The organism is Pseudomonas sp. MF7453 (genome assembly GCF_016405455.1).
In the GTDB taxonomy this organism is placed as follows: domain Bacteria; phylum Pseudomonadota; class Gammaproteobacteria; order Pseudomonadales; family Pseudomonadaceae; genus Aquipseudomonas; species Aquipseudomonas paralactis.
Genome location: NZ_JAEKCN010000023.1, coordinates 1 through 57,671 on the forward strand (window position 1 = coordinate 1; position 57,671 = coordinate 57,671).

The window sequence follows — 57,671 nt, forward strand, 5'->3', positions numbered from 1 at the left end:
AACGATGCATCGCCGATGGTAGTGTGGGGTTTCCCCATGTGAGAGTAGGTCATCGTCAAGATTAAATTCCGAAACCCCTGTTTGCTAACGCAAACAGGGGTTTTGTTTTGGGCGGTCGAAAAGCGTCCACCTTGTCCCCGCACGCCTGTCAGGCTGTGCCCGCCCCGTGCGCCACAGTGCTAAAGTCCACCCCTCGATTTTGCTTTTCCCAAGGAAGCCGTTATGCCGGACGCGACGTCCCTCAGCCCTGGATTCATGGTGGTTCACGGCAACCGCCTGGACGAACTGCGCAGCCTGGTGGTCAGCTGGATGCGCCGTTATCCACTGGCGCCTTTGGAAAATGAGATCGCCCTGGTACAGAGCAACGGCATCGCCCAATGGCTCAAGCTGGCCTTGGCTGAAGATCCGCAAGAAGATGATATGGGCGGCTGTGGCATTGCCGCAGCCATCGACGTACAACTGCCTGGCAGCTTTATGTGGCAGCTCTACCGCATGGTCCTGGGCCGCGAGGAAATTCCACCCAAGTCCCTGCTCGATAAAGCCCCGCTGACCTGGCGCCTTATGCGTTTGTTGCCCGAGCTCATCGACCAGCCGCATTTCGAGCCCCTACAGCGCTTCCTGACTCAAGACACCGACCTGCGCAAACGCTACCAACTTGCCGAGCGCCTGGCTGACTTGTTCGACCAGTACCAGGTCTACCGAGCCGATTGGCTGGAAGACTGGGCCGCAGGCCGGCATCAACTGCGCAATGGTCGAAGCGAATCCAAGCCCCTCAATCCCGCCAACTGCTGGCAAGCTGAGCTATGGCGTGCGCTGCTGCTGGATGTCGGAGAGGAGGGCATGGCTGAAAGCCGCGCCGGCGTTCACCAGCGCTTCATCGAACGCATCAACACCCTTGAGCAAGCGCCTCCCGGCTTGCCTTCGCGAGTGATTGTCTTCGGCATTTCATCGCTGCCGGCCCAAGCACTGGAAGCCCTGGCGGGCCTGGCCCGTTTCAGCCAGGTCCTGCTCTGTGTACATAACCCTTGCCGCCATCATTGGTCCGACATCGTCGCCGACAAGGATTTACTGCGTAACGAATATAAGCGCCAGGCGCGCAAAGCTGGTATGCCGGTCACTATCGACCCCCAGACGTTGCACCAGCACGCCCACCCGCTGCTCGCAGCCTGGGGCAAGCAGGGCCGTGATTACATCAGTCTGTTGGACAGCTACGATGATCCCAACAGCTACCGCGCCGCATTTCGTGATGGGCGCATCGACCTGTTCAGCGACAGCGAACCCACCACCCTGCTCAATCAACTCCAGGACGATATCCTCGAACTGCGCCCGCTGAATGAAACCCGTGAATTCTGGCCCGCAGTCGACCTGGAGCACGATACGTCCATCCGTTTCCACATTGCCCACAGCGCCCAGCGCGAAGTGGAAATCCTCCATGACCAATTGCTCCAACGCTTCAGCGCCGATCCAGCGTTGCGCCCTCGGGACATCATCGTCATGGTCCCCGATGTCGACAGCTACGCACCGCACATCCGTGCGGTCTTCGGTCAGCTTGAGCGAAATGACCCACGCTTCATTCCATTTACTCTGACAGACCAAGGCCAACGCGGCCGCGATCCCCTACTGATCGCCGTCGAACATCTGCTTAAGCTTCCCGACAGTCGTTTCCCCGTCAGTGAGATCCTCGACCTGCTTGACGTTCCCGCTTTGCGCGAGCGTTTTGCCATCAAAGAGCGCGACCTGCCCACCCTACATCGCTGGATCGAAGGCGCCGGTATCCGCTGGGGGCTGAACGCCGAGCAACGCGCCGGCTTGGGCTTACCCGAAGAGCTGGAACAAAACAGCTGGCGATTCGGTCTGCGCCGCATGTTGTTGGGCTATGCCGTGGGCACGGGGACGGCCTGTGAAGGTATCGAGCCCTACGACGAAATCGGCGGCCTCGATGCGGCGTTGATCGGCCCGCTGGTCGCCCTGCTCGACGCCTTAAGTGATGCCCATCAAGCGTTATCACAGTCTGCCTCACCCCAGGTGTGGGGCGAGCGACTGCAGCGCTTGATGCAGCTGTTCTTCCTGCCCAGCAGCGAACACGACGACTACCTCTTGGGCCAGCTTGAGCACCTGAGAGAGACCTGGCTGGAAACCTGCGAGTCTGTCGGCTTGCAGGACGAGTTACCCCTTACCGTCGTCCGTGAGGCATGGCTGGCCGGATTGGATCAAGGGCGTCTATCCCAACGCTTCCTCGCCGGAGCTGTCAATTTTTGTACCCTGATGCCCATGCGCGCGATCCCGTTCAAGCTGGTTTGCCTGCTCGGCATGAACGACGGTGACTACCCACGCGCACAGCCACCGCTGGACTTCGACCTGATGGGCAGCGACTACCGCCCCGGTGACCGTTCGCGCCGTGAAGACGACCGTTACTTACTACTCGAAGCGCTGCTCTCGGCACGCGACCAGCTCTATATCAGCTGGGTAGGCCGCAGCATCCGCGACAACAGCGATCGTCCGGCCTCGGTACTGATCGGCCAATTGCGCGACCACCTCGCCAGCGGCTGGCAGCACGCCAGCAGCGATAAGCCGCTGATTGACGCAATGACCCAGGAACACCCGCTCCAACCGTTCAGTGCGCGCTACTTTCACGAGGGCGATCCGCTGTTCAGCTACGCCCGCGAATGGCAATTGCTGCATGAAGCCCAGGAGGCCATACCCCCAGCGACTCTACTGGTGCCACACCAACAGGAAGAGCCCCTGAGTCTCGGCCAGTTGCAGGACTTCCTGCGTAACCCGGTCAAACATTTCTTCAGCCAGCGTCTGAAAGTATTCTTCGAAGCCGCAGAGGTGCCGCTGGCGGATGAAGAACCCTTCGTCCTCGACGCGCTGCAACGCTATAGCCTCAGCGACAGCCTGCTAACTGCTGCACTGACCCACCCCGATCACCTCGATCAGGCCCTCAATGCCCAAGCCCAGCGTTTGCAAGGCAGCGGGCTCTTGCCGATGGTCGGTTTCGGTGAGTGCCTGCGTAACGAGTTGATCGAGCCGTTGCCAGATCTGGTGCAGCGCTATCAACAGCTCCTGGCGCTGTGGCCGACCCCACATATCGGCGCTGAACCGGTCAGTTTTGAGTATCAGGGCATTCAGTTGGAAGGCTGGATCAGCGGCTTGCACCGACGCAGCGACGGCGGCTTGTTAAGCGTTACCACCATCCCCAACAGCATTGGCTCGATCAAAACACGCAAGTGGCATCGCCTGATTCGTCCGTGGGTCAACCATGTGGTGGCCTGCGCCTGCGGCCTGCCCTTGAGTACCGGCCTGGTAGCAAGTGACGACACCTTACTGCTCGCGCCGCTGGATAAACCTGTTGCCCAGGAAACCCTCGGTAACCTGCTGCTGGCCTGGCATACCGGCATGAGCGCTCCGTTACCCGTGGCAGTAAAAACCGCTTTCGCCTGGCTCGGCCAAACCGATCCTGCCAAGGCCCAGGCTGCAGCGAGCAAAGCCTATGAAGGCGACGGTATAACCACCGACGGCGAACGCCGCGAATCCCCCGCACTGACACGGCAATTCCCGGACTACGCCGCCTTGGTCGCCAGTGAAGAGTTCGAAGGCTGGTGCGAAACCCTGTATCGCCCGCTCATCAACGCACCCTGGCGATCACTTTCCAGCACGGAGGCCAGCGCATGATCGGCAAACCCCTGGCCCTGGCGTTCCCGCTTAAAGGCAGTCAGTTGATTGAAGCCAGTGCCGGCACTGGCAAGACCTTCACCATCTCCGCGTTATACCTGCGCCTGGTGCTCGGCCATGGCGGTGATGAATCCGGCTTCGGCCGTGAACTGCTGCCGCCACAGATTCTCGTCGTCACCTTCACCGACGCGGCCACCAAGGAACTGCGTGAGCGCATCCGCATCCGCCTGGCCGAAGCCGCACGCTTCTTTCGCGACGAAATCGAGCAGCCCGATGGGTTGATCGCCGATCTGCGTGCTCAGTACGCACCGCAGCAATGGCCCGCCTGCGCCAACCGCCTGGACATCGCCGCCCAATGGATGGATGAAGCCGCCGTCTCGACGATCCACAGTTGGTGCCAGCGTATGCTGCGCGAACATGCCTTCGACAGCGGCAGCCTCTTCACCCAGACCCTGGAAACTGACCATAGCGACCTCTTGGGCGAAGTGTTGCGCGACTACTGGCGATTGTTCTGCTACCCCATGCACGACGATGCGCTCACCTGGGTGCGCAACAACTGGGGCGGCCCCGCGGCGCTGATGCCACGGGTGCGTGCGCTGTTTGGCAGCGAGCGGCCCACCGATGAAAGCCGAGAACCGGCCGAACTGATCAACGCTTGCCTGCAAGAGCGTCGCGCCGCGCTGACGACCCTCAAGGCACCGTGGCAACAATGGGCCGCCGAGCTGCGGGATATCTGCCTGCAAGCCGTCGCCGCCAAAGCCGTCGATGGGCGCAAGATGCAAGCGCGCTACTTCGAACCCTGGTTCGAAAAAATCAGCGCCTGGGCCGCCGACGACACGTTGGAACAATTGGATATCGGCACCGGCTTTACCCGCCTCACGCCCGACGGCATGGCCGAAGCCTGGAAAGTCGAGCCGCCGCAGCACCCCGGTATCGAGGCCATGGCCGGTCTCAAAGCCAGCCTCGATGCCTTGCCAACGCCCGACGCGGCGGTGCTGCAACACGCTGCCGGTTGGGTCGGCAAACGCTTCGAAGAAGAGAAGCGCCGCCGCGCCGAAATGGGCTTCGACGACATGCTGATCCGCCTCAACGCCGCCCTTCAGGCCGACGGTGGCGAGCGTCTGGCCAGTGTGATCCGTGAGCAGTTCCCGGTGGCGCTGATTGATGAGTTTCAAGACACCGACCCGGTGCAATACAGCATCTTCGACAGCATCTACCGCATCGATGAAAACCACGTGGATAGTGGCCTGTTCCTGATCGGCGATCCCAAACAAGCGATCTACGCCTTTCGCGGCGCCGATATCTATACCTACTTGCGCGCTCGGCAGTCCACCACCGGCCGTCATCACACCCTGGGCACCAACTTCCGCTCCAGCCATGCGATGGTCGAGGTGGTGAACCACGTGTTCCAGCGTGCGGAAACCGGTCGTGGTGCGTTCCTGTTCCGTGAGCCCAATGGGGATAACCCGGTGCCGTTTCACCCGGTGCTGTCCCAGGGCCGCAGCGAACACCTGCACGTCGACGGCCAACCAATGCCGGCCATGAACCTGTGGCACCTGCCGACCGACCAGCCGATTTCCACTGCGGTTTACCGTCAGCACCTTGCCGCAGCCTGCGCCACGCAGATCGTTGCGTTACTCAATGGTGGGCAACAAGGCACAGCCGGTTTTGTAAAAGAGGGCAACCTCAAGGGTGTATTGCCGTCAGACATCGCCATCCTAGTGCGCGACGGCAAGGAAGCCCAGGCCGTGCGCGCCGAGTTGGCCAACCGTGGCGTGCGCAGTGTGTACCTGTCGGATAAAGACTCGGTGTTCGCCGCCCAGGAAGCTCACGACCTGCTGGCCTGGCTCAAGGCCTGCGCCGAGCCGGATGTCGAACGCCCGCTGCGCGCCGCGCTGGCCTGCGTCACCCTGAACCTGTCCCTGACGGAACTGGAGCGTCTGAACCAGGACGAATTGGCGTGGGAATCGCGCGTGATGCAGTTCCGTGGCTACCGCGCAATCTGGCGCACCCAGGGCGTGTTGCCGATGCTGCGTCGCCTGCTCCACGACTTCAAGCTGCCGCAAACCCTTATCGCCCGCAGTGACGGTGAGCGGGTGCTGACCAACCTGTTGCACCTTAGTGAGTTGCTGCAACAAGCCGCGTCGGAACTCGATGGTGAACAGGCATTGATCCGCCACCTGGCCGAACACTTGGCGCTGTCGGGCCAGGCCGGTGAAGAACAGATCCTGCGTCTGGAAAGCGATGAGCAATTGGTCAAGGTGGTGACCATTCACAAATCCAAGGGCCTGGAATACGACCTGGTGTTCCTGCCCTTCATCTGTTCGGCCAAACCGGTGGATGGCAGTCGCTTGCCGCTGCATTACCACGATGAACACGGCAAGTCCCAAGTGAGCCTGCGGCCGACGGCCGAACTGATTGCCCTGGCCGATGACGAGCGCCTGGCCGAAGACCTGCGTTTGTTCTACGTGGCCTTGACCCGCGCCAAACACGCCTGCTGGCTGGGCATTGCCGACCTAAAGCGCGGCAATAACAGCAGCTCGGTCTTGCATCTGTCGGCATTCGGCTATTTGCTGGGAGGCGGCACGTCGTTGGGCGAGTCCACCGGGCTGGCGCGCTGGTTGTTGGATTTACAGGAAGGCTGCCCGGCTATCCGTTATGGCCTTGTGCCGGATATCCAGGACATCCTGTTCCACCCACCGCGCAATGAAGCGACGTTGCTGGCGCCGCTGCTGCCCAAACGCAAGGCTGCGGAAAACTGGTGGATTGCCTCCTACAGCGCCTTGCGCATTGGCGACAGCATGAGCGCCGCCAGCCTCGAAGCACCGGAAAGCCCCCAGGCCCAGAAACTGTTCGATGACGAACGCCTCGACCCCGATGCGCCACGGGAAGTGGTAGCGTCCGGCGGCGATATTCATCGTTTCCCACGCGGCCCTAATCCGGGCACCTTCCTCCACGGCTTGCTGGAGTGGGCCGGTGAAGAGGGGTTCAACGTGACACCCGAGGCCATCGAAAAAGCCGTGGGCGCACGCTGTAACCGCCGCAACTGGGAAGGCTGGATCGTCACCCTCAGCGGTTGGTTGGGTCATCTGTTGCAAACGCCGTTGCCGCTGTACAACGACCACGTGACCTTAAGCGGCCTTCAGCAGTACCAGATCGAAATGGAGTTCTGGTTCGCCAGTCACAAAGTCGATGTGCTGGCCCTCGACAAACTGGTGTGCCAGCACACCCACGGCGGTGTTTCCCGTGTGGCCGCTGAGCCGGTGCTGCTCAACGGCATGTTCAAGGGTTTTATCGACCTGACGTTCGAACACGATGGCCGCTACTACGTGGCGGACTACAAATCCAACTGGCTCGGCCCCGACGATTCGGCCTACACCCAGCAAGCCATGGAGCACTCGATTCTTGAGCATCGGTACGACCTGCAATACGTACTCTACCTGCTGGCCCTGCACCGCCAGCTCAAGGCGCGCCTGCCGGATTATGACTACGACCAGCACGTCGGCGGCGCTCTGTACCTGTTTCTGCGTGGCACCCAGTCGGTGAGCCAGGGGGCGTATTTTACCCGGCCGCCCCGCGAACTGATCGAAAGTCTGGATCTGCTGTTCCAGGGCAAGCCTATCCCGCCCAAGGTCGAGCCCGTCTGGGAACAAGGAGTGTTGCTATGAGCCTGTCGCCGTTACCGCTGGAGGAGCTGGCACCGCTGAGTCGCGCCATCGACCTGGTGCAGTTGCTTGAGCGTTGGGTCGAGCGTGGCTGGTTGCGGGCCTTGGACAAAGCCTTCGTCGGCTTCCTGCATGAGCTTGACGCCCAGGCCGATCCCTTGGTTTTGTTGGCGGCCGCCTTGACCAGCCATCAACTGGGCCATGGTCACGTCTGCCTTGACCTGTTCGAAACCCTCAAGGCGCCTGACTTCGCCCTGTCATTGCCGCCCGAAGGCGACCTGCACACGGGCGCCATGCTGCTGCCGTCGCAATTGCTGCACGGCCTGGACGGTGCCCATTGGTGCCATGCCCTGGCGAGCAGCCCATTGGTAGCGCTGGCGGTCGATGGCAGCGACGCGGCCCAGAGTCGTCCGTTGGTGTTGTCTGGCAAGCGCCTGTACCTGCGCCGCTACTGGACCTACGAGCGCCGTATCGACCGCGCCCTGCGCCTGCGCCTTGCGAACGTGGAGCCCGCAGCTGCCGATTTGCCACAACGCCTCAACCGCCTGTTCGACCAACCGGCGCCCGACGGTGTAATTGACTGGCAAAAACTTGCCTGTGCCCTGGCAACCCGCGGCGCCTTCAGTATCGTCACCGGCGGCCCCGGCACCGGCAAGACCACCACCGTGGTGCGCCTGCTCGCGCTGCTGCAGGCACCCGCTGTGGAGTCCGGCAGCCCGCTGCGCATTCGCCTGGCTGCGCCGACCGGTAAAGCGGCTGCGCGCCTGACCGAATCCATCAGCCAGCAAGTGCTGTCGCTGACCGTGCCCGACAGCGTGCGGGAAAAAATCCCGACCCAGGTCACCACGGTTCACCGCCTGTTGGGCAGCCGTCCGGGCACCCGCCACTTCCGGCATCACCTGGGTAATCCATTGCCGCTGGACGTGCTGGTCGTGGATGAAGCCTCGATGATTGACCTGGAAATGATGGCCAACCTGCTCGATGCCTTGCCGCCCCATGCGCGTCTGGTATTGCTGGGCGACAAGGACCAGTTGGCGTCGGTGGAGGCCGGTGCGGTGCTCGGCGATTTGTGCCGTGACGCTGAAGCTGGCTGGTACAACCCGCAGACTCGGCAATGGCTGCAAGCGGTCAGCGGCGAAGACCTCAGTGCCAGCGGCCTGCACGAAGACCTCGACGCCAGTCATCCCCTGGCCCAGCAGGTGGTGATGCTGCGCTATTCGCGTCGTTTCGGCGAAGGCAGCGGCATCGGCCAGTTAGCGCGCTGGGTCAACCAGCAAAATGCCGAAGAGGCACGTCAACTGCTGGCCGCGCGCCGTCATGACGATCTGTTTTGCCTAAGCCTCAAGGGCGAGCATGACCACGCCCTTGAGCGCTTGGTGCTGGACGGGCAGGGCGACGGCGCCCAGGGTTATCGCTACTACCTGAACCTGCTGCAATCGGCACGCCCACCTCTGGATACGCCGCGCGATGACCCGGCCTGGACCCATTGGGCGCAACAGTTGTTGCAAGCTTTTGATGCGTTCCAATTGCTCTGTGCCGTGCGCAAAGGGCCCTGGGGGGTTGAAGGGCTGAACCAGCGCATCACCGCGGCCCTGCGCAAAGTCCGCCTGATCGAAGGCGACGAGCAGTGGTACGAGGGCCGTCCGGTCTTGATGACCCGTAACGACTATGGCTTGGGCCTGATGAACGGGGACATCGGCATCGCGCTGAAACTGCCCGAAAGCGATGGCGGCCCCCACGTGCTGCGCGTGGCCTTCCCACGTAACGATGGCCAGGGGGGCGTACGTTTCGTGCTGCCCAGCCGCTTGAATGATGTAGAAACCGTGTATGCGATGACCGTGCACAAATCCCAGGGCTCGGAGTTCACCCATACGGCGCTGATCCTGCCGGATGCTTTGAACCCGGTGCTGACCAAAGAATTGATCTATACCGGTATTACCCGCGCCAAGCGCTGGTTCAGCTTGATCGAGCCCCGGGGTGGTGTGTTTGAAGAGGCGGTACGGCGCAAGGTCAAGCGTTTGAGCGGGTTGATGCTGGAGTTGGACGCCGCACCGGAAAAAACTGACTGATAGGTCATGAAATATTTCTGATTCAGATGTCTGATTTTTCTGAAAAAATAGTAGGCCCCGTGCCAGCCGTGCTGCGCGGGGGTTCCCGCCGCTGTGCTATCGTTGCGGCATCACCCTGGAAAATACCTGAGAGAAGTGCTGCATGAACGTGGCTGTCTCGCCCACAGAGCGCAGTTTGAGCTGGAGACGCATGTTGCGGGTGGCGGTTCTGTGCCTGCTCGCGCCGCAGGTATGGGCGCAGACGCCCAGCCTCGCCGAGCAGCGAGCCCAGGCGGTCACCCAGGTCGTGCTGGGTATTCTCAGCTACGCGCGGTGGCCGGTGGAGCCTGCGCAATTGCGGCTGTGCATTGTCGGGCCGACTCAGTACACCGATGACCTGGTCAAAGGCACTACCCAGGCCACCGGTCGTCCGGTGCGGGTGCGGCGCCTGCTGGTCGATCATCCGGATATCGTCAATGCCTGCGACGCCATCTACATCGGCAAAATCACGCCTGAGGAACGCAGCCGCCTGTTTACTTCATTGATTGGCCACCCTGTGCTCAGCATCAGCGAAGGGGGCGACCAATGCACGGTGGGCAGCCTGTTCTGCCTGCGTGTCAGCGATGAGCAGGTGTCGTTCGAGGTTAACCTGGATTCCGTCGCCCGCAGCGGCGTGCGTATCCATCCCAGTGTGTTGCAGTTGTCTCGCCGTCGAGCGCCTGGCTCATGAGCCGCGATAAAGTGCGGCCGACCCTGCGTTCGGTGATTGCTCGCGGGCATATGATCCTGGCGCTGGTGGCGGTGGCCCTGGCCAGCGTGTCCCTGACCCTGCTCGGCGTGCTTGCCCTGCGGGTTTACGCCGAGCACAACCTGCACCTGATCGCCCGCTCCATCAACTACACCGTGGAAGCGGCCGTGGTGTTCAACGACAGCGCCGCGGCCACCGAAGCGCTGAGCCTGATTGCCTCCACCGAAGAAGTGGCCCAGGCAGAAGTATTTGATATCAACGGCAAGCTGCTGGCGCGCTGGGTTCGCCCGGAAACCGGCATGTTGTCACGGGTCGAGCTGCAAATAGCGCACGCCCTGCTCGAACAGCCCATCAGCCAGCCGATTCTGCGCCAGGGGCAAACTGTGGGCAGCATCCATCTGGTCGGCCACGGTGGCAGCCTGTTGCGCTTTTTGCTCAGCGGCCTGGTCGGGATTTTGATCTGCACAGCGCTCAGCGCCTGGGTGGCATTGCACCTGTCGCGGCGTCTATTGAATGGTATCACCGTGCCATTGCAACGCCTGGCTGCCGTCGCCCACGCCGCCCGTAGCGAGCGAGACTTCGACCGCCGCGTACCCTCGGCGCAGATCGCCGAACTCGACAGCCTGGGCAGCGACTTCAACGCCCTGCTCGGTGAGATGGAGGCATGGCAAAGCCATCTGCAGAGTGAAAACGAAACCCTGGCCCACCAGGCCAGCCACGACAGCCTCACCGGCCTGCCCAACCGCGCGTTCTTCGAAGGCCGCCTGATCCGCGCCTTGCGCAGCGCCGCCAAGGTCAACGAGCGGGTGGCGGTGTTGTTCCTCGACAGCGACCGTTTCAAAGACATCAACGACAGCTTCGGTCACGCTGCCGGCGACGCCGTGCTGGTGGCCGTTGCCGACCGCGTGCGTGCGCAACTGCGCGAGGATGATCTGGTGGCGCGGTTGGGCGGGGATGAATTTGCGGTATTGCTGGCGCCGCTGCACAAGGCCGAAGACGCCCATCGCATCGCCGACAAAATCATTGCCAGCATGGACATGCCGATCCCCCTGCCAGGCGATACCCAAGTGTTGACCTCCCTCAGCATCGGTATTGCCATTTATCCCGATCATGGCGCCACTCCCGGCACCTTGCTCAACGCCGCCGATGCGGCAATGTACCAGGCCAAACGCCTGTCTTCAGGCGGCCAGCAAACGGCGGAGTCGGAGCATCCCGTCGTCAACGTTCAACACAGGAGTTGATTCCCTTGTTCGCTAACACACGCGTTTTATTTATTTCCTTACTCGTTGCCTTCCTGGCCCTCAGCGGCTGCCAGACGCCACCACCCAAGGGCCTCACCCCGGCGCAAGTCGCCGTGCTCAAGCAGCAAGGCTTCGAGCTGACCGACGAGGGCTGGGCCTTCGGCCTGTCCGGTAAAGTCTTGTTTGGCAGCGACGTCGAAACCCTCAATAAACCCAGTACCGACATCGTCGAACGCATCGGCCAGGCCCTGGTAGGCGCGGGTATCGAGCGTGTGCGTGTCGACGGCCACACCGACGCTTCCGGCAAAGAGCCCTACAACGTGGCCCTGTCCCTGCGCCGCGCCAAAAGCGTGGGCAAGGTGCTGACCCGCGTGGGCATGAAAGAAGAAAACATCCAACTGCGCGGCCTGGGCAGCAGCGAGCCGGTGGCGTCGAATACGACCACAGCAGGCCGCACCGAGAATCGCCGGGTATCAATTGTAGTGATCGCAGACTAAGCGGGTTCTCCTTCCCCCAGCTGAAACCCATTCAAATGTGGGAGGGGGCTTGCCCCCGATAGCAGTGTGTCAGCTGATACATCTGGTGACTGACACGCCTATATCGGGGGCAAGCCCCCTCCCACAGTTGTTTTGCGGTGTGCTCGCGAGAGTGTTCGCTCAACGGCTTGGCGTCATCGCCTGCGTCAAGTCATCCACCACGGCCTTGCCCATCTCACACAGATAATGCGCGGCCCACGCGTACTGCTCGCCACGCACATCCATGGCGGCTTCCATCGCGAGTTTCTTGGAGTAGTAGAGCAGGGTAGACGCGTGCTCCAGCGCCTCGCTGAGTGGCATGCCGGAATTGACGCGAAACAGCGGTTTTTCGTTTTCGCCGTAGTCGCCGAAGGTGACGATGCCAAGAGTTGTGAGGGAAGTAAGCGGTGGATCGGGAATGACTTTACTCATGGTGATTGCTCTCTGTTGAATTAGAGCCGCCACATCACATCGCTAAACATGAAGAGGGTGGCAGCTGTGTGCAGGTTAGCGATCCGGGCCAGAGCGCATCCCGGGTAGACTCGAAAGTCTCCCGCACACAGCCGCCATAAAACGATAAAAGCTGACGGACGCCAGCTGATACTGTTGGGGCAGTGTCACGCTTGAAACCCGGATCGCTAAACCCGATCGCTGATGTGCAGCGACTCAGGGAGGCTAGTGATCCAAACGCTACAGCGCAATAGGGCGGAGATTCTCTAGGAAACGTCCTGCAATTTAAAGGGAATTATCGCTGATGGCACTTTAATCCGCGAACTGCATCGGCCGCGCTTCCCTATCAATGACGTCAGATTCTATACCGTCCCCCCTTGGATGTGATCAAGAGGGCAATCCGTTTCAGTTTTCTTAAGTCTGTTCGGTATGCATTTAATATAAAAGCGGATGACCTGACTTTCTATTGGGGTGTAAATGTGTTGTTGGTTTTTGTTTTATTCTATATGTGATCTTTTCTGTGTATCATAGTTTTGGCGTAGGCTATGTTTGGATTTTTTTCTTGATCTTCTTTCTCTCTGATGCAGAATACAAAAGAGAATATTGCGGATCTTGTGATTTGGAGGAGTTGCTCAAGGTGTTCTATAAATTCTGATTCGCTAATCATAATTATTTTTTCGTTCATTTTGTATGATCCATAAACGTCACTTGGTGTTTCTTGTTCATGGATTACGACAAACTTGTGCTCTAGATCGTTTCTCCATTGTTTGAAAAAGGCGAGTTCACCATCTTTACGTTCATTTAGATCTGTAGCTAAGCTGTATAAGGCAAGAAGGCCTGGAGTTTTTATGCTTTCGAATATTTCTCTTCTTCCTCCTTGATCAAGTTGCCAAAATCCTTGGAAGTAGATGATTCCATTGGAAGGGTGAACTTTATAGAGGTCGCAAATTGCTGCAGCTATTTTGTCAAGTATTCCGAAGCAAAGTCTAAAAGAAGTTCGCAGTTTTTCTATGTTTAGTCCTAATAATTCATCATTGAATAATTCGGAGTAGCAAGATTCATGCGCGCTTTCCTCGTCAGTTTTTTCATAAAAATAGTCGTAAAAGAAACGCCTTGCTAAAGAAAATTCGGACTTTAATCGGTTAAGGACCATTTCCATGGCGGGGACAGAACTCCCACTGACTCCTGATTCAGTAGGGATTGTAAGGTTGTCTCGTGCACTTCCTGAGCAAGCGCAATAGAGTCCATGCTCTGATAAGGATAAATGCTTTGTTAGAATCATTTTTCTGAAATGGCTGAGGTTTTCAAATTCTTTTAATGTTTCGTTCACTTCTGTTTCGTGATCGACTAAATCAATATCTGCTTCGGCATAGGTATTTAAAATTTGCGCTTCAAGTTGTGTAATGTGAAGTTGATATTGCTCACGCCATGTCGGAGGAATTTCTTGTGATAAAATGACTTTTTCGTAGCCATTTTTAATCTCATGCATCATTTTTAGCGAAAAAGATCCTGAAACCTGATTGAGGATTTTTAGTGTTTCAGATCGGTTGATCCAAGCTTGTGGAATGTCTAAGTTGAGCTGGTTTACTTTGTCATAAAAATATAATGATTCACTGATTCGAAATTGTCGCTTCAGTATGTTTGCAAGATTGACTAGTGTTTCGGGTGGTGTTGGGGTGCGGTTTTTTTTGTTGTGTTTTATAGACTTCCATAGCAGGGATTTTATTTCTATTAGCTGCTCTATTGATTTGAATGTGTGCTTGAATGGATTGCTTTCTTTAATGAGGTTTGTTTTTGCGTTGCTTAGGTTGTAGTAGTACTCTCCCTCTCCTAGTATTTCTATGAATGTAGTTTTGTTTTTTTCAATTAAATGTAGTCCGATTTCTGCAGATTGCTCGTTGTCCGCCATTCCACCGATGTCGATGAATAATCCTGAAATGTTGAGTAGAAAAATACCTCTAAGCTCGACGTTATCCATGCTTTGAATTTCTTCAAGTAGAGCCACTCCTCCAGAAAAAGCCTCTGTAAAATTTCCTAAGTCGACAAGCTTTGTTAGGTTGATGAGTTTATCGTTTAGCTGTCTTGCATTCATGTAATGGATCTCCGGTAACCTTGCATGTATTTTTGGAGGGCACGCAGAGCTTTGGAAACGTTGCGTCAGTGAGGTAAGGAAGAATAATTTTTCGCGTGACCTAGCGAATTTTCTTATGGCGTCCTTTCATACACTTGCCGCACGAGAATTTAGCGCTACACAGATTGCAAAAACCACTGTTATCAATTATGTCAGGAGGCCAGTATGTAACGCCTTTACTCCTGATAGGCATTCAGTCTATAAACCGTAAGTGTCGCGTTTTACCAAGTAATAACGGGTGGTTTAGCTCCGTCACCTCCCTGATGTAATCCCACAACAACGTAATCCGCTTCAACTTCCTCAAATCCTCCCGGCAATACATCCAGAACTGTCGCGTAATCGCAATCTGCTCTCCCAGCACCGGCAACAAGCGCGGGTCCTGCGCGGCCAGAAAGCACGGCAATATCGCCATCGACCGGCCTTGCTGCGCCGCCACGTACTGGGCGATCACGCTGGTACTGCGCAAACTCGCGCTGGCGCCGGGCACGACGTTGGCCAGGTACAGCAACTCCGAGCTGAACGCCAGGTCATCCACGTAGCTGATAAACGGATGCTCGGCCAAATCCGCAGGCTTGCGGATCGGCGGGTGTTGGTCGAGGTAGTCCTGGGTGGCGTAGAGCTGGAGTTTGTAGTCGCACAGTTTGCAACACACATATGGCCCGTGTTCCGGGCGTTCCAGGGCGATGACGATGTCGGCTTCGCGCTTGGACAGGCTGATGAAGTGGGGCAGGGGCAGGATGTCCACCGAGATCGCGGGATAAGTGTCGACGAAATGGCTCAGTTGCGGGGTGATAAAGAAGCTGCCGAAACCTTCGGTACAGCCCATGCGCACATGCCCGGACAGTGCCACGCCCGAGCCGGAGACTTGCTCGCAGGCCATGTGCAGCGTGCTTTCGATGGATTCGGCGTAGCCGAGCAAACGCTGGCCTTCGGTAGTGAGCACGAAGCCGTTGGTCCGGGATTTTTCGAACAGCAGCGTACCAAGGGACACTTCCAGTGAACTGATGCGCCGCGACACGGTGGTGTAGTCTACCGCCAGGCGCTTGGCGGCCACGCTGGCCTTGCGGGTGCGGGCTACTTCGAGGAAAAACTTCAGGTCATCCCAGTTCAGGGCGCCCAGGGAGGTGATGTTTTTTTGCATATTGGACCGGCTTTTATGTGCGTTCTTATTAGAGATTTGCACATCTATACTCCAAAAACAGTCCGAACGCCTCATTCTTCAAGGCGATTCAACGCCTTGGTTCTCTGCATAACTACAAGATTCTGGAGACCACATGAACGCATCTGCCGATATTTCCGTGCAACAGGTCAAGTTGCTGATCAACGGCGAGTGGGTCGAGTCCAAAACCACCGAGTGGCAAGACATCGTCAACCCGGCCACCCAGCAGGTGCTGGCCAAAGTCCCGTTCGCCACTGCCGATGAAGTCAACGCTGCCATTGACGCTGCCCATCGCGCCTTCCAGACCTGGAAGCTGACGCCGATCGGTGCGCGGATGCGCATCATGCTCAAGCTGCAAGCCCTGATCCGTGAACATTCCAAGCGTATCGCCGTGGTCCTCAGCGCCGAGCAGGGCAAGACCATTGCCGATGCCGAGGGCGATATTTTCCGTGGCCTGGAAGTGGTCGAACACGCCTGTTCCATCGGCACCCTGCAAATGGGCGAATTCGCCGAAAACGTTGCCGGTGGCGTGGACACCTACACCCTGCGCCAGCCTATCGGTGTGTGCGCCGGCATCACCCCGTTCAACTTCCCGGCGATGATTCCGCTGTGGATGTTCCCGATGGCGATTGCCTGCGGTAATACCTTCGTACTCAAGCCTTCCGAGCAAGACCCGTTGTCGACCATGCTGCTGGTGGAACTGGCGCTGGAAGCCGGCGTACCGGCGGGCGTGCTCAACGTGGTGCACGGCGGCAAGAGCGTGGTGGATGCACTGTGCACCCACAAAGACATCAAGGCGGTGTCCTTCGTCGGCTCGACGGCTGTGGGCACCCATGTCTACGACCTGGCCGGCAAGCACGGCAAACGCGTGCAATCGATGATGGGCGCCAAGAACCACGCGGTGGTGCTGCCGGATGCCAATCGCGAGCACACCCTCAATGCCCTGGTCGGTGCCGGTTTCGGCGCGGCGGGCCAGCGTTGCATGGCCACTTCGGTGGTGGTGCTGGTGGGCGCGTCCAAGCAATGGCTGCCGGACCTCAAGGCCCTGGCGCAAAAACTTAAGGTCAATGCCGGCAGCGAAGCCGGCACGGACGTTGGCCCGGTGATCTCCAAGCGCGCCAAGGCACGTATCCTTGAGCTGATCGAAAGCGGCGTGAAAGAAGGCGCCAAGCTGGAGCTGGACGGCCGCGACATTCAGGTGCCGGGTTTTGAGCAAGGCAACTTTGTCGGCCCGACGCTGTTCTCGGGCGTAACGACTGACATGCGCATCTACACCGAAGAAATCTTCGGCCCGGTGCTGGTGGTGCTGGAAGTCGATACCCTCGATGAAGCCATCGCGCTGGTCAACGCCAACCCGTTCGGCAACGGCACGGGCCTGTTCACCCAGAGCGGTGCGGCGGCGCGTAAATTCCAGAGCGAAATCGATGTGGGCCAGGTCGGCATCAACATCCCGATTCCGGTGCCAGTGCCGTTCTTCAGTTTCACCGGCTCCCGTGGTTCCAAGCTCGGCGACCTCGGCCCGTACGGCAAGCAAGTGGTGCAGTTCTACACCCAGACCAAAACCGTCACCAGCCGCTGGTTTGATGACGACACGGTCAACGATGGCGTCAACACCACCATCAACCTGCGCTGAACCCGGGAGACGACCATGAAAATTGCATTTATCGGCCTAGGCAACATGGGCGCGCCCATGGCCCGCAACCTGATCAAGGCTGGGCACGCGCTTAACCTGTTCGACCTGAACCAGGCCGTACTCAAGGAGCTAGCCGGACTGGGCGGCACCATCAGCAGCTCGCCGCGTGATGCGGCCCAGGGCGCCGAACTGGTGATTACCATGCTGCCGGCCGCCGCCCACGTGCGCAGCGTGTGGCTCAATGACGACGGCGTGCTCGCGGGCATCGGCAAAGGCATCCCAGCGGTGGATTGCAGCACCATCGATCCGCAAACCATCCGTGATGTCGCGGCAGCGGCGGCGAAACAAGGTGTGGCCGTGGCCGATGCACCGGTCTCCGGTGGCACCGGCGGTGCCCAGGCCGGGACGCTGACCTTTATGGTCGGCGCCAACCCGGAACTGTTCGCCACCCTGCAACCGGTGCTGGCGCAGATGGGCCGCAATATCGTGCACTGCGGCGATGTCGGCACCGGGCAAATCGCCAAGATCTGCAACAACCTGCTGCTGGGTATCAGCATGGTCGGTGTCAGCGAAGCCATGGCCCTGGGCGATGCGCTCGGCATTGATACGCAAGTGCTGGCCGGGATCATCAACAGCTCCACCGGGCGCTGCTGGAGTTCCGATACCTACAACCCTTGGCCGGGTGTGATCGAAACCGCGCCATCATCGCGTGGCTATACCGGTGGTTTTGGTGCCGACCTGATGCTCAAGGATTTGGGCCTGGCCACCGAAGCCGCACGCCAGGTGCACCAGCCGGTGATCCTCGGCGCAGTGGCCCAGCAGCTGTATCAATCGATGAGCCAGCGTGGGGAAGGGGGCAAGGACTTCTCGGCGATCATCAACAGCTATCGCAAGCTGTAGGAGCGAGCTTGCTCGCGAAAAATGTGAGAGCAACGCGTTCATCCTGGATGAGCGCGTTTTCGTTGGCGATCTTCGCGAGCAAGCTCGCTCCTACAGGGACGGGGATGGGTCAGGCAAACACAAAATACTTACGCACCGTCTCGACCACTTCCCACGTCCCCTTCATTCCCGGTTCCACCACAAAGATATCCCCAGCCCGCAGGTGGATCGGCTCCATGCCTTCAGGCGTGATCACGCAGTAGCCTTCCTGGAAATGGCAGTATTCCCACTTCACGTATTCCACGTACCACTTGCCCGGCGTGCAGATCCAGGTGCCCATGATTTTGCTTCCGTCTTCGCTGGTGTAGGCGTTGAGGTTGACGGTGTGGGGGTCGCCTTCGAGCTTTTCCCATTTGCAGGCATCCAGGACCGGCAGTGGGTGGGTGTCGCGCAGTACGGTGATGGGCTTGGTCATGATGACTCCGAGGCAGGGAAGGGAAAGCTCAACCCTAAGGCCTCGGGCGTTGCGCCAGTGGTCTGAACTCGACATTGGGATGCCCAGAAGCGCAGTCACCTGAACACCGCAGTCCCCTGTGGGAGCCGGGCTTGCCCGCGATGACGCTGGCACAACAAGCATCTCCATTGCCTGACACTCCGCTATCGCGGGCAAGCCCGGCTCCCACAGGAGGTCTTGGTGTATCTGAGCGACAGATCTGTGCATCAAACCGCTGTTTCCTCGCAGTAACTGCGAAAGAATTCGCGCTTGGCGCCAGAATTCGCAAGAAAATTCAGAGCTGGCCCTCGTATCATTCACCCCAGTACCCAGTGAGAGCCTCGCAATGAACCCAATAAAAACGTGGTGGGATATCAGCCCGCCCTTGAGCACGGAGACCCCGACCTGGCCGGGCGATACGCCGTTTCAGGAGGAGCGCGTGTGGCAGTTCGGCCCGCAGTGCCCGGTGAATGTGGGGCGCGTCACCCTGTCGCCGCACACCGGTGCCCATGTGGATGCGCCGCTGCACTACAGCGCCGATGGCGCACCCATTGGCGAAGTTTCCCTGGATGTGTACATGGGCCCGTGCCGGGTATTGCATTGCCTGGGCAGCGGCGCATTGGTGCAGCCCCATCAGTTGCAAGGACGTGTGGATAACCTGCCGGAGCGCGTGCTGCTGCGCACTTATCCACAAGCGCCACTCACTCAATGGGATTCGAACTTCACCGCCATCGCCCCGCAAACCATTGAGCTGCTCGCCGGTCTCGGTGTGCGTCTGATCGGTATCGATACGCCGTCCCTGGACCCGCAACAATCCAAGACCATGGATTCCCACAACGCCGTGGCGCGCCATGGCATGGCGATCCTCGAAGGCATCGTGCTCGATGACGTGCCGGAGGGCGACTACGAACTGATCGCACTGCCGCTGCGTTTTGCCAACCTGGACGCGAGCCCGGTGCGCGCCATTCTCCGCCCGCTCAAGGAGCCCACGCGATGAGCCAATGTCCTTTCTCAGCTGATTACCAACCGCCGGAAGAATGGCATAACGCCGAGCTGAATTTTTCCGAGTCCATGAGCTATGGCGATTACCTGGACCTGGGCAAAGTCCTCAGCGCCCAGCACCCGCTGTCGCCGGACCACAACGAAATGCTCTTCATCATCCAGCACCAGACCTCTGAGCTGTGGATGAAACTGATGCTGCATGAACTCAAGGCCGCCCGGGAACATGTGCGCCTGGGTGAGCTGCCACCAGCGTTCAAGATGCTGGCGCGGGTGTCGCGGATCTTCGATCAACTGGTGCACGCCTGGGCCGTGCTGGCGACCATGACGCCGTCGGAATACAAGGCGATTCGCCCGTTCCTGGGGCAGTCGTCGGGGTTCCAGTCGTTTCAGTACCGCGAGATCGAATTTATCCTCGGCAACAAAAGCCCCGCGTTGCTGCGGCCCCATGCCCATCGCCCGGAGTTGCTGCAGCAATTGCAGGTAGCGATTGCCACGCCGTCGCTGTATGACGAGGCGGTGAACCTGATGATCAAGGCAGGGCTGGCGATTGACCCTCAGCGCGCCGAACGCGACCCGACGGCGGCCACTGTGCATGATGACTCTGTGGAGGCGGCGTGGCGTGAGGTGTATCGCGACCCGAATCGCTACTGGGACTTGTATCAATTGGCCGAGAAGTTTATCGACCTGGAAGATTCGTTCCGCCAGTGGCGCTTCCGACATGTCACCACGGTGGAGCGCATCATCGGCTTCCAACCGGGCACCGGCGGCACCGAGGGCGTGGGCTATTTGCGCAAGATGCTCGATACGGTGTTGTTCCCTGAACTCTGGCGAGTACGTTCCACCCTCTAAACAAAAAAGCCCCGGATCTCCGGGGCTTTTTTCTAGGTGAAATACAGTCAATTGTGGGAGCTGGCTTGCCTGCGATTACGGTGTATCAGTCGGCTCATCCATTGGCTGACACGCCGCAATCGCGGGCAAGCCCGGCTCCCACAGGGGTTACTGGGTTACGGCAACCTTCCCGTTTCTGATCCGAAACCGATAGGCGATGTAGATAATTCCCACCCACACCGGCATCGCATACACCGACTCGCGAATCCCCGGAATCGCCAGCATCACCCCGATGATCATCACCATGAACGCCAGGCACAGGTAGTTGCTGAACGGGAACCAGAAGGTCTTGAACGACGGCGTCACGCCTTGCTCGCCCATGGCCTTGCGGAACTTGATATGGGTCAGGCTGATCAGCGCCCAGTTGATCATCAGCGACGCGACCACCAGGGCAAACAGCAACTCCAGAGCACTGTGCGGCGCGACGTAGTTGACCACCACGCACAGCATCGTCACCAACGCCGAAATCGCCAACGCCCGCAGCGGCACGCCTTGCTTGTTGAGCTTCATCAGTGCCTTGGGCGCGTCACCTTGCTCGGCCAGGCCGAACAACATGCGGCTGTTGCAGTACACCCCGCTGTTGTACACCGACAACGCCGCGGTCAGCACCACGAAGTTGAGAATGTGGGCGGCGGTGTCGTTGCCGATCAACGAGAAGATCTGCACAAACGGGCTGCCGCTGTAGGCATCGCCCGACGCGCCGAGGGTTTGCAGCAGTTGGTCCCACGGGTACAGCGACAACAGCACGGTCAGCGCACCGACATAGAAAATCAGAATGCGGTACACCACCTGATTGATCGCTTTGGGGATGACCTTGCGCGGTTCGCTGGCCTCGGCGGCGGTGATGCCGACCAGTTCCAGGCCGCCGAACGAGAACATGATGAAGGCCATCGACATCAACAGCCCCATGCCGCCATTGGGGAAGAACCCACCGTGGCTCCACAGGTTGCTGACCGAGGCTTGCGGGCCGCCGGTGCCGCTGAACAGCAGGTAGCAGCCGAGCACGATCATGCCGACAATCGCCACCACCTTGATGATCGCAAACCAGAACTCGGCTTCACCGAAGAACTTCACGTTCAGGGTGTTGATCAGGTTCACCGCAACAAAGAACACCAGCGCGCTGACCCAGGTTGGAATCTCCGGCCACCAGAACTGGATGTACTTGCCCACGGCCGTCAGTTCGGCCATGCCCACCAGCACGTAGAGCACCCAGTAGTTCCAGCCCGCCAGGAAGCCCGCGTAACCGCCCCAGTATTTATGTGCGAAGTGGCTGAAGGACCCGGCCACCGGCTCTTCGACGATCATCTCGCCGAGCTGGCGCATGATCAGGAACGCGATAAACCCGGCCACCGCATAGCCCAGGATCATCGACGGCCCCGCCGACTTGAGTACCCCGGCCGAGCCGAGGAACAAGCCTGTACCAATCGCACCTCCCAAGGCGATCAGCTGAATGTGCCGGTTCTTCAGGCCTCGCTTGAGGCCCACCGGGTTAACCATGTCATCCGCCATTAACATTCCCTTCTACTTGTTTTTCTCAAGGGTGATTGCACGCCGCATCGGCCCCTCAGAACTGCTGAGGGTCAGATATTACTCTGCGTAAACTTTTCGTAATACAGCTGAACGCCATCAAGTGCCTGATCCGCCAGCCATTGTTGGATGGATTCGACCATCGGAGGGGGGCCGCACACGTACATATCCGCCGATCTGTCCCGCAATTCGGCCAGGTCGAAATGTTCGGTCAGGTAGCCGCGTTTGCCAGTCCACTCGGCTGAGGCGTCGCTCAGTACTTCGGTGTAGCGAAAGTTAGGGATTTTCGCCGCGTAGGCGTGGATACGCGCCGCTTCACATAAATCTTCGGCGCCGCGCACGCCGTAATACAGATGCACAGGTTGCGTGCAGCCGTTGACGGCCAGCTCATCAAGCATACCCAGCAGCGCCGACAACCCGGTGCCGCCCGCCACCAGTACCAGCGGTTGGGTGACGTGCCGCAGATAAAACGCCCCCAAGGGCGCCTCCATCAGCACTTCATCACCTACCTGGCAGCGTTCACGCAGGTAGTTGCTCATGACTCCATCGGGCAGCAGGCGGACCAGAAACTGCAATTGACTGCCCGGCCGGTTGGCGAAGGAATAGGAGCGCCAACTATCGGTGCCGGGCACCGACAGACGTGCGTATTGGCCCGGCAAAAAATCCAGTGGCTGGTCCAGTTGCAGCTGCAAAATGGCGGTGCTGGTCGACACCTGCTGCACCGCGCTCACCGTGCCGCGTACCTGCGCGGGTCCTGGGGCGTTGCACAGGCTCGAATCAAAGTCGAAATAAAAGGTGGCGTCGGACTTCACCCGGGTCTGGCAACTGAGCATCTTGCGCTGTTGCAGATCGAGGCTGGAGAGCGCTTCTTCGTCGACATAGTCCTGGGTGTAATCACCGGATTCGCAGCGCCCCTGGCAGGTGCCGCACACGCCTTCGCGGCAATCGAGCGGGATCTTGATGCCGTTGCGCAGGGCTGCATCCAACAGGATTTCATGGGCGCCCACCGGGAAGAACAGGGTCTTGCCATCGGCAAAACTGAAGGCCACTTTGTGATTCATTCACATAACTCCGTGAATAGGTATGAACCCCTTGTAGGAGCGAGCTTGCTCGCGAAGAACGTCAACGATGACGCGGGACATCCTGAATGAACGCGGCGTACTTACGTTTTTCGCGAGCAAGCTCGCTCCTACAGGGGAATGCGGCACCATTACAGGTGATAGAAATCCAGCACCGAGTTGATGGTGTCGTTGAGCAGCAGGGCGTGCTTGCGCGTGATCAGCCAGCTGTCGCCCTCGGGCTTGAGGCGATAGGTTGCATGCCCATAGAACTGCTCGGAAGTAGCCAGCCGATAAAACAGCGTGTGCCAGTTCAAGCGCACCTCCAAGGTGCCGTCACTTTGTTCGGCAATGCGCACGTTGTTGATCAGGTGCAAGGTGCGCGGCATCGGCGTGGCAGAGGCGGCTTTGCCGGTGCGAAGGCGGAACACGCGGTCTTCCAGGCCCGAGCGGTTGGCGTAGTAGATCAACGACATTTCGCGCTTGGGGTCTTGGGTGTAGACGTGTTCGGAGTCCCATTGCGGCAGGTGGAATTCACTCTGCGGGTCAAATAGCTCCACGTAGGCGTCCCAGTCCTGGGCGTCGCACAGTTCGGATTTACGGTAGAAAAACTGCTCGATCTGGTACTGCAATTGCGCATTCATCACTTCACCTCCCGCAGTGTCAGCGCTTGTCGGTCCAGGCCCTTGAGCAGGAACTGCTGCCAGTTGCGATGCTGGTTGACGTACAAACCTTCGTGGGTGAACTCGGTGCCGGTCATGGCTGGTTGAATGCCGATGGCTTCACTGTTGGGCGTGGGTCCGGTCTCCCAGCGGTGGCTGCCCCGTGATATATCGCTCCAGCGTTCCAGGCGGCCCTGGAAACCGCGCTGGGCTTCGCGAAACTCCACCAGGTCGTCCGGCGTACCCATGCCCGAGACGTTGAAGAAGTCTTCGAACTGGCGAATCCGGTTTTCGCGATCAGCGTCGGACTCGCCCTTAACCCCCAGGCACTGGCTGATGATCTCCGTCTTGTTCCAGGCCACCGGGCGGATGATGCGCAACTGCGAGCTGATCTGGTCGAGGAAAAACAGGCTGGGGTAGATGTTCAGGTTGCGCAGGCGGTGCATCATCCACTCGGCCTTCTGCTGGCCGTGCTCTTGTACCAGGCGCGGCATGATGGTGGCGTAGCCGGAACGCACGCTGGGGTTGGGCATGTCGCTGAACAACACACTGTGGCCGTTATTGAAGGCGAACCAGCCGTCATCGGTATTCGCGTCGCCGGCGCCGAGCTTGCTGTAGTCCAGCGTCGTGCTGGAACCTGCGCCGTTCTCGGTGTTGACCTGCTGGCGATGCTGCACGGTGGCCACGTAGTTGTAGTGCACGGTGCTGACGTGATAACCGTCCAGGCCGTTTTCGTTTTGCAGCTTCCAGTTGCCGTCGTAGGTATAGGCCGACTTGCCCGGCAGCACTTCCAGCTCACCGGTGGCCGATTGCGCCACCATCATGTCGAAGAACACTTTGGCATCGCCCAGGAAATCTTCCAGGCTGTTGGTGCCGTTCACGTCCAGGCTGATAAACACAAAGCCCTTGTAGCTTTCGATGCGGGCCTTTTTCAGGCCGCGGGTGGCCTTGTCGAAACTCTCCGGGTATTCCCCCGGCGCCTTGACCTTCACCAGCCGACCATCGCTTTTGTAGCACCAGGCGTGGAACGGGCAGGTGAAGGTGGACTGGTTGCCCTTGCCCACGCGGGTGAGGGTAGTGCCGCGGTGCTGGCAGGCATTGATCAGCGCGTTGAGCCGGCCTTCGCCGTCGCGGGTGATGATCATCGGCTGGCGCCCGGCGCGCATCGTCACGAAGTCGTGGTTATTGGCCAGTTCGCTTTCATGGCAAGCATAGATCCAGTTTTTTTCGAAGATCAGCTCCATCTCCAGGTCGAACAGCTCGGGCTCGGTGAACATGTCGCGGGCGATGCGGAACACTTCATCTGCCGGGCGAAAGTCCAGGCAGTTTTCGATAAAGGTTTTCCACTGCTCGACGGTTCTTGCACCACTCATGGGAGGCACCTTTTGATAATGGCTAAACGGGTAAACCATTAAGGCGCTGCGAAGGGCCGGTGGGCTATCCGATTAATGGGGCAAGATGGGCCGCAAAGTTGGGCAGCAAATACCCAACCCGGTGCGGCACGGTGACGCAATGGGCTACTGTCATTGCAGGTGATGGTCGCAAAAGCCTCGAATTTATCCACATAGTCGACGGTTGCTATCCACACGGTTGCGACTGTGCCGACGTGGCTTGGAACTTGCTGTCGATGTTCAACGACGCGCCGCCAGAGCGCGCAAACGCCTAACCGCCGTGGGTGCAGCCCGATGAGTAGCCAGACACGCGATATTCATATTCAGCGCTTCGATCTCGAAGGCGCCCGCAGCTGGATGTCGGGCATCTGCGGTCCCCATCGCCTGGCGACGGCCACCCCCGAGCGCCTGCGATTTCATCACAGCGCCAATGTGTTCAAGTCCCGCGCCACCACCCTGGGCGTGATCGAATACGGTACCGACGTGACCATCGACATCGAAGACGCCGAGCACTTCAGCAGCTACAGCTTGAGCCTGCCGCTGGTGGGCGAGCAGGAGCTGAGCAAGAACGGTGAGCGCTTGAGTTCCAACCGCGACCAGGGCGTGATCATTTCGCCCAACGAGCACCAGGTGCTGGCGATTTCCGGTGACTGCCGCAAGTTGCAGGTGGTGATCACCCGCGCGGCGATGAGCGAGTCACTGGAAGGTTTGCTGCAACGGCCCATCGATGCGCCGCTGCGGTTTGAGTCGGTGATGGATGCCGTGGATGGCGCCCCGGCTTCGTGGTGGCGCATGGCGCGATACTTCATCGCCGAACTGGAATGCAGCAGCGAATTGTACGAGCAGGCGGCGTTTACCCGCGACCTGGAAAGCTCGCTGATCAAGGGGCTGATCCTGGCCCAGCCGAATAACTACTCCGAAGAATTGCGCGAAGTGTTGGGGGTGAAACTGCCGCACTACTTGATTCGTGCGCGGCAATACATTCATGACAACGCCCGTGAAGCCGTGCACCTGGAAGACCTGGAAGTGGCAGCCGGGGTGTCGCGGTTCAAGTTGTTCGATGCCTTTCGCAAGTACTTCGCGCTGTCGCCCATGGCGTATCTGAAGAAGCATCGGTTGGGGGCGGTGCGCCAGGAGATTCTGGAGCAGGGCTCGATCCGTACCATTTCCGAGATCGCCCTGGGTTGGGGCTTTACGCACCTGGGGCGGTTTTCGGCGCAGTACCGCAAGCTGTTCGATGAGTCGCCCAGCCAGACATTGCAACGCAAGCGCCTGCGCAGCCTCTGAAAACAATGAAGACCCAAATGTGGGAGGGGCTTGCCCCCGATAGCGGTGTATCAGTCAATGGATGTGCTGTCTGACACCCTGCAATCGGGGGCAAGCCCCCTCCCACAAGGAAATCACAGTGTTTGGGGAATCTCAGATCAACTCTTCAACCAGTTGCAGGCAATGAGTCAGCCCCGGCGACTGGTCATTCACCCGCCGGCTCAGAATGATCGGCGAAGTCGCAGTGGCCTCCACCACCGGCGTATAGCCAATATCCGCCCGATGCAGCACCTGCACCGACGCCGGCACCAGCGTCACGCCCATACCGGCGCCCACCAGGCCGATAGCGGTCTGCAACTCGTTGGTCCACTGCGCCACTTTCAGGCTCAAACCGTGGGTGTCAAACAGCGCAATCACATGGTCGGCATAACTGGGGCGCGGGTTGCCGGGGTAGAGCACGAAGGGCTCGGCGGCCAACTGGGCGAGGGTGGCCTGGGCGCCCAGCAGGGGGTGGCCGCTGGGCAGCACGGCCACCAGGCGATCCTCCACCAATACGCGTTGGGCGATGGCCGGGTCATCAATGCGAATACGCCCGAAGCCTACATCGATGCGCCCGGCCTTGAGCGCTTCGACCTGTTGCAACGTGGTCATTTCCGACAAGCCCAACTCCAGCTCCAGGGCCTCGTGATTGCGCAGCCGGCGAATCAATTCCGGCAGCACGCCGTACAAGGTCGAAGGCGCAAAGCCGATGCCCAGCCACGTCTTCTCACCCAGGCCGATGCGCCGAGTGTTGTCGCACACCTTGCCCAACTGTTCGAGCAGCACATTGGCGTGCTCATAGAAAAAACGCCCGGCTTCTGTCAGGCGCAAAGGCCGACTGCGCTCCAGCAGCACAACCCCCAGTTCATCCTCCAACTGCTGGATCTGCCGGCTCAAGGGCGGCTGGGCGATGTGCAGGCGTTCGGCAGCCCGGGTGAAGTTAAGGGTTTCGCCCAGCACCTGGAAATAGCGCAAGTGACGCAGTTCCATATCGACTCCTTTCATACCTTGAGGGTATCGCATCAGACCAATTCTATATTGGAACCCCAAAAAAATGCGGCACAGAATCGGCACAAATCTATAAAGAACCCAACGGGTATTGCCATGCCGATTTGCGCCATCGAATCGATCGACACGCTTATTGTTGATCTGCCCACCCTTCGCCCGCACAAGCTGGCGATGCACACCATGCAAAACCAGACCCTGGTGATCATCCGCCTGCGTTGCGCCGACGGCATTGAAGGCATCGGCGAAGCCACCACCATCGGCGGCCTGAGCTACGGCAATGAAAGCCCCGACAGCATCAAGATCAATATCGATCGCCACTTTGCGCCGCTATTGATCGGCCAGGACGCGAGCAACATCAATGCGGCCATGTTGCGCCTGGAACGCAGTATTCGTGGCAACACCTTTGCCAAATCCGGCATCGAAAGCGCCTTGCTCGACGCCCTCGGCAAACGCCTGGGCCTGCCGGTCAGTGAGTTGCTGGGCGGGCGTGTGCGGGACGCGTTGCCGGTGGCCTGGACCCTGGCCAGCGGTAATACCGAACAGGACATCAACGAGGCCGAGAAAATGCTCGACCTGCGCCGTCACCGCCTCTTCAAGCTGAAGATCGGCGCCGGTGAAGTCAGCCGCGATCTGGCCCATGTGATCGCAATCAAGAAAGCCCTGGGCGAGCGCGCCAGTGTGCGCGTCGACGTCAACCAGGCCTGGGATGAAGCCGTGGCCCTGCGGGCGTGCAAGGTGCTCGGCGACCACGGTATCGACCTGATCGAACAACCGATCTCGCGCAACAACCGTGGTGGTATGACTCGGCTCAACCTGTCGAGCCCGGTGCCGATCATGGCCGATGAGTCCATCGAGTGTGTCGAGGATGCATTCAACCTGGCCCGTGAAGGTGCGGCCACGGTGTTCGCCCTGAAGATCGCCAAGAATGGCGGCCCGCGCGCCGTGTTGCGTACGGCGGCAATCGGCGAGGCGGCCGGCATCGGCTTGTACGGCGGCACCATGCTCGAAGGCGGCATCGGCACCCTGGCGTCGGCCCATGCTTTCCTCACGCTAAACAATCTGGCGTGGGGCACCGAATTGTTTGGCCCGTTGTTGCTCACCGAAGACATCCTCACCGAGCCACCGGTGTACCGCGATTTCCAGCTGCACGTTTCCAGCGCGCCGGGCCTGGGCCTGGCGCTCGATGAAGAGCGCCTGGCGTTCTTTCGCCGCGACAAACACTAAGAGGCGCCTGCCATGTTGTTCCACGTAAAAATGACTGTGAACCTGCCCCTCGACATGCACCCCGAGCGCGCCGCCAGCCTCAAGGCCGAAGAGAAAGCCCTGGCGCAACGTCTGCAACAAGAGGGCAAGTGGCGCCACCTATGGCGCATCGCCGGGCACTACGCCAACTACAGCGTGTTCGATGTCGACAGCGTGCAAGACCTGCACGACCTGCTGATGCAACTGCCGTTGTTTCCCTACATGGTCATCGAAGTGAATGCGCTGTGCCGACACCCGTCGTCGATCCATGCGGACGACCGCTGAGCCGGCTTCCACCTATAACTACAAGATGAGGAATGCACCATGTCCATCCGCCTGTCCCAGACTGCCCACGCTCAACGCTTTCTCGAAGAAGCCAGCGGCAACCTCAATGACGCGGGCAACCCGCGCGCCAAGGCGCTGATCTACCGGATCCTGCGCGACACCGTGAACATCATCGAAGACCTGGAAGTGACCCCGGAAGAATTCTGGAAGGCGGTCAACTACCTCAATGAGCTGGGCAAAAACCAGGAGGCCGGTCTGCTCGCTGCCGGCCTGGGCCTGGAGCATTATCTGGACCTGTTGATGGACGCCGCCGATGAGCAGGCAGGCAAGTCCGGCGGTACACCGCGCACCATTGAAGGCCCGCTGTACGTGGCCGGCGCGCCGCTGTCCAAATACGAAGCACGGCTGGATGACGGCAAGGACGACGCGGTGCCGTTGTTCATGCGCGGGCAAGTGCGCGATACCGAAGGCAAGCCATTGGCGGGGGCGATTGTCGATGTGTGGCAGGCCAATACCGGCGGCACTTATTCGTGGTTCGACCCGAATCAGTCTGAATTCAACCTGCGTCGCCGTATCGAGACCGACGCCCAGGGCAACTACCGTTTCCGCAGCATCGTACCTTCGGGCTACGGCTGCCCGCCGACCGGGCCGACGCAACAGCTGCTCGACCAACTGGGGCGCCACGGGCAACGGCCGGCGCATATTCACTTCTTCATATCGGCGCCCGGGCACCGGCACCTGACCACCCAGATCAACCTGTCGGATGACCCGTACCTGCATGATGACTTTGCCTATGCCACCCGCGATGAACTGATTGCCGAGATCCGCTTCAGCGAAGATCCGCAACTGGCGCAGGAATTTGGCGTGCAGGGGCGGTTTGCGCAGATTGATTTTGACTTTGAGTTGCAGGTAGCGGATGCGCCAATAGAGCAGCAGCGCATGCAACGCGTCCGTGCTCTGGAAGACTGATCAACTCGGTCAACTGTGGGAGCTGGCTTGCCTGCGATAGCGGTGGTGAATGTTCCACCGCTATCGCAGGCAAGCCAGCTCCCACATTGGTTTTGGGATGTTTGTGTTATTTGCGCACGACCAGGTCCAATACCTCATCCCGGTCCTTGATCTTCTGCAGCACAATCTCAGAGCGAATATCCATCACCCCCGCCGTGCGGTTCAGGTGGTTCACAATAAAGTCCGAAAAGTGCTTGAGGTTGCGCGCCTGCACCCGCAGCACATAATTGCTGGCGCCGGTGATCACATAGGCGCTCGCCACCTCCGGCCAACCTTGCACCTTCTTGATGAACGTCTCATGCCAGTCCTCGATATCCTGGCGCAGCGACAGGTGCACGATGGCTTCAAGCTCGATTCCCAGCTGCTCGGCATTCAATACCGCGCGGTAGCCGCTGATGATTCCTTCGCTCTCCAACAAGCGCAAACGGCGCAGGCACGCCGAGGGTGACAGGGCGACTTTTTCCGCCAGTTCCTGGTTGCTGATACGGCCATCCTGTTGCAGAAAATGCAGGAGGCGCAGGTCGGTGGCGTCGAGAATCATGCTTGGAAGATATCCGCGTATTTTGAGATTAAATTCGAATTTCCTACAGCTTAAATAGCCGTTTACCCACCACTTTGCACGAAAATTCTCTAAAAGTTCGTTCATTATTTGGTCCATCCTCACCTATAAAAACCAGGACGACCCATGACCACTCGCAGCCATTGCCAAGCCCTCGACGCCCAGGATCCGTTGGCGTCACTGCGCCAACAGTTCGCCTTGCCCGAAGGCGTGATCTACCTCGACGGCAACTCCCTCGGCGCCCGCCCGGTGGCAGCGCTGGAGCGGGCACAACAGGTGATCGCCCAAGAGTGGGGCAATGGCTTGATTCGCAGCTGGAACAGCGCGGGCTGGGCGGATTTGTCCCAGCGCTTGGGCAACCGCCTGGCGCCGTTGATCGGTGCGCGTGACGGCGAAGTGGTGGTCACCGATACCACCTCGATCAACCTGTTCAAGGTGCTCAGCGCCGCATTGAGTGTGCAGCGCCAACGTGTGCCTGGGCGCAAGGTGATCGTCAGCGAAGCAAGTAACTTCCCCACCGATTTGTATATCGCAGAAGGCTTGGCTGAACTGCTGCAGCAAGGCTATTCCCTGCGCCTGGTCAACAGCCCGGCCGAGCTGCCCCAGGCCATCGACGCCGACGTGGCGGTGGTGATGCTTACCCACGTCAACTACAAGACGGGCTACATGTACGACATGGCGGCGCTGACCGCGCTGAGCCACGAGTATGGCGCGCTGAGCATCTGGGACCTGGCGCACTCAGCGGGCGCGGTGCCTGTGGACCTGCACCAGGCCAGTGCTGATTATGCGATTGGCTGCACTTACAAATACCTCAACGGCGGCCCGGGCTCCCAGGCCTTTGTGTGGGTCAACCCGGCGTTGGTGGATGTAGTGCGCCAGCCGTTGTCGGGTTGGTTCGGGCATACCCGCCAATTCGCCATGGAATCGAGTTACGCCCCCAGCGCCGGTATCGCGCGCTACCTGTGCGGCACCCAGCCGATCACGTCGTTGGCCATGGTGGAATGCGGTCTGGATATTTTTGCCCAGACCGACATGGCCAGCCTGCGCAGCAAATCCCTGGCATTGACCGACCTGTTTATCGCCTTGGTCGAAAGCCGCTGCGCCGCCCATGGGCTGGAGCTGATCACCCCGCGTGAACACGCCCGGCGCGGCAGCCATGTGAGCTTCGAACACCCTGAAGGCTATGCAGTGATCCAGGCCCTGATCGCCCGAGGCGTGATCGGCGATTACCGTGAACCGCGGATCATGCGCTTTGGTTTCACGCCGTTGTACACCAGCTTTACCGAGGTGTGGGACGCGGTGGAAATCCTCGGTGAAATTCTCGACAACGCCACTTGGGACCAACCGCAATTCAAAGTGCGCAACAGCGTTACTTAAGGGCAACACAGATCAAATGTGGGAGCTGGCTTGCCTGCGATAGCGTCGGTGCATTCACTACCGTTATCGCAGGCAAGCCAGCTCCCATAGGTTCAGCGTCAGCCACCATCACAATAATAAAGGGGCACACCCGTGACCACGCCAGACAACGGCTTTGCAGAAATCACTCACCGCGAACTGGGCCTCAGGCGCCAGCTCACTTCCGGCCAGATGAGCATGATCGCCATCGGTGGCGCCATCGGCACCGGGCTGTTCATGGGCAGCGCCTACGCCATTGGTTATGCCGGGCCCAGCGTGCTGGTGAGCTACGCCATCGGCGCCTTGATCACCTTGCTGCTGATGGGCTGCCTGGCGGAGATGACGGTGGCTCACTCCACCTCCGGCTCCTTCGGCGCTTATGCCGAGTTCTACATCAGCCCGTTGGCCGGGTTCCTGGTGCGGTATGCCTACTGGGCGGCGATTGTGCTGGCGGTAGGCGCCGAGGTCACGGCGGTAGCGATGTACATGAAGTACTGGTTCGCCAACGTGCCGGAGTGGGTGTGGATCGTGTCGTTTTCCAGTGTGCTGATTGTGCTCAATGCGATCAGCGTAAAGACCTTCGGCAACTTCGAATACTGGTTCTCGACCATCAAGATCAGCGCCATCGTCGGCTTCATCATCCTGGCGGTGTACGTGGTGTTCGGTTCCGGCAACCCTGACTATGGCGTGCAGAACTACACCGCCCACGACGGCTTTTTCCCCCATGGCTTGAGTGGCATGTGGATCGCCGTCATTGTGTCGATCTTCAGCTACCTCAGCGTCGAGATGATCGCCGTGGCCGCTGGTGAGGCCGCCGACCCGGAGCAGGCGGTGAAGAAAGCCTTCCGCGCTACCATCGTGCGGCTGGTGGTGTTCTACCTGCTGACCCTGGCGCTGATGCTCGCCATCGTGCCGTGGAACCAGGCCGGCCAGGCCCAGAGCCCGTTCGTCACGGTGATGCAGACCATCGGTATTCCGGGTGCCACCGGGGTGATGAATTTCGTGATCCTCATCGCAGCGCTGTCGGCCATGAACAGCCAGCTCTACATCACCACGCGCATGATGTTCAGCCTGTCCCGTGCAGGCTTTGCGCCCAAATCCATGGGCGCCTTGAGCAAGAACGGCATCCCGCTGAACGCCTTGTTGCTGTCCAGTTCGGGCATCGCCCTGGCGACCCTGCTGAATGTGGTGTACCCGGAAAGCTCATTCACCCTGATGATGGCGATCTCGATGTTTGGCGCGATCTTCACCTGGTTCATGATCTTCCTCACGCACCTGTTCTTTCGTCGCTATCGCAAGCGCCATGGCGGGGTGAAATTGTCGTTCCAGCTGCGGTTTTTTCCATACAGCACGCTGCTGGGGTTGGTGCTGATGGGGGCGGTGATGATCACCACCTATTTCACCGACGCTTTCAAGATGACGCTGGTGTTTGGCGTGCCATTCTTGGTGATCTTGTCGGCGGTTTACTACACCTTCTTCCACAAACGCGCATCATCTGTAGGAGCGAGCTTGCTCGCGAAAAGCCCGAGAGCTCCGCGTTAAACCAGATAGCTCGCGTTATCGTTGACGATCTTCGCGAGCAAGCTCGCTCCTACAGGGGGCCTTGAGCGCAGCGAGTAAGGTGCTGGCGTAACCGGGCAATTGCTCGAACGAGCGTGCGCATAACAGCAGTTTGCGACAGGCCCATTCTTCTCGCAGGGGATGGGCCTTGAAGCGACGCGCAGTTGGCCAACGCTCCAAGGCGGCCTGAGGCACGATGCCCAGGCCCGCGCCGCCGGCGACCATGCGAATCACCCCGTCAAAACCGTCGGCGCGAATGCGTGTCTGCAAGCGAAAGCCTGCGTGCAATGCCTGTTCTTCCAGGTAAACCGCCAGCGCGCTGTTGGCCGCCAGGCCCACGTAATCGTATTGCAAGCTGTCGATAAAACTCGGGTTGGTCAACGGGTGGTCCAGGGGCATGATCAGCATCAGCGGGTCATCGCGAAACGCCCGGGTCTGCAAACCGTGGGTGTCCACCGCATCGGAAATAATCCCCAGGTCGGCGGTGCCCTGGCGCAAGGCGTGGGTGATGCGCAGGCTGGGCAACTCTTGCAGGTCGATATCGAGGTTGGGATGCTCGCGCAAAAAGTGTGCGAGCAGTTCAGGCAGGTACTCGCTAAGGGCGGTGGTGTTGCACAGCAGGCGTACCTGGCCTTTGACGCCATTGGCGTATTCGGCCAGATCCTGTTGCAGGTGGTCGGTCTGTTGCACCAGCAGGCGAGCGTGCCGGGCCAGGGCTTTGCCCGCGGGTGTCGGGGTCACGCCACGGCGGCCGCGCTCAAGAAACGCAATGCCCAATGAAGACTCCATAGCTCGGATGCGTGCGCTGGCGGCAGCCAGGGACAGGTGGCTGCGGGCCGCGCCGGCGGTGATATTGCCGGTGTCCAGGATGTGCAGGTAGAGGCGCAGGTCGATGAGGTCAAAGTGCATGAAGTTTCCCAGTGACTGGAAGGGCCTCATCGCAGGCAAGCCAGCTCCCACACTTTGAATTGTGAATACATTCAAATGTGGGAGCTGGCTTGCCTGCGATAGCGTCATCAGCCTCACACAAAACAAGAGGCTGGCTCAGTATATGGCGAATTTTCAGCCACTCTCCAGCCCTGCACAATCGGTGCATGAATACCTTCCTCTCGTTCTACCAAAACCTCGGCCCCGCCCTGACAGCGCTGGTCATCACCACCTTCCTGCTGGCCGGTACGGTGAAGGGCGTTATCGGCCTGGGCTTGCCCACTGTAGCCATGGGCATGCTTGGCCTGGCTATGCTGCCGGCGCAGGCTGCGGTATTGCTGATCATTCCTTCGACGGTAACCAACCTCTGGCAACTGTCCTTTGGCGGGCACTTGGGTGCCTTGCTCAAACGCCTGTGGCCGATGCTGTTGCTGATTTTCCTCGGCACTGGGCTGGGCACCTTGTGGCTGGGCATGGGGAGCGGGCCTTGGGTGGTGCGTGCCCTGGGCGCGGCTTTACTGGTGTATGCGTTGAGCGGCTTATTCCTGCCGACCTTTAAGATCGCGCCCCGAACCGAGCGCTGGTTGGGCCCTTTATGCGGGGTGATCACCGGCATCATTACCTCGGCCACCGGTGTCTTCGTGATCCCTGCGGTGCCGTACCTGCAGGCGCTGGGCTTGAGCCGTGATCAGTTGGTGCAGGCGCTGGGGCTGTCGTTCACCGTATCGACGTTGGCACTTGCCGCCGGGCTGGCCTGGCGCGGGGCACTGGGCGGCGGTGAAATGGGGGCGTCATTGCTGGCGCTGGTACCGGCGTTGCTGGGGATGTGGTTGGGCCAGGTGGTGCGCCAGCGCATCAGTGCGCTGTGGTTCAAACGCGGGTTTTTCACCGGCATGGCGTTGTTGGGAGGCCATTTGTTGCTGGCTGGTTAATAATGGCCGTGCCTGTGTCAGCCGACAAATCAAGGACCGCCCGTGAAAGCCCGTTCCGATGAGCTACAGATCTTCGTCAGCGTGATTGAATGCGGCTCGATTTCGGCCGCCGCCGAAAAGGTCGGGCAAACGCCGTCTGCGGTGAGCCGCACCTTGTCGCGCCTGGAAGCCAAGCTCGACACCACGCTGATCAACCGCACCACGCGGCGCATGGACCTGACCGAGGAGGGCAAGTACTTCTTCGAGCAGGCCAAGATGATCCTGGCGCAGATGGAGGAGCTGGAAGAGCGCCTGTCGTCGCGCCAGAAAAAACCGGCCGGCCGCCTGCGTATCAATGCCGCGGTGCCGTTCATGCTGCATGGGATCGTGCCGTACATCGCCGAATTTCGCCGCTTGTACCCGGATATCCAGTTGGAGCTCAACAGCGACGACTTGATCATCGACCTGCTTGAGCAAAGCACCGACATCGCCATTCGCATCGGTACCCTGGCTGACTCGACCCTTCACGCGCGCTCCCTGGGCAGTACGCCGCTGCATATCCTGGCCAGCCCCGACTACCTCAAGCAGTACGGCACACCGACGACCGTTGCCGAGTTGGCTGATCACACCTTGCTGGGCTTCACCCACACCGAGACCCTCAACCACTGGCCGCTGCGTCATGGCGAAGGCGACCGTTGGCTGATCCAGCCCGGCGTCAGCGCGTCCAGTGGCGAAACCCTGCGTCAGTTGGCGCTGCAGGGGCAGGGCATTTGTTGCCTGTCGAATTTCATGACCGTCGACGACATCGACGCCGGCCGCCTGGTGCCCATGCTGGAGGCGTTCAATAGCGGTTATCGTCAGCCGATTCACGCGGTGTTCTATCGCAACTCGCAATTGGCACTGCGCATTCAATGCTTCCTGGACTTTATTCAGGCCAAGCTGGCACGGTATGCGCGCTGATTCGTGACTTGCACGCAAGAGTGAATTGGGCCGTACGGGCTTATTCGGCAGCAGCGGGGGCTGGATACTGGGCGCATCACTTACCCAGTCAGGAGCAACCTCCATGAATGTATTCGTTACCGGTGCAGCAGGGTTTATCGGCGGTTCGATCGCCACCGGCCTGGTCAACGCCGGCCATCACGTCACCGGCCTGGTGCGCAGCGCCGAACAAGCCGCTGAACTGACCGCGCTGGGCATCACGCCGGTGATCGGCACCCTCGACGACGCAGCCGTGTTGACGGCGCAGGCGCAGAAGGCCGATGCGGTGATCAACGCCGCCAGCAGCGACCATCGCGCTGCCGTAGAAACCTTGCTGGCCGCCTTGAAAGGCTCAAACAAGCCGTTCCTGCACACCAGCGGTTCGAGCATCGTCGGCGATGCGTCGGGCGGCAAGGCCAGTGAAGTCATCTACTTTGAAGACAACCTGCCAGAGCCGACCGTCGACAAGGCCGCACGCGTGGCGATCGACAACCTGATCCTTGCGGCGGCCAATGACGGTGTGAATTCGGCGGTGATCTGCAACACCCTGATCTACGGCCACAGCCTGGGCGTAAAGCGTGACAGCGTGCAATTGCCACGCTTGCTCAAGCAGGCGCGCAAGAGCGGTGTAGTGCGCCATGTGGGCAGCGGGCAGAACATCTGGTCCAACGTGCATATTGAAGACGTGGTCGCCCTGTATCTGCTGGCGCTGACCAAAAACGTTCCGGGTACTTTCTACTTTGTGGAAAGCAGCGAAGCGGCGTTTATCGACATGACCACGGCGATTGCCCAAGCGCTGAACCTGGGCAAACCACAGGATTGGCCATTGGCCGAGGCTGAGGCCGAGTGGGGCTATGAAATGGCCAACTATGGGCTGGGCTCCAACAGCCGAGTGCGCGGTAAACACGCTCGTGAACTGTTGGGCTGGGCGCCGAAGCGTACGTCGGTGGTGGAGTGGATTCGCAACGAGATGATTTGATGTTCGCTTAGCACCGCGGCGTGGCCATCGCGGGCAAGCCCGGCTCCCACATTTTTAAGGTGTGACCCCTATCAAATGTGGGAGCTGGCTTGCCTGCGAAAGAGGCGACTCGGTACCTCGGAGCTGACACTTCACTAGCCCCACCCGCCGTAATTCCGTACCATTCCCCGCCTTATCCCCCGCAATTCCCTGGTACTCCATGAACCTCACCCGTCTGCGCGCCGACGCCCTGGCCGGCCTCACCACGTCTTTTGCGCTGCTGCCCGAATGCATCGCCTTTGCCCTGGTGGCCCACCTCAACCCGCTGATGGGCCTCTACGGTGCTTTCATCATTTGCACCCTCACCGCTTTGTTCGGTGGCCGTCCCGGCATGGTGTCCGGTGCGGCAGGCTCGATGGCGGTGGTGATCGTTGCGCTGGTGGTGCAACACGGCGTGGAATATCTGCTGGCGACGGTACTGCTGGGCGGGTTGATCATGGTCGCTTTCGGCCTGCTGCGCCTGGGCAAGCTGGTGCGCATGGTGCCGCACTCGGTGATGCTCGGTTTCGTCAACGGGCTGGCGATCATTATTGCGCTGGCACAACTGGAACATTTCAAGAGCGGCGAACAGTGGCTCAGCGGCACGCCTCTGTATGTGATGGCGGGCCTGGTGGCGGTGACCATGGCGATTGTCTACCTGCTGCCACGCCTGACCCGCGCCGTGCCGCCCGCATTGGTGGCGATCCTTGGCGTTGGTCTGGCGGTGTACCTGCTGGGCCTGCCGACCCGCACGTTGGGCGATATGGCACATATCGCCGGTGGCTTGCCGACCTTCGCCCTGCCGCAAATCCCCTGGACCCTGGACACCCTCGGCATCATTGCGCCCTACGCGTTCCTGATGGCGATGGTCGGCCTGCTGGAAACCCTGCTGACCCTCAACCTCACCGACGAAATCACCGAGACCCGTGGCTACCCCGACCGTGAAAGCGTGGCCCTGGGCGCAGCGAATATGGTCTCGGGCCTGTTCGGCGGCATGGGCGGTTGCGCGATGATCGGGCAAACCGTGATCAACCTCAGCTCCGGCGGGCGCGGACGTTTCTCCGGGGTGTTTGCCGGGGTGATGATCCTGCTGTTCATTCTGTTTCTGTCACCGCTGATCGAGCGTATTCCGCTGGCGGCGCTGGTGGGTGTGATGTTTGTGGTGTCGCAACAGACCTTCGCCTGGGCTTCGCTGCGGGTGATCAACAAGGTGCCGCTCAACGACGTGCTGGTGATCATGGCGGTGACGATCATTACGGTGTTCACCGACCTGGCCACTGCGGTGCTGTGCGGTATCGTCATCGCCGCGCTGAACTTCGCCTGGCAGCAGGCGCGCGAGCTATACGCCGATGCACATCTGGAGGCCGATGGCAGCAAGCTCTATCGGCTGCACGGCACGTTGTTCTTTGCCTCAACCACGCCGTTTTTGAATCAGTTCGATCCGGCCAATGACCCGGCTCAGGTCACGCTCGATTGCCGTCACCTGAGCTTTGTCGACTATTCGGCGATTGCTGCGTTGATGACCTTGCGCGAGCGCTATGCCAAGGCCGGCAAGCATTTGCGTGTGCTGCATTTATCCGAGCGCTGCAAAAAACTGCTCAAGCGCGCCAAGGTTCACCACGACTGAGCGAGCGAGCTTGCTCGCGAAAATCGACAACGATAACGCGGGGATTCTGATGCTGCGCGGCGTTCTCGGGTTTTTCGCGAGCAAGCTCGCTCCTACAGGAGGCGAGGTCGCGATTATGGCCCTACCAGGTCTTCCAGTTCCTGGGCGCGGGTTTGGGTCATGTCCAGTACGCAGCCGGAGCCGTTGACCTGATCAAGGGTGCCGCCGGTGGCGCTGCCGGCGAAGGCGCAGTTGGCGTCGCGGTACTTGATCCACAGGCGCTGCACGTCCTGCAGTTGCTGCTTGCGCGCGCCGTCCTGGGCGGCGAGGGCGGTCTTGTAGGCGCGGTTCAGGCGCTCGTCCTGCACCTTGGTTTGCCGGGCGTTGCAATTGACCATGTCCGCCGTGGTATTGGCGCTGTCCATGCATTTTTTCAACGCGGCATTGTCGGCCGCATAGGCGGTGCCGCCCAGGCACAGAATCAGGGCGCTGGCGGCGAGTGTGGTGCGAATCATGGGCGGTTTCCTGAGCATGAGTGGATGCGCATTCTATGACTCAAGGGCGGCGCGTGAGTTTCAGGCATCCTCTGATCTTCATGTAAGAACATCCCCCGGATTTTCATGGGTTGGCGATGGACATATCTCCACGCGACAGCGCTTGTCCGTGGGCGAAAATTACTTTCATGAAAATTGAAATTGCTCCTCGGTAATGATTTATGAGTTTCACAACCAATTCGACGTGACCCTTTCCGAGGAGTACCGCATGGCCGCATCACCGGGCTTCGGGCTATTGGCATACGCTGCCATCGCCATCATTGCATTGATCGTGCTGATTGCACGTTACCGACTTAACCCGTTTATCGTCATCACGCTGGTGTCCATCGGCCTCGCGCTGATGGCCGGGATGCCGGCCGACACCATCATGGGGTCGTATGAGGCGGGCGTCGGTAAAACCCTGGGGCATATCGCCCTGGTGGTGGCGTTGGGCACCATGCTCGGCAAGATGATGGCCGAGTCCGGTGGCGCCGAGCAGGTGGCGCGTACGCTGATCAACCGCTTCGGTGAACGCAATGCCCACTGGGCAATGGTGTGCATTGCGTTCCTGGTGGGGCTGCCGCTGTTTTTCGAGGTGGGTTTTGTATTGCTGGTACCGATTGCCTTTACCGTGGCGCGGCGCGTGGGTGTGTCGATCCTGATGGTCGGCCTGCCGATGGTCGCCGGCTTGTCGGTGGTGCACGCGCTGGTGCCACCGCATCCGGCGGCGATGATGGCGGTGCTGGCCTACAACGCCTCGGTCGGGCAGACGGTGCTGTATGCGATTTTGATCGGTATCCCCACGGCGATCATCGCCGGCCCCGTCTACGCCAAATTCATCGTGCCGCATATTCACCTGCCGGCGGAGAACCCGCTGGAGCGCCAGTTTATTGAGCGCGAACCGCGTACTCGCCTGCCCAGTTTTGCGCTGACCATGGGTACTATTCTGCTGCCTGTGGTGCTGATGATGATCGGCGGCTGGGCCAATGTAATTTCCACGCCGGGCACCGGTTTCAACCAGTTCCTGCTGTTTATCGGCAACTCGGTGATCGCCCTGCTGGTGGCGACCCTGGTGAGCTTCTGGACCCTGGGCCTGGCCCAGGGCTTTAACCGGGAGTCGATACTCAAATTCACCAACGAGTGCCTGGCGCCGACCGCCAGTATCACCTTGCTGGTGGGCGCGGGCGGTGGTTTGAATCGCATCCTGGTGGACGCCGGTGTGACCCATGAAATCCTCGGCCTGGCCCATGCGTTCCACTTGTCGCCGCTGGTAATGGGCTGGCTGTTTGCGGCGTTGATGCGTATCGCCACGGGCTCGGCCACGGTTGCCATGACCACTGCGTCCGGGGTGGTTGCGCCTGTCGCTTTGGGCCTGGGTTATCCACACCCTGAATTGCTGGTGCTGGCGACCGGGGCAGGTTCGGTGATTTTTTCCCACGTTAACGACGGCGGCTTCTGGCTGATCAAGGAATACTTCAATATGACGGTGATCCAGACTTTCAAAACCTGGACCGTACTGGAGACCCTGATTTCGCTGGTCGCCTTCGGTCTGACCTACGGCTTGTCGCTGGTGTTATGAGCTTAATTCTATAACCGGAGCCTGCATGGACATCCTCTACCAGATCCGCGCCCGCCAGGACTCGTTCAGCGCCGGCGAAGGGCGTATCGCCAAGTTGATGCTTGATGATGTGGGCTTTGCCGCCTCGGCCAGCCTGGAGGCGTTGTCCCAGCGGGCCGAGGTCAGCACCGCGACCTTGTCGCGTTTTGCCCGCAGCGTCGGCTGCCGTGACTTGCGCGATTTGCGCCTGCAACTGGCCCAGGCCAGTGGTGTGGGCAGCCGCTTCCTGGACCCGGCGGGGTTGCCGGAACAGTCGGCCTTTCATCGGCAAATCCTGGGCGATATCGAAGCGACGCTGCGCCAGCATTTGTCAGGTTTTAACCAGCACAGCTTTGTCGATGCGGTCACTTTGCTGGGCAAGGCGCGGATGATTCACGCGTTCGGCATGGGCGGCCCCTCTAGCCTGTGCAGCGATGAGTTGCAGGTGCGCCTGGTGCGTCTGGGCTACCCGATTGCGGCCTGCCATGACCCGGTGATGATGCGTGTCACGGCCGCGACCCTGGGCCCGCAACATGCCTTGATTGTCTGTTCCCTCACCGGCCGCACACCTGAATTACTGGATGTGGTGAAACTGGCGCGCAACTACGACGCTCGGACCATTGCCATCACCCTCGCGGACTCTCCCCTGGCCGAATTAGCGGATGTCCTGCTGCCGCTGCAACCGGCGGAAACCAGTTTTATCTACAAACCCACCGCCGCCCGCTACGGCATGTTACTGGCCATCGACCTGCTTGCCACCGAGCTGGCGCTGGCCTTGCCGGACGACAACCAGGAACGCCTGCGCCGGATAAAACTGGCCCTGGATGATTACCGCGGCGGCCCTGACAGCCTGCCGCTTGGAGACTGATATGACGTACGACACGCTGATTCGCCAGGCGCTGATCATCGATGGCAGTAACATCCCAGGGTATGTCGCCGATGTGGGCGTGCACGCAGGGCGCATCCGCACGATTGGCGACTTGTCCACAGCCCGGGCCGAGCAAGTCATCGACGCTCATGGCCGCGTATTGGCGCCGGGTTTTATCGACGTGCACACCCACGATGACACGGTGGTGATCCGCCAGCCGCAGATGTTGCCCAAGCTCAGTCAGGGTGTGACCACGGTGATTGTCGGCAATTGTGGCATCAGCGCCTCGCCGGTGAGTTTGCGCAGCGACCCGCCGGACCCTATGAACTTATTGGGCAAGCGTGAGCAGTTCTGTTATCCGCGGTTCAGCGATTATCGCCACGCAGTGCAAGGCGCCGATCCGGCAGTGAACGTTGCTGCCTTGATCGGCCACACGGCATTGCGCAGCAACCATATGGATGACCTGCATCGCACCGCCACGCCCTATGAAATCGCGGCCATGCGCGTGCAGTTGCAAGAGAGCCTGGAGGCCGGTGCCCTTGGGTTATCCACAGGCCTGGCCTACGCCAGCGCATTCAACGCCGAGACTGATGAGGTGTTGCAACTCGTCGAGGAACTGACGGCCTACGGTGCGGTGTACACCACGCATTTGCGCAGCGAGTTCGAGCCGGTGCTGGAGGCGATGGATGAGGCGTTTCTGATCGGTCGACATGCCAGGGTGCCGGTGATTATTTCCCACCTTAAATGCGCGGGTGCCGGTAATTGGGGGCGCAGTCCGCAGTTGTTGGCGGCTCTGGAAGCCGCAGCGGAAAATCATCCGGTGGGCTGTGATTGCTATCCCTATGCTGCCAGTTCCTCGACCCTGGATCTCAAGCAGGTCACCGACGCGTTTCGCATCACCATCACCTGGTCGACACCGCACCCGCACATGGGCGGGCGCGATTTGCAGGACATCGCTGGCGAGTGGAACGTTTCGCTGTTGGAGGCCGCTCGCCGTTTACAGCCGGCAGGGGCGGTGTATTACGGGATGGATGAGGGCGACGTTCGGCGCATCCTCGCGCATCCGCTGTCGATGGTGGGCTCGGACGGCTTGCCTGAAGACCCGTTTCCTCATCCACGTTTGTGGGGGGCCTTCCCACGGGTACTCGGGCATTTCAGTCGGGATGTCGGCTTGTTCCCTTTGCACACGGCGGTGCACAAGATGACCGGCTTGTCGGCGGCGCGCTTTGGGCTGGCCGAGCGTGGCGAGATCCGTGAAGGCTACTGGGCCGACCTGGTGTTGTTCGACCCCCTGCGGGTGCGGGATGTGGCGGATTTCACCGCACCGCAGCGCGCAGCTGAAGGGATTGATGGCGTGTGGGTCAATGGCGTATTGGCCTATCGCGATGGGCAGGCGAACGGCGCGAGAGCAGGCCGGTTCCTGGCGCGTAACGGGGATTTGCGTGGTGGGTTTACGGCTCTATAGTGGGGCTTCTTTTATACGGAGCTGTCGCCATGCACTTAGGAAAAGTCGTCCCCATTCTGCGGATTTTTGACGAGGTCAAAGCCTTGGAATTCTACGTCGACTTCCTGGGGTTCAAGGTCGATTGGCAGCATCGTTTCGAGGCGAATTTCCCGTTGTACCTTCAGGTCTCGCTGGGGGAATGCGTGCTGCATTTGTCCGAGCATCATGGTGATGCTTCGCCGGGGGCGGCGGTGCGAATTCAGGCCCAAGGGGTCGATGCGTATCAGCAGCAGTTGCTGGGCAAAGAGTACCGATATGCCAAGCCTGGGGTTGAGGACACGCCCTGGGGCTCGCGGGAGATGAGCATCCGTGACCCGTTTGGGAATCGGCTGGTGTTTGTCGAGGACAGCGAGGGGTGAGCGGTAAATTGCAGGCAATAAAAAACCGCCTTAGTAGGGCGGTTTTTTATTGCAAACCCAGTGAGTGGCTGGGGTTTGCTATCTCAAAGGACGCATTGACCCGCTGGTGCATACTACCTGCCGGTCACGTCGTCACGCAAGACGGAGCGATGGCCGGCATGGATACTTTAGGCATCTTTCTCTTGCCTGATTTTGACTGCAAAAGCTTGCAATGAATCTATCGGGCGATACTGGATATTTGACCACTGTTAGACACACCTTAGACGGGAATGTTGGTTAGGATCTTCCCCGTTCTGCGTTTGTCGCTTTTGGGTGGGCCGGGTACGCGCGCGAATTCTGGACTGACCGCCACGGGCTAGTAATCCGTGCCGGATTGATGCGGAAGGACCACTAGCCCGGCCACCTCAAAGGACGCATTGACCCGCGTCCAAAGGCTCACGTGTTCCGGTAAGTGCGCTGGAGGTAAGGCCCAACTCTAGGAGGGCCGAGTATGTCTAAGTTTGCACGACGTACGTGGAACCTCGTAGTGAATGCTCTACGTGTTTATCACGTGTGGACATTCCTGCGGGACAGCTTTGATGACCAGTAAGGTCTGAGAAGTGGAGCCGCCTCGGCTTAAATTGAGGCGGCTTTTTTGGTTTTTTAAACCCGGAAATGACTGACCATCTGCTGCAACTGGCTACCCAAGCGAGCCAGTTCCACGCTCGACTTGGCTGTCTCATCACTGGCCGTCGCAGTCTGTTCGGATACATCCCGCACATTCACGATACTGCGGCTGATCTCTTCGGCCACAGCGCTTTGCTGTTCGGCGGCCGCTGCAATCTGCTGGTTCATCGACTGGATATTCGACACGGTGCGGGTGATGTTTTCCAGGGATACCCCGGCCTTGCGCGTCAGTTCGACGCTGCTGTCGGTCAGGCTGCGGCTGTTGTTCATCACGCTGGCGACTTGTTGGGTGCCGTTCTGCAAGCCGGCCACCAGGCCTTCGATTTCCTCGGTGGATTTCTGTGTACGCTGGGCCAGGCCGCGTACTTCGTCGGCGACCACCGCGAAGCCACGCCCGGCCTCACCGGCACGCGCGGCTTCAATGGCGGCGTTCAGGGCCAGCAGGTTGGTCTGTTCGGCCACCGCCTTGATCACGTCCATCACGCTGCCGATCTTGTTGCTCTCTTGTTGCAGGTGCGTCATGGCGTCGGTAGAGCGGGCGACTTCGGCCGCCAGGCGTTCGATCTGGGCGATGGCTTCGGCCACCACCTTGTCGCCTTCGCGGGCCTGGCCGTCGGCGTCGGAGGCGGCTTGGGACGCCTGCTCGGCATTGCGCGCAACTTCCTGCACGGTGGCGGTCATTTCATGCATGGCGGTGGCGACCTGATCGGTCTCGATCTTCTGGCTGTTCACGCCGGCGCTGGTTTGCTCGGTTACGGCCGATAGCTCTTCAGCGGCGCTGGCGATCTGAGTCACGCCATCACGAATGCCGCTGATCAACTCGCGCAGGGTCGTGCCCATGCGCTGGATGCCTTGTTGCAGCACGCCCAGCTCATCACGGCGGGTTACCTGGATGTTGTGGCTCAAGTCGCCCGAAGCGATGCGCTCTACCACCGCCAGGGTGTCCTGGATCGGGCGGGTGATCTGACGGGTGATGACCCAGGCGGCAATGACGCCAACCAGCAAAGCCAGCAAGGTGCTGATCAATTGCAGGCTGCGGGCCTGGGTGCTTTCAGCGTCGCGACGTTCCAGTTGAATGTCGTACAGCTTGTCGCTGATGGTCACGATATCGGCGCCCTGGGTGGTCATTTCGGCGCGGGCGGTGACGATGTTGGCGTTGGCTGCCTTGTAGCTCTGCACGGCGCTGCGGTAGGCACCGAGGGCGGTTTCCAGGGCCGACAATGCGCTTTGCTGACCGGTACCGAACGCCGCGCTGAGGTCCTTCAAACCGGCGACGGCTTTTTCCAGTTGCGCCGCAGCGCGGGCTTCGGTTTCTGCGTTGGGGCTATTGGTATAGCCGCGCACTTCGTAGCGAGCTTGCTGGAACTCATTCTTGGCTTGGGTTACGGCCAGAAATTGCGTGAAGCGTTCCGGGCTATCCGGCGCCTGCTGCACACTGGTTTGCAGCGCATTGATTTGCGCGTTGGCGACATCGGCCTTGGCGCCCATGACGTCGCGCGCAGCGTTGCCATTGCGGTAGGCCTCGCGCATTTTGTTCAGGGACTGGCGGTAAGCGGTAATGACGGCTTTCTGGTCATTGAGCAGCTTGAGGTTTTCCGGGCTCTTGAAGCTGTCCAGCAATGTCTGTTGTTGAGCTGCGAAGGCATCCAGGCTGGTCTGCACATTCTGCGCCACGGCTTCGTCGCCATTGGCCAGCATGTATTGCAGGCGTACGATCCGCAGCTTGGTCAGCGAGGCGTTGAGCTGGGTGATGTCGCTCATCCAGTTGCTGCGGTCGATCAGGCCGCCCAGGCTGGTCCAGCCGGTGAGCGCCAGGATCGAGGTGAGGACCAGCACCAGGCCAAAGCCCAGGCCGAGTTTGAGATTGACGCTGATGTTACCGAACCAGCTGTTCATCGAAAGCTCCTTGAAGAGTGATGTCTGTCTGCTGGACGGTGTGTTGTTGTTTGAGCCAGCCAAGATGTGTAGGGCTGTATCGGCGGCAAAGGATGATTCTGAAGTACTTTTCTTGTGGGGTGACGAAGGGTCGCCATTACCGTGCAGCAATGGCGATCCGATGCGCTCAGGACTCCGCCGTGTTGGGCACCACGGTAAGCCTGAGGCAGGAGGCGGCGGCGTGGCTCAGATGCACATTATTGTGGGCAACCCGAGGGTGGCTGGCCTGGCCTGAAGGCTCGCCGCTGTTGGGGTTGACGTCAAAGCGCGGGAAATTGCTGCTGGCGATGTCCAGGCGCAACCGATGGCCGCGCTTGAACAGGTTGCAGGTGGCGAAAGGCTCGATCAGCACTTTCACTCGCTCACCCGGCGTCAGGGCCGTCGGTTGTTCCCATGAGTTGCGATAACGACAGCGGCGGATGCCGTCGGTGATGTTCATCGCAAAGCCCTCGGGATAGTCGGCGCTGGGCGGGTACACGTCCACCAGCTTGGCGGTGAAGTCGGTGTCGGGTGCATCGCTGTCGATCCACAGCTCGATCTGCACGTCACCGGCGACGATCAGGTCGTCGTCGAGCGGCTCGGTCTGGAACACCAGCACGTCATCGCGCTGGGCCAGGGGACGGTTGTCCCCTTGGGTGCCGAAAAAATCGAGGCGCTCCCGTTGATCGAAGGCTCCGCCGACAAACACGGGGGCACCGGAGGTTAGCGCGCCGCCGATGGTCGGGACCGGGTGGGCCGGGTCGGCGCGGTAACTCAAGTGGGCGTCAGCCTCGACAGGTGCCGTGTGGCTCAACTGCCTGTGTGCATTCAGATAGAGGGTCAGTGTTTGGCTGCCGGGCAGCGGCCATTGCGTGGTGTGCAGCCAGCGGCCGCCATGGTGCAGGCGCCCGTTTTCGTCGCGGTTACCGCTGCCGCCCCCCATCAGAAATACCTGTACGCTGGCCGTTGTGGTTCGCGGCGACGGCTTGAGGGATTGCTCGAACCAGGCCAGTCGGCAACTGAGCCAATCCTGATCGACCTGGCCGTCAAAGGCGGCTTGCGGGCCGAATTCCACATCGCCGCTGTGGCTGATATTACGGTCGCCGTGCAGCCACGGGCCCATCACCAGTCGTTGGCTGGCCGTACCTTGGAGTGTGAAGGCGCGGTAATTGGCCAGGGTCGAACTGACGTAGGCGTCGTACCAACTGGACATGAACAGCACCGGGATATCGGGCAGTTGTGCGTAGTGACCTTCGGCATAGAGGCCAGACTTTTGCCAATACTCACCGAAGGTGCCCTGAGCCCATTGCTCCAACACATAGGCTTCATATTCCGGCACATGGCGCAGGGGCGATTGCCCGGGTTGCCATGGCATACGCTTGAACCACTGATAAATATCTTCCTGTTCCAGCGCTTCACGAACCAACGGGTCGGCCAGGGCAGCAGGGCTTTCCTTGGCCTGGCGAAAGGCCCAGGTGGCCTGCTTGAGTTCGAAGGCGCCGCCCTGGCGAATCCCGCAATGGTAGGCGTTGGCGAAGCCGCCGCTGTCGAGCACCATGCTGCTCAGGCCCGGCGGGTGCAGGCAGGCCATCGCCAGTTGTGTGTGGGCAGCATAAGACAAGCCCATGCTACCGATCTTGCCGTTGCACCAGGGCTGTTGGACGATCCAGGCCAGGGTGTCGAAACCGTCTTCGCCCTCGGCGGTGTATTTGGTGAATGTGCCTTCGGAGGCGTAGCGGCCACGGCAGTCCTGGAAAATTGCGACAAAGCCTTGCTCGGTAAACCGTGCGGCCATTTGCTCACGGGAGATGTGTTGGCCGTCGAGCTGTTTTTCCGAGCGGGAGGGTTTGCTCTTGTCGTAGGGCGTGCGCTCGATCACCACCGGAAACGGCCCATTGCTGTCCTCCGGCACATAGATGTCAGTGGCCAGGTGGATGCCGTCACGCATCCGGATCATTTGGTTGTGCAGAATATGCATGGGGAGAACACTCATCGATTCAGTACCCGCTTGTTACCGCAATGGCCAGCAACACCATCGCCAGCACGGCGTAGATCAGGAACAGCGGCAGGATGTAGCGCGCCCATTGGCCCCAACCGACATTGGCGGTGGCCAACAGCACCAGCAGACCGCTGGACGTGGGGGTGATCATGTTGGTCAGGCCATTGCCCATCAGAAATGCGAACACCGTGGTCTGCGGGCTGACGCCGGACAACTGACCCAAGGGCCCGAAGATCGGCATGGTTACCGCCGCCTGGCCGGAGGTGGATGGGATCAGCACATCCAGCCCCAGTTGTGCGAAGAACATGCCGTAGGCCGACACGATCGGACCATGGTCGCCCACCAGGTTGGCCAGGCTGTTGACGATGGTGTCCAGGACCTGGCCGGTACTGAGGATGATCTCCACGGCGGTAGCCAGACCGATCAGCACGCCGGCGATCAGCACCTTCTTCATTCCATCGACAAAAGCACTGGCGGCAACGCTGGCGCCGAGCCCGGCGATCACGCTGAAGGCCAGCGTCAGCAGCAGGTAGAACGCCGACAGCTCGTGGTATTTCCAGCCCCAGCGGTTGGAGGCGTAGACCAGGAAAGCGATGCCCGTCAGCAGTACGATCAGGTTGATCAGATGGCGCAGGGGCAACGGCGTACTTTCGAAAGTGATCTGCGCCGTGGCATCGTAACCGTGCTTGCGAATACTCCACAGCACGAAGGCAATGCCCACCAGCAGGAAGCTGCAGTAGGCGAGCACACGCATGCTCAGGCCACTGAAGATCGGCAGCCCGACCATCGGCTGGGCCACGGACAGCGCCACTGGATTGGATATCGAGGCCAGGTAGCCGATCTTGACTGAGATCGTGACGATGGCCAGCCCGATCAGGTTCGACAGCCCCAGGCGATTAGCCATGGCAACCATCAACGGCACGATGAGAATAAATTCCTTGGCCAGCCCCATGAAGGTACTGCCGGCGGAAAACACCAGCATCAGGCACGGCACCAGCACATAGATATTGCCCCGTGTCAGACCCAGCATGCGCTCCAGCCCGGCGTCGATCACCCCGGCCTTGTTCAGTACGCCGAACATGCCACCGATGAACAGCACCATGAAAATCAGTGCCGCACGCTTCTCGATGCCCTGGGGAATCGCCATGAAGCCTTCCACCAGGGACACCGGGCGCGCCACGGTGTGGCCGGCTTTGCGTGGTTCCATTGCGAACAGTTGGCTCAGGGAGTCGTGTTTTTCCAGCACCTGGTAAGAGCCCGGGATCACCAGGCCATTCTGGCGCTGGAACGTGCCCGAGTTCACGGCGTAGGTAAACGCCACTGCGAGCAGGACGATACTCAGCAGGATGATGGCGGGATTGATCTGCTTGCGTTGCGTGGTATTTCCCACCGCTGCTTGGGTGGGGATGCTCTGGGATTCGCTCATGCTAGTGGCCCCGGCTTGCGCCGTTATTGTTATAGGGGTGACACGTGTGGGGCGGACACTAGGGCAAAGTTTTCGCGGCGACAACGTTATGCGTGGGTTGGGTTGGGCTATGCGTTTTGTGCGGACAGACGCTGCTTGAGATGCTCGGCAAACGCGTTCACCAGCTGCGACCTGGGCTCATTGGCGCGAAACGCCAGGCCGAATGCGTAGGGCAGCGCCGGGCGAAACGGGCGGGTGACGATGGGCAAGTGCCGGAAGTGGCTGGCCAGCAGACCATTGACGATCGACACCCCCAGCCCCTCGGCAACGAAGCTGCACGCAGCCCCGACCGAGTGCACCTCGACCCGCACCTGCGGCGTGAGGTTGGCGGCACGAAACACCTGGTTCAGCTCGGCCCGCAATGCCCGTTGCCGGCCGAGCATCACCAACGGCACATCGCGCAGATGCTGCACTTCGATGCAGGCGTGACGGGTCAGCGGATGGTCGGCGGGCATCACGCAGACGCCTTCGGTTTGCAGCACCGGCTCGACATCGAAGTCAGGTATTTCCGTGGGCAGGCGTACAAAGCCCAGGTCGGCGGAACGGTCCAGCACCGCACGCTCGATCGTGTCGTAAGAACCGGTCAGCAGTTCCACGACAATGTCGTCATGCTCCTTGAGAAACTGCGCCACGATGCGCGGCAACAGCTCCTGGGTCATGCTGGTGGGCACCCCGACCTTGAGCAGGCTCTTGCGTGAGCGGCCCACGCGCATTTCGTCGGCCAGGCGCTGGATTCGTTGCATGCCATCCACCAGTCCGGCGACTTCGGCGAGCAGTTCCTCGGCTTCGGGCGTCGCCATCAGGCGGCCCTTCTTGCGCAGGAACAAGGCAAAACCCAAATGCTCTTCCAACTGGCTCAGCAGGCGACTGACCGCCGATTGCGACAGGCCCATGCGCGTTGCTGCGCCGATGGTCGAGCCGGTGGCCATGATCGCTTTGAAGGCTTCGAGTTGCTTGAGATTCACCGTGTTTTTCCTGTCGGTTGGGAAGGGCGGCCGGTACTTCACGCATAGCCTGATGCGCTTCTCGCATAACGTTGTGGGGCTGTCGACGAGCCGTTAGTGTCCGCTCCAACGCGACATGCCGTCCAGCCTGCCGCGCGGTGCAACTGCCCATAAAAAACACAACACGGCATTGAGGAATGGTTTATGCGTGAGTTTTTCACGAAAGGGGGAATGGTCTCGGCGGGGCTGCTGGCGAGCCTGTCTCCAACATTGATGGCCCAGGGTTTCTGGGAGGATTCCCACGGCCGATTGACCTTGCGCAATTTCTACTTCAACGACGGTTACCGCGACGGTGGTGAAGACCGCAAGGAATGGGCTCAGGGTTTTCTGCTTAATCTTCAGTCTGGTTATACCGAGGGCACCGTGGGTTTTGGCCTGGATGCCCTGGGGCTGGCGGGCCTGCGTCTCGACTCCAGCCCGACGCACGCCGGGACGGGCTTGTTACCTGTGCACGACGATGGTCATGCGGCCAGTGAGTTTTCCAGCCTGGGCGTCACGGCCAAGATACGCTGGGGCGATGCAGTGGTGAAAACCGGCACGTTGCTGCCGAAAATCCCGGTGCTGGTGCACAACGATGGCCGCTTGTTACCGCAGACCTTCCAAGGCACACAAGTGGAATACAGTGGTATTCGTGACCTGTACCTGCACGCTGGGCACCTGGACAAATTCAAGTTGCGTAACTCCACTGACAGTGTGGATATTTATCCCCAGGGCTACAGCGGAAAAAAGGGTAGTGATTTCGATTTTGCCGGCGCTAGCTACGCGTTTACGCCGAAGCTCAGCGGCACCTGGTACTACGGTGAAATGCGCCAATTCTATCGCCAGCAATTCTTTGGCCTGGTGCATAAGCAGCCGTTGGGCAGCGGCACACTGACCAGCGACTTGCGCTACTTCATTAGTAACGAAGCGGGTGAGGCGCGTAACGGCGAGGTCGACAGTGACATGTTCAGCGGTCTGTTCACTTACCGCCTGGGCCCGCAGGCGCTGGGTGTTGGTTATCAGAAAGTCAGCGGCGACACAGCGTTGCCGTATGCCAGCGTGTCGACGGTGTATTCCTTCAGTAACGCCGGTGTTGGCAAGTTCATCCAGTCTGGTGAGCAGACATGGATGCTGCGCTACGACTATGACTTGACGGCGGTACTGCCGGGTTTGAGTTTCATGACCCGCTACTACAAAGGGCAAAACGGCGAGTTCAAAGGGCGCGAGGCGCGTGAGTGGGAGTCCGACACGAATCTGCGCTATGTGGTCCAGGACAGCACGTTCAAAGGACTGGGCGTGGAGTTGCGCAAGGCCACTTACCGCTCGACTTATGCCAGTGATCGGGACAACTACCGGTTGTACCTGACCTACGACCTGGCGCTCTGGTAGTCGGGGAGGGGGCTGATCATGGGCTGCTCTTGTGTGCTAGTCTGCGGGCCCTTTTAGTTCTGGGCAGCGCGGGAAACCCTGTTGTCCTACAGCGGAGCCTCTTCATGTCCGAAGTTAATCTGTCCACCGACGAAACCCGCGTCAGCTACGGTATCGGCCGTCAGTTGGGTGACCAACTGCGCGACAACCCGCCACCGGGCGTGAGCCTGGACGCAATCCTGGCCGGCCTGACCGACGCATTTGCAGGCCAGCCGAGCCGTGTTGACCAGGAGCAAATGGCTGCCAGCTTCAAGGTGATCCGCGAGATCATGCAAGCCGAAGCCGCTGCCAAGGCTGAAGCCGCCGCGGGTGCCGGCCTGGCATTCCTGGCTGAAAACGCCAAGCGTGATGGCATCACCACCCTGGCTTCCGGCCTGCAATTTGAAGTGCTGACTGCCGGCACCGGCGCCAAGCCGACCCGTGAAGATCAAGTGCGTACCCACTACCACGGCACCTTGATCGACGGCACTGTGTTCGACAGCTCCTACGAGCGCGGCCAGCCTGCGGAATTCCCGGTTGGCGGCGTGATCGCCGGCTGGACCGAAGCCCTGCAACTGATGAATGCCGGCAGCAAATGGCGCCTGTACGTGCCGAGCGAACTGGCTTACGGCGCTCAAGGCGTTGGCAGCATCCCGCCGCACAGCGTTCTGGTATTCGACGTCGAGCTGCTCGACGTTCTGTAAGACCTGCAGGTTACCTGTTGGGACGAACGCGTTCGCCCCAACAGGCATTTGCCAGTTTCGTCATGGATGGAACTTGCCATTCAAATCGGTCGCCGGGCGCAATGCTCGGGCGTAGCAGAACAGAAACAAATTCCTCACCACTTCCTTCAGTACCCCAGGCTCACTGGAACTCAGGCCATTTACGTCCAGATCACCCTGGTCCTGTAGTTCGTTCAGCGCTTCTTCCTCAAGCACCGCGCAGACTTCGCCGGTTTCGCGATGCAGGATTCGCAGGTAAGGGTGTGGGCGATCCAGCCAGGCATCTATCAAATAAGTCATGGTCGTTCTCCTTGATGGGTTTCGATGAGAATAATTCTTATTCGTAGAATAGCAAGGGTCTATTGGCTATTTCTGGTTTTTTCTGTGTGGATATTGCGTTCGATCAACGGGGAGGGCGAAACGCCATCCCGCGGCGGGCGCGGGATGGAATGCAGCAGGATCAGACTTTGCGCACGAATTCGGACTTGAGCTTCATCGGGCCGATACCGTCGATCTTGCAGTCGATATCATGGTCGCCGTCGCACAGGCGGATGTTCTTGACCTTGGTGCCGACCTTGACCACCAGGGAGGTGCCCTTGACCTTGAGGTCCTTGATCACGGTGATGGTGTCGCCGTCCTGCAGGACATTGCCCACAGAGTCCTTCTTCACGGTTTCATCGCCAGCCACTTCGGCCTCGCCAGTGGCGGACCATTCATGGGCGCATTCCGGGCAGACCAGCTGGGCGCCGTCTTCATAGGTGTATTCGGAATTGCATTTTGGGCAGGGAGGCAACGTGCTCACTAAAGCTCCTAGAAAGTCAGGGATGGCTAAAAGTCGCACATTATATAGGGTTTTAAACGCGGGTGGGGTTGGACTCGTCCTAATGTGGGAGCTGGCTTGCCTGCGATAGCGGCAGTGAGTTCACTACAGTCATCGCAGGCAAGCCAGCTCCCACATTAAACAGCGCGGAATCAGTGAGTACGGGCGACCGCAAACTCACTCAGCTCAACCAGGGCATCCCGGTATTCACTGGCCGGCAGCGCTTCCAGGCATGTGATCGCCCGCGCCACGTAGTCACGCGCCAATTGGGCGGTGTACTCCAGGGAACCCGAGGCTTCTACGGCGGCGCGGATGGCCTCCAGGTCTTCGATCCCACCTTTCTGGATCGCCTTGCGCACCAGGGCGGCCTGTTCCGGCGTGCCTTCGCGCATGGTGTAGATCAGCGGCAAGGTCGGCTTACCCTCGGCCAGGTCGTCACCGACGTTCTTGCCCAGGGTTTCGGCATCGCCCTTGTAGTCGAGCAGGTCATCCACCAGTTGGAACGCCACGCCCAGGTGATCACCAAAGGTACGCAGGGCTTCGGCCTGTTCGGCGGTGGCGCCACACAGCGCGGCAGCACTGTGGGTAGAGGCTTCGAAGAGCATCGCGGTTTTGCCGCGAATTACTTCCATATAGGTTTCTTCGGTGGTGCTGGCGTCGCGGACCTTGGACAGCTGCAACACTTCGCCTTCGGCGATGATGCGCGTGGCCTGTGAAAGAATCTTCATCACCGGCATCGAGCCCAGTTCGACCATCATTTCGAACGAGCGCGAGTACAGGAAGTCGCCCACCAATACGCTGGGCGCGTTGCCCCACATGGCATTGGCGGTCTCGCGGCCACGGCGCATACCGGACATGTCGACCACGTCGTCATGCAGCAGGGTGGCGGTGTGCAGGAACTCGATGGTCGCGGCCAGCAAACGCAGATCGTCGCCTTCGCGGCCCAGCGCCTTGCCACACAGCAGCACTAATAAAGGACGCAGGCGTTTACCGCCCGCCGACGTAATATAGTCGCCAATTTTGGAGACCAGCGGCACTTTAGACGTCAGCTGCTGCTTGATGATGCCGTCGACGGCGCTAAAATCGTCCGCGACCGCGCGGTAGAAAGCTTGGGGTTGCATCAGCGACAGTCGCTCCAGAAGGGTTGCGCGGCATGCTAGGACCCTCACCCCCGGGTGTCAAGGCGCGATAGACGGCCCCTTGCAACACCCATTTACCTTGCGTACAATCGCGCACCCTGAACTTCCTGGGCAGCACCTGCCTTACGCAATTGCATTCGGGACGTCCATCCCATGCAGCCATGCCAGCCAATACCTCTTCTTATAAAGCGCTGGGTGAGCAGGATTATCGGAGAAATACCATGTCGTACGCAGTAATTGTTACTGGTGGCAAGCAATACAAAGTCGCCCCAGGTGAATACCTGAAGATCGAAAAACTGGAAATCGCTACTGGCGAATCCGTTACTTTTGATCGCGTTCTGTTGGTCGCCAATGGCGATGACGTGAACATCGGCGCTCCAGTTGTTGCTGGCGCTACCGTTGTGGCTGAAGTGATCTCCCAAGGTCGTCACGATAAAGTCCGCATCATCAAGTTCCGTCGTCGTAAGCACCACATGAAGCGTATGGGCCACCGCCAGTGGTACACCGAGATCAAAATCACCGGTATTCAGGCTTAATTTCAGCCTAATTCCTCACTAGGAGAATTGACTCATGGCACACAAAAAAGCTGGTGGTAGTACCCGTAACGGTCGCGACTCAGAAGCCAAACGCCTTGGCGTGAAGATGTATGGCGGCCAGAAAATCATTCCGGGCAACATCATCGTGCGTCAGCGCGGCACCCAATTCCACGCCGGTTACGGTGTTGGCATGGGTAAAGATCACACCCTCTTCGCTAAAATCGAAGGCGTGATCAAGTTCGAAGTAAAGGGCGCGTTCAACCGCCGTTACGTGAGCGTTGTCGCAGCTTAATTGCGAGATCGCTGGAAAAGCCCTGTCTTGCGACGGGGCTTTTTCGTTTGTGGAGTGAGTCTCTTGCAAAGCTGTTTGTGATGAGCTCAGGCGCAGGTTTGCGGTCGCTGATTGAGGTCGCTGCGCTCATTTTTGCAAGAGTCTTATGTCTTGGTTTCTTAAGCTCGTCCATGCGGCGAGAGGCGTTTTGTTATGAAGTTCGTTGATGAAGTTTCCATCCGAGTAAAAGCAGGCGACGGCGGTAACGGTTGCATGAGTTTCCGTCGCGAAAAATTCATCGAAAACGGTGGTCCAAACGGCGGTGACGGCGGTGACGGCGGTTCCATCTACATGATGGCCGACGAAAACCTCAACACCCTGGTCGACTACCGTTACACCCGGCACTTCGATGCCGAGCGTGGCTCCAACGGCGGCAGCACCGACTGCACCGGCAAAAAAGGTGAAGACCTGGTACTGCGCGTACCGGTCGGCACCACGATCATCGACTCCGCGACCCAGGAAGTGATTGGCGACCTGACCAAGGCCGGCCAGAAACTGATGGTTGTGCAGGGCGGCTGGCACGGTCTGGGTAACACCCGATTCAAGTCCAGTACCAACCGTGCACCACGCCAGACCACGCCGGGCAAGCCGGGCGAACAGCGTGACCTGAAGCTGGAAATGAAAGTCCTCGCCGACGTGGGCCTGTTGGGCCTGCCGAACGCCGGTAAAAGTACCTTCATCCGCTCGGTATCGGCCGCCAAGCCGAAAGTCGCCGACTACCCGTTCACCACCCTGGTGCCAAACCTGGGCGTGGTCAGCGTCGACCGCTGGAAAAGCTTCGTGGTGGCCGATATTCCTGGCCTGATCGAAGGCGCTTCCGACGGCGCCGGCCTGGGGATTCGCTTCCTCAAGCACTTGTCCCGCACCCGTTTGCTGCTGCACCTCGTCGACATGGCGCCGCTGGATGACACCAGTGCCGCCGATGCCGCCGAAGTCATCGTCAGCGAGCTGACCAAGTTCAGCCCGGCCCTGGCCGAGCGTGATCGCTGGCTGGTACTGAACAAGTGCGACCAGATTCTGGAAGAAGAGCACGAAGAGCGCGTCAAGGAAATCGTCGACCGCCTGGAGTGGGAAGGTCCGGTCTACGTGATCTCGGCCATCGCCAAAGAAGGCACCGAGCGCCTGACCCGCGACATCATGCGTTATCTGGAAGACCGTGCCGACCGCCTGGCGGCCGACCCGGTATTCAAGGCCGAGCTCGCTGAGCTTGACCAGCAGATCGAAGACGAAGCCCGTGCCCAGTTGCAGGCTCTGGACGACCAGCGTGCACTGCGCCGCAGCGGCGTGAAGTCGGTCCACGACATCGGCGACGATGATTGGGACGAAGAAGACGTGGATGATGAAGACGGTCCGGAAATCATTTACGTGCGCGATTGATTCGTTGCGATAAACTTGAACGCCGCTCCCTGGAGCGGCGTTTTGGTATCCGGGTATAACGTTATGGGCGGCGCTGGGTCGCGCGGCCCTCACTTTAAGGTTGAAGATGATGCGGAGCAAAGTGACAGGTGCGCAGCGCTGGGTCGTGAAGATCGGCAGTGCGTTGCTGACGGCCGATGGCAAGGGGTTGGATCGTGCAGCCATGAGCGTCTGGGTCGAGCAGATGGTGGCCTTGCATGAGGCCGGTGTCGAACTGGTGCTGGTGTCGTCCGGGGCGGTTGCCGCCGGGATGAGCCGCCTCGGCTGGACCGCGCGACCCAGCGCGATGCACGAACTGCAAGCCGCCGCCGCCATCGGCCAGATGGGCCTGGTGCAAGCCTGGGAGTCCAGCTTTGCCGAGCACGGCCGCCACACGGCGCAGATCCTGCTGACCCACGACGACCTGTCCGACCGCAAACGCTACCTCAACGCCCGCAGCACCTTGCGCGCCCTGGTGGAACTCAAG

At 59.9% G+C, this 57,671-nt stretch carries 49 protein-coding genes and 1 pseudogene (1 of these 50 running past the window's edge); 30 read left to right on the forward strand and 20 right to left on the reverse strand.

Annotation, left to right across the window (positions count from 1 at the left end):
- The first annotated feature begins 222 nt into the window (after positions 1-222).
- The 6 genes from recC (at position 223) to JFT63_RS26225 (ending at position 11,874) form a co-directional block, all read left to right on the forward strand.
- Positions 223-3,675: an exodeoxyribonuclease V subunit gamma gene (gene recC, locus JFT63_RS26200; protein WP_198845067.1), complete on the forward strand. Its 3,453-nt coding sequence runs from the start codon at positions 223-225 to the stop codon at positions 3,673-3,675.
- The gene (recB, locus tag JFT63_RS26205) at positions 3,672-7,343 is read left to right on the forward strand and encodes an exodeoxyribonuclease V subunit beta (protein WP_198845068.1); all 3,672 of its coding nucleotides are present in this window, start codon (positions 3,672-3,674) and stop codon (positions 7,341-7,343) included. Before recC ends, recB begins: the two co-directional genes overlap by 4 nt.
- Entirely contained in the window at positions 7,340-9,409 is a 2,070-nt protein-coding gene (recD, locus tag JFT63_RS26210) for an exodeoxyribonuclease V subunit alpha (protein WP_198845069.1), read from the forward strand. Before recB ends, recD begins: the two co-directional genes overlap by 4 nt.
- 142 nt (positions 9,410-9,551) lie before the next feature.
- Positions 9,552-10,118, forward strand: coding sequence for a YfiR family protein (locus JFT63_RS26215; RefSeq protein ID WP_057703999.1), 567 nt, complete (start codon positions 9,552-9,554; stop codon positions 10,116-10,118).
- A complete protein-coding gene (locus JFT63_RS26220) occupies positions 10,115-11,377 on the forward strand; it encodes a diguanylate cyclase domain-containing protein (protein ID WP_198845070.1) in 1,263 nt (420 codons plus the stop codon). The genes JFT63_RS26215 and JFT63_RS26220 overlap by 4 nt, the downstream gene beginning before the upstream one ends.
- A 5-nt stretch (positions 11,378-11,382) precedes the next feature.
- The gene (locus tag JFT63_RS26225) at positions 11,383-11,874 is read left to right on the forward strand and encodes an OmpA family protein (RefSeq protein ID WP_186559833.1); all 492 of its coding nucleotides are present in this window, start codon (positions 11,383-11,385) and stop codon (positions 11,872-11,874) included.
- A 159-nt stretch (positions 11,875-12,033) separates the two neighbouring features.
- Here the strand turns inward: JFT63_RS26225 and JFT63_RS26230 are convergent, their stop codons facing one another.
- The 3 genes from JFT63_RS26230 to JFT63_RS26240 form a co-directional block, all read right to left on the reverse strand.
- Entirely contained in the window at positions 12,034-12,324 is a 291-nt protein-coding gene (locus JFT63_RS26230; RefSeq protein WP_198845071.1) for a DUF3077 domain-containing protein, read from the reverse strand.
- 520 nt (positions 12,325-12,844) lie between these two features.
- Entirely contained in the window at positions 12,845-14,434 is a 1,590-nt protein-coding gene (locus tag JFT63_RS26235) for an LA2681 family HEPN domain-containing protein (RefSeq protein ID WP_198845072.1), read from the reverse strand.
- 232 nt (positions 14,435-14,666) lie between these two features.
- Positions 14,667-15,614, reverse strand: a complete 948-nt coding sequence (locus JFT63_RS26240) for a LysR family transcriptional regulator (RefSeq protein ID WP_198845073.1) — start codon at positions 15,612-15,614, stop codon at positions 14,667-14,669.
- Between the two features lie 133 nt (positions 15,615-15,747).
- On the opposite strand from JFT63_RS26240, the gene JFT63_RS26245 reads away from it, so the two are divergent.
- Together JFT63_RS26245 and mmsB are read left to right on the forward strand one after the other, a co-directional pair.
- Positions 15,748-17,265 (forward strand): CoA-acylating methylmalonate-semialdehyde dehydrogenase, encoded by a 1,518-nt coding sequence (locus tag JFT63_RS26245; protein WP_198845074.1) that lies wholly within the window; start codon positions 15,748-15,750, stop codon positions 17,263-17,265.
- Positions 17,266-17,280: 15 nt separating this feature from the next.
- Positions 17,281-18,165, forward strand: a complete 885-nt coding sequence (gene mmsB / locus JFT63_RS26250; protein WP_198845075.1) for a 3-hydroxyisobutyrate dehydrogenase — start codon at positions 17,281-17,283, stop codon at positions 18,163-18,165.
- Positions 18,166-18,274: 109 nt separating this feature from the next.
- Here the strand turns inward: mmsB and JFT63_RS26255 are convergent, their stop codons facing one another.
- Complete coding sequence (locus tag JFT63_RS26255; RefSeq protein WP_019817873.1) at positions 18,275-18,619, reverse strand: cupin domain-containing protein; 345 nt, start codon at positions 18,617-18,619, stop codon at positions 18,275-18,277.
- Between the two features lie 364 nt (positions 18,620-18,983).
- Between JFT63_RS26255 and kynB the strand changes: the two genes are divergently transcribed.
- Positions 18,984-19,634, forward strand: a complete 651-nt coding sequence (gene kynB / locus JFT63_RS26260) for an arylformamidase (protein ID WP_198845076.1) — start codon at positions 18,984-18,986, stop codon at positions 19,632-19,634.
- Positions 19,631-20,488, forward strand: a complete 858-nt coding sequence (gene kynA, locus JFT63_RS26265) for a tryptophan 2,3-dioxygenase (protein WP_198845077.1) — start codon at positions 19,631-19,633, stop codon at positions 20,486-20,488. Before kynB ends, kynA begins: the two co-directional genes overlap by 4 nt.
- A gap of 147 nt (positions 20,489-20,635) precedes the next feature.
- On the opposite strand, the gene JFT63_RS26270 is transcribed toward kynA, so the two are convergent.
- From JFT63_RS26270 to antA, 4 genes are all read right to left on the reverse strand, one after another.
- Positions 20,636-22,036 carry an amino acid permease gene (locus tag JFT63_RS26270; protein WP_005791366.1) on the reverse strand — a complete coding sequence of 467 codons (1,401 nt, stop codon included), beginning with the start codon at positions 22,034-22,036 and terminating at the stop codon, positions 20,636-20,638.
- 71 nt (positions 22,037-22,107) lie between these two features.
- Positions 22,108-23,115, reverse strand: a complete 1,008-nt coding sequence (antC, locus tag JFT63_RS26275; protein WP_198845078.1) for an anthranilate 1,2-dioxygenase electron transfer component AntC — start codon at positions 23,113-23,115, stop codon at positions 22,108-22,110.
- Between the two features lie 149 nt (positions 23,116-23,264).
- Positions 23,265-23,756 carry an anthranilate 1,2-dioxygenase small subunit gene (antB, locus tag JFT63_RS26280; protein ID WP_198845079.1) on the reverse strand — a complete coding sequence of 164 codons (492 nt, stop codon included), beginning with the start codon at positions 23,754-23,756 and terminating at the stop codon, positions 23,265-23,267.
- Positions 23,756-25,147: an anthranilate 1,2-dioxygenase large subunit gene (antA, locus tag JFT63_RS26285; RefSeq protein WP_198845080.1), complete on the reverse strand. Its 1,392-nt coding sequence runs from the start codon at positions 25,145-25,147 to the stop codon at positions 23,756-23,758. The genes antB and antA overlap by 1 nt, the downstream gene beginning before the upstream one ends.
- Before the next feature lie 312 nt (positions 25,148-25,459).
- Between antA and JFT63_RS26290 the strand changes: the two genes are divergently transcribed.
- Positions 25,460-26,452 (forward strand): AraC family transcriptional regulator, encoded by a 993-nt coding sequence (locus JFT63_RS26290; RefSeq protein WP_186559846.1) that lies wholly within the window; start codon positions 25,460-25,462, stop codon positions 26,450-26,452.
- Between the two features lie 132 nt (positions 26,453-26,584).
- Here JFT63_RS26290 and JFT63_RS26295 read toward each other — a convergent pair whose 3' ends face one another.
- Positions 26,585-27,460 (reverse strand): LysR family transcriptional regulator, encoded by an 876-nt coding sequence (locus JFT63_RS26295; RefSeq protein WP_198845081.1) that lies wholly within the window; start codon positions 27,458-27,460, stop codon positions 26,585-26,587.
- A gap of 114 nt (positions 27,461-27,574) precedes the next feature.
- On the opposite strand from JFT63_RS26295, the gene JFT63_RS26300 reads away from it, so the two are divergent.
- From JFT63_RS26300 to catA, 3 genes are read left to right on the forward strand one after another with little or no spacing between them, the layout of a single operon-like run.
- On the forward strand, positions 27,575-28,702 hold the full coding sequence (locus tag JFT63_RS26300) for a muconate cycloisomerase family protein (protein ID WP_057703987.1): 1,128 nt from the start codon (positions 27,575-27,577) through the stop codon (positions 28,700-28,702).
- Between the two features lie 12 nt (positions 28,703-28,714).
- On the forward strand, positions 28,715-29,005 hold the full coding sequence (gene catC, locus JFT63_RS26305) for a muconolactone Delta-isomerase (RefSeq protein ID WP_198845082.1): 291 nt from the start codon (positions 28,715-28,717) through the stop codon (positions 29,003-29,005).
- A 39-nt stretch (positions 29,006-29,044) separates the two neighbouring features.
- Positions 29,045-29,974: a catechol 1,2-dioxygenase gene (gene catA / locus JFT63_RS26310; RefSeq protein ID WP_057703986.1), complete on the forward strand. Its 930-nt coding sequence runs from the start codon at positions 29,045-29,047 to the stop codon at positions 29,972-29,974.
- Positions 29,975-30,080: 106 nt separating this feature from the next.
- Here catA and JFT63_RS26315 read toward each other — a convergent pair whose 3' ends face one another.
- Positions 30,081-30,554, reverse strand: coding sequence for an Lrp/AsnC family transcriptional regulator (locus tag JFT63_RS26315; protein ID WP_005791350.1), 474 nt, complete (start codon positions 30,552-30,554; stop codon positions 30,081-30,083).
- A 144-nt stretch (positions 30,555-30,698) separates the two neighbouring features.
- Here JFT63_RS26315 and kynU point away from each other — a divergent pair, with 144 nt between their 5' ends.
- Positions 30,699-31,949, forward strand: coding sequence for a kynureninase (gene kynU, locus JFT63_RS26320; RefSeq protein ID WP_198845083.1), 1,251 nt, complete (start codon positions 30,699-30,701; stop codon positions 31,947-31,949).
- 132 nt (positions 31,950-32,081) lie between these two features.
- Entirely contained in the window at positions 32,082-33,509 is a 1,428-nt protein-coding gene (locus JFT63_RS26325; protein WP_198845084.1) for an amino acid permease, read from the forward strand.
- Between the two features lie 15 nt (positions 33,510-33,524).
- Here the strand turns inward: JFT63_RS26325 and JFT63_RS26330 are convergent, their stop codons facing one another.
- On the reverse strand, positions 33,525-34,436 hold the full coding sequence (locus tag JFT63_RS26330) for a LysR substrate-binding domain-containing protein (RefSeq protein WP_198845085.1): 912 nt from the start codon (positions 34,434-34,436) through the stop codon (positions 33,525-33,527).
- 185 nt (positions 34,437-34,621) lie between these two features.
- Here JFT63_RS26330 and JFT63_RS26335 point away from each other — a divergent pair, with 185 nt between their 5' ends.
- The 4 genes from JFT63_RS26335 (at position 34,622) to JFT63_RS26350 (ending at position 38,967) form a co-directional block, all read left to right on the forward strand.
- Entirely contained in the window at positions 34,622-35,386 is a 765-nt protein-coding gene (locus JFT63_RS26335; RefSeq protein WP_057703982.1) for a sulfite exporter TauE/SafE family protein, read from the forward strand.
- Positions 35,387-35,428: 42 nt separating this feature from the next.
- A complete protein-coding gene (locus tag JFT63_RS26340; protein WP_198845086.1) occupies positions 35,429-36,325 on the forward strand; it encodes a LysR substrate-binding domain-containing protein in 897 nt (298 codons plus the stop codon).
- Between the two features lie 103 nt (positions 36,326-36,428).
- Entirely contained in the window at positions 36,429-37,322 is an 894-nt protein-coding gene (locus JFT63_RS26345) for an NAD-dependent epimerase/dehydratase family protein (protein ID WP_198845087.1), read from the forward strand.
- 199 nt (positions 37,323-37,521) lie between these two features.
- Positions 37,522-38,967: a SulP family inorganic anion transporter gene (locus JFT63_RS26350; RefSeq protein WP_198845088.1), complete on the forward strand. Its 1,446-nt coding sequence runs from the start codon at positions 37,522-37,524 to the stop codon at positions 38,965-38,967.
- 113 nt (positions 38,968-39,080) lie between these two features.
- On the opposite strand, the gene JFT63_RS26355 is transcribed toward JFT63_RS26350, so the two are convergent.
- Complete coding sequence (locus tag JFT63_RS26355; RefSeq protein WP_198845089.1) at positions 39,081-39,461, reverse strand: lysozyme inhibitor LprI family protein; 381 nt, start codon at positions 39,459-39,461, stop codon at positions 39,081-39,083.
- A gap of 247 nt (positions 39,462-39,708) precedes the next feature.
- On the opposite strand from JFT63_RS26355, the gene JFT63_RS26360 reads away from it, so the two are divergent.
- Genes JFT63_RS26360 through JFT63_RS26375 form a run of 4 tightly spaced genes read left to right on the forward strand, consistent with a single transcriptional unit; the run spans position 39,709 to position 43,807 of the window.
- Positions 39,709-41,058 (forward strand): GntT/GntP/DsdX family permease, encoded by a 1,350-nt coding sequence (locus JFT63_RS26360; RefSeq protein ID WP_165901718.1) that lies wholly within the window; start codon positions 39,709-39,711, stop codon positions 41,056-41,058.
- 25 nt (positions 41,059-41,083) lie between these two features.
- On the forward strand, positions 41,084-41,944 hold the full coding sequence (locus JFT63_RS26365) for a MurR/RpiR family transcriptional regulator (protein WP_198845090.1): 861 nt from the start codon (positions 41,084-41,086) through the stop codon (positions 41,942-41,944).
- A 1-nt stretch (position 41,945) separates the two neighbouring features.
- Positions 41,946-43,409 carry an N-acyl-D-amino-acid deacylase family protein gene (locus JFT63_RS26370; protein WP_198845091.1) on the forward strand — a complete coding sequence of 488 codons (1,464 nt, stop codon included), beginning with the start codon at positions 41,946-41,948 and terminating at the stop codon, positions 43,407-43,409.
- Positions 43,410-43,438: 29 nt separating this feature from the next.
- On the forward strand, positions 43,439-43,807 hold the full coding sequence (locus JFT63_RS26375) for a glyoxalase superfamily protein (protein ID WP_057703974.1): 369 nt from the start codon (positions 43,439-43,441) through the stop codon (positions 43,805-43,807).
- Between the two features lie 642 nt (positions 43,808-44,449).
- Here the strand turns inward: JFT63_RS26375 and JFT63_RS30160 are convergent.
- The 5 genes and pseudogenes from JFT63_RS30160 to JFT63_RS26395 all read right to left on the reverse strand — a co-directional run bounded on the left by JFT63_RS30160 (position 44,450) and on the right by JFT63_RS26395 (position 50,816).
- The gene (locus JFT63_RS30160) at positions 44,450-45,313 is read right to left on the reverse strand and encodes a methyl-accepting chemotaxis protein (protein WP_370706066.1); all 864 of its coding nucleotides are present in this window, start codon (positions 45,311-45,313) and stop codon (positions 44,450-44,452) included.
- A 39-nt stretch (positions 45,314-45,352) separates the two neighbouring features.
- Positions 45,353-46,369 (reverse strand): annotated as a pseudogene (locus JFT63_RS30165) (methyl-accepting chemotaxis protein); the annotation flags it as partial.
- A 166-nt stretch (positions 46,370-46,535) separates the two neighbouring features.
- The gene (locus tag JFT63_RS26385; RefSeq protein WP_198845101.1) at positions 46,536-48,365 is read right to left on the reverse strand and encodes a CocE/NonD family hydrolase; all 1,830 of its coding nucleotides are present in this window, start codon (positions 48,363-48,365) and stop codon (positions 46,536-46,538) included.
- A gap of 19 nt (positions 48,366-48,384) precedes the next feature.
- Positions 48,385-49,812 carry a YfcC family protein gene (locus JFT63_RS26390; RefSeq protein ID WP_198845093.1) on the reverse strand — a complete coding sequence of 476 codons (1,428 nt, stop codon included), beginning with the start codon at positions 49,810-49,812 and terminating at the stop codon, positions 48,385-48,387.
- Between the two features lie 107 nt (positions 49,813-49,919).
- The gene (locus JFT63_RS26395; RefSeq protein WP_198845094.1) at positions 49,920-50,816 is read right to left on the reverse strand and encodes a LysR family transcriptional regulator; all 897 of its coding nucleotides are present in this window, start codon (positions 50,814-50,816) and stop codon (positions 49,920-49,922) included.
- A gap of 183 nt (positions 50,817-50,999) precedes the next feature.
- Between JFT63_RS26395 and JFT63_RS26400 the strand changes: the two genes are divergently transcribed.
- Both JFT63_RS26400 and JFT63_RS26405 read left to right on the forward strand, forming a co-directional pair.
- Positions 51,000-52,223: an OprD family porin gene (locus JFT63_RS26400; RefSeq protein WP_442963722.1), complete on the forward strand. Its 1,224-nt coding sequence runs from the start codon at positions 51,000-51,002 to the stop codon at positions 52,221-52,223.
- A 104-nt stretch (positions 52,224-52,327) separates the two neighbouring features.
- Positions 52,328-52,945 (forward strand): FKBP-type peptidyl-prolyl cis-trans isomerase, encoded by a 618-nt coding sequence (locus JFT63_RS26405; RefSeq protein ID WP_014719893.1) that lies wholly within the window; start codon positions 52,328-52,330, stop codon positions 52,943-52,945.
- A 60-nt stretch (positions 52,946-53,005) separates the two neighbouring features.
- Here the strand turns inward: JFT63_RS26405 and JFT63_RS26410 are convergent, their stop codons facing one another.
- The 3 genes from JFT63_RS26410 to JFT63_RS26420 form a co-directional block, all read right to left on the reverse strand.
- Positions 53,006-53,263 carry a PA4570 family protein gene (locus JFT63_RS26410; protein ID WP_005791321.1) on the reverse strand — a complete coding sequence of 86 codons (258 nt, stop codon included), beginning with the start codon at positions 53,261-53,263 and terminating at the stop codon, positions 53,006-53,008.
- A gap of 160 nt (positions 53,264-53,423) precedes the next feature.
- Positions 53,424-53,765: a zinc ribbon domain-containing protein YjdM gene (locus tag JFT63_RS26415; RefSeq protein ID WP_057703972.1), complete on the reverse strand. Its 342-nt coding sequence runs from the start codon at positions 53,763-53,765 to the stop codon at positions 53,424-53,426.
- 170 nt (positions 53,766-53,935) lie between these two features.
- On the reverse strand, positions 53,936-54,904 hold the full coding sequence (locus JFT63_RS26420; protein WP_057703971.1) for a polyprenyl synthetase family protein: 969 nt from the start codon (positions 54,902-54,904) through the stop codon (positions 53,936-53,938).
- Between the two features lie 239 nt (positions 54,905-55,143).
- Between JFT63_RS26420 and rplU the strand changes: the two genes are divergently transcribed.
- The 4 genes from rplU to proB form a co-directional block, all read left to right on the forward strand.
- Positions 55,144-55,458, forward strand: a complete 315-nt coding sequence (gene rplU / locus JFT63_RS26425) for a 50S ribosomal protein L21 (RefSeq protein ID WP_003176051.1) — start codon at positions 55,144-55,146, stop codon at positions 55,456-55,458.
- A 34-nt stretch (positions 55,459-55,492) separates the two neighbouring features.
- Entirely contained in the window at positions 55,493-55,750 is a 258-nt protein-coding gene (gene rpmA, locus JFT63_RS26430) for a 50S ribosomal protein L27 (protein WP_003176049.1), read from the forward strand.
- 192 nt (positions 55,751-55,942) lie between these two features.
- Complete coding sequence (gene cgtA, locus JFT63_RS26435) at positions 55,943-57,166, forward strand: Obg family GTPase CgtA (RefSeq protein ID WP_005791308.1); 1,224 nt, start codon at positions 55,943-55,945, stop codon at positions 57,164-57,166.
- Positions 57,167-57,275: 109 nt separating this feature from the next.
- On the forward strand, positions 57,276-57,671 hold the beginning of the coding sequence (gene proB / locus JFT63_RS26440) for a glutamate 5-kinase (RefSeq protein ID WP_057013120.1). Its footprint extends 723 nt past the window's final position; 396 of the gene's 1,119 nt are visible here — the first part of the coding sequence; the start codon lies at positions 57,276-57,278; its stop codon lies off the right edge, out of view.

Coding starts and splice junctions, on each gene's coding strand:
- JFT63_RS26215 (WP_057703999.1), top strand. CDS start 9,552: ATGAACGTGGCTGTCTCGCCCACAGAGCGCAGTTTGAGCTGGAGACGC.
- recB (WP_198845068.1), top strand. CDS start 3,672: ATGATCGGCAAACCCCTGGCCCTGGCGTTCCCGCTTAAAGGCAGTCAG.
- rpmA (WP_003176049.1), top strand. CDS start 55,493: ATGGCACACAAAAAAGCTGGTGGTAGTACCCGTAACGGTCGCGACTCA.
- JFT63_RS26235 (WP_198845072.1), bottom strand. CDS start 14,434: ATGAATGCAAGACAGCTAAACGATAAACTCATCAACCTAACAAAGCTT.
- JFT63_RS26220 (WP_198845070.1), top strand. CDS start 10,115: ATGAGCCGCGATAAAGTGCGGCCGACCCTGCGTTCGGTGATTGCTCGC.
- JFT63_RS30160 (WP_370706066.1), bottom strand. CDS start 45,313: ATGGGCACGACCCTGCGCGAGTTGATCAGCGGCATTCGTGATGGCGTG.
- JFT63_RS26345 (WP_198845087.1), top strand. CDS start 36,429: ATGAATGTATTCGTTACCGGTGCAGCAGGGTTTATCGGCGGTTCGATC.
- JFT63_RS26255 (WP_019817873.1), bottom strand. CDS start 18,619: ATGACCAAGCCCATCACCGTACTGCGCGACACCCACCCACTGCCGGTC.
- JFT63_RS26405 (WP_014719893.1), top strand. CDS start 52,328: ATGTCCGAAGTTAATCTGTCCACCGACGAAACCCGCGTCAGCTACGGT.
- mmsB (WP_198845075.1), top strand. CDS start 17,281: ATGAAAATTGCATTTATCGGCCTAGGCAACATGGGCGCGCCCATGGCC.
- catA (WP_057703986.1), top strand. CDS start 29,045: ATGTCCATCCGCCTGTCCCAGACTGCCCACGCTCAACGCTTTCTCGAA.
- JFT63_RS26370 (WP_198845091.1), top strand. CDS start 41,946: ATGACGTACGACACGCTGATTCGCCAGGCGCTGATCATCGATGGCAGT.
- JFT63_RS26360 (WP_165901718.1), top strand. CDS start 39,709: ATGGCCGCATCACCGGGCTTCGGGCTATTGGCATACGCTGCCATCGCC.
- kynB (WP_198845076.1), top strand. CDS start 18,984: ATGAACCCAATAAAAACGTGGTGGGATATCAGCCCGCCCTTGAGCACG.
- kynA (WP_198845077.1), top strand. CDS start 19,631: ATGAGCCAATGTCCTTTCTCAGCTGATTACCAACCGCCGGAAGAATGG.
- JFT63_RS26355 (WP_198845089.1), bottom strand. CDS start 39,461: ATGATTCGCACCACACTCGCCGCCAGCGCCCTGATTCTGTGCCTGGGC.
- JFT63_RS26245 (WP_198845074.1), top strand. CDS start 15,748: ATGAACGCATCTGCCGATATTTCCGTGCAACAGGTCAAGTTGCTGATC.
- JFT63_RS26375 (WP_057703974.1), top strand. CDS start 43,439: ATGCACTTAGGAAAAGTCGTCCCCATTCTGCGGATTTTTGACGAGGTC.
- JFT63_RS26330 (WP_198845085.1), bottom strand. CDS start 34,436: ATGCACTTTGACCTCATCGACCTGCGCCTCTACCTGCACATCCTGGAC.
- recD (WP_198845069.1), top strand. CDS start 7,340: ATGAGCCTGTCGCCGTTACCGCTGGAGGAGCTGGCACCGCTGAGTCGC.
- JFT63_RS26230 (WP_198845071.1), bottom strand. CDS start 12,324: ATGAGTAAAGTCATTCCCGATCCACCGCTTACTTCCCTCACAACTCTT.
- kynU (WP_198845083.1), top strand. CDS start 30,699: ATGACCACTCGCAGCCATTGCCAAGCCCTCGACGCCCAGGATCCGTTG.
- JFT63_RS26410 (WP_005791321.1), bottom strand. CDS start 53,263: ATGACTTATTTGATAGATGCCTGGCTGGATCGCCCACACCCTTACCTG.
- JFT63_RS26240 (WP_198845073.1), bottom strand. CDS start 15,614: ATGCAAAAAAACATCACCTCCCTGGGCGCCCTGAACTGGGATGACCTG.
- JFT63_RS26365 (WP_198845090.1), top strand. CDS start 41,084: ATGGACATCCTCTACCAGATCCGCGCCCGCCAGGACTCGTTCAGCGCC.
- recC (WP_198845067.1), top strand. CDS start 223: ATGCCGGACGCGACGTCCCTCAGCCCTGGATTCATGGTGGTTCACGGC.
- antC (WP_198845078.1), bottom strand. CDS start 23,115: ATGAATCACAAAGTGGCCTTCAGTTTTGCCGATGGCAAGACCCTGTTC.
- JFT63_RS26290 (WP_186559846.1), top strand. CDS start 25,460: ATGAGTAGCCAGACACGCGATATTCATATTCAGCGCTTCGATCTCGAA.
- antA (WP_198845080.1), bottom strand. CDS start 25,147: ATGAGTGGTGCAAGAACCGTCGAGCAGTGGAAAACCTTTATCGAAAAC.
- JFT63_RS26270 (WP_005791366.1), bottom strand. CDS start 22,036: ATGGCGGATGACATGGTTAACCCGGTGGGCCTCAAGCGAGGCCTGAAG.
- JFT63_RS26295 (WP_198845081.1), bottom strand. CDS start 27,460: ATGGAACTGCGTCACTTGCGCTATTTCCAGGTGCTGGGCGAAACCCTT.
- JFT63_RS26335 (WP_057703982.1), top strand. CDS start 34,622: ATGAATACCTTCCTCTCGTTCTACCAAAACCTCGGCCCCGCCCTGACA.
- JFT63_RS26300 (WP_057703987.1), top strand. CDS start 27,575: ATGCCGATTTGCGCCATCGAATCGATCGACACGCTTATTGTTGATCTG.
- JFT63_RS26315 (WP_005791350.1), bottom strand. CDS start 30,554: ATGATTCTCGACGCCACCGACCTGCGCCTCCTGCATTTTCTGCAACAG.
- JFT63_RS26390 (WP_198845093.1), bottom strand. CDS start 49,812: ATGAGCGAATCCCAGAGCATCCCCACCCAAGCAGCGGTGGGAAATACC.
- JFT63_RS26420 (WP_057703971.1), bottom strand. CDS start 54,904: ATGCAACCCCAAGCTTTCTACCGCGCGGTCGCGGACGATTTTAGCGCC.
- JFT63_RS26350 (WP_198845088.1), top strand. CDS start 37,522: ATGAACCTCACCCGTCTGCGCGCCGACGCCCTGGCCGGCCTCACCACG.
- JFT63_RS26400 (WP_442963722.1), top strand. CDS start 51,000: ATGCGTGAGTTTTTCACGAAAGGGGGAATGGTCTCGGCGGGGCTGCTG.
- catC (WP_198845082.1), top strand. CDS start 28,715: ATGTTGTTCCACGTAAAAATGACTGTGAACCTGCCCCTCGACATGCAC.
- JFT63_RS26385 (WP_198845101.1), bottom strand. CDS start 48,365: ATGCATATTCTGCACAACCAAATGATCCGGATGCGTGACGGCATCCAC.
- cgtA (WP_005791308.1), top strand. CDS start 55,943: ATGAAGTTCGTTGATGAAGTTTCCATCCGAGTAAAAGCAGGCGACGGC.
- rplU (WP_003176051.1), top strand. CDS start 55,144: ATGTCGTACGCAGTAATTGTTACTGGTGGCAAGCAATACAAAGTCGCC.
- antB (WP_198845079.1), bottom strand. CDS start 23,756: ATGAATGCGCAATTGCAGTACCAGATCGAGCAGTTTTTCTACCGTAAA.